Annotated in this window: 48 protein-coding genes and 1 other RNA gene (2 of these 49 running past the window's edge); 34 read left to right on the top strand and 15 right to left on the bottom strand. The window is 64.2% G+C overall.

Annotated elements, in window-relative coordinates; genetic code table 11:
• From P0D87_RS01225 to trxA, 8 genes are all read right to left on the bottom strand, one after another.
• Positions 1–842, bottom strand: partial view of an MATE family efflux transporter gene (locus P0D87_RS01225; protein ID WP_029971382.1) — the 5' portion only. The gene continues 538 nt to the left of window position 1, outside the view; 842 of the gene's 1,380 nt are visible here — the first part of the coding sequence; its start codon is at positions 840–842; its stop codon lies beyond the left edge, outside the window.
• 6 nt (positions 843–848) lie between these two features.
• The gene (locus tag P0D87_RS01220) at positions 849–2,606 is read right to left on the bottom strand and encodes an ArnT family glycosyltransferase (protein WP_006048857.1); all 1,758 of its coding nucleotides are present in this window, start codon (positions 2,604–2,606) and stop codon (positions 849–851) included.
• A 325-nt stretch (positions 2,607–2,931) separates the two neighbouring features.
• Positions 2,932–3,198 (bottom strand): type B 50S ribosomal protein L31, encoded by a 267-nt coding sequence (locus tag P0D87_RS01215; protein ID WP_006048858.1) that lies wholly within the window; start codon positions 3,196–3,198, stop codon positions 2,932–2,934.
• A 205-nt stretch (positions 3,199–3,403) separates the two neighbouring features.
• Positions 3,404–4,237 carry a M90 family metallopeptidase gene (locus P0D87_RS01210; RefSeq protein ID WP_053858019.1) on the bottom strand — a complete coding sequence of 278 codons (834 nt, stop codon included), beginning with the start codon at positions 4,235–4,237 and terminating at the stop codon, positions 3,404–3,406.
• A 14-nt stretch (positions 4,238–4,251) separates the two neighbouring features.
• On the bottom strand, positions 4,252–5,808 hold the full coding sequence (locus tag P0D87_RS01205) for an MFS transporter (RefSeq protein WP_408636711.1): 1,557 nt from the start codon (positions 5,806–5,808) through the stop codon (positions 4,252–4,254).
• Positions 5,805–6,398 carry a MerR family transcriptional regulator gene (locus P0D87_RS01200; protein WP_053858021.1) on the bottom strand — a complete coding sequence of 198 codons (594 nt, stop codon included), beginning with the start codon at positions 6,396–6,398 and terminating at the stop codon, positions 5,805–5,807. The genes P0D87_RS01205 and P0D87_RS01200 overlap by 4 nt, the downstream gene beginning before the upstream one ends.
• Before the next feature lie 186 nt (positions 6,399–6,584).
• The gene (rho, locus tag P0D87_RS01195; protein ID WP_006048863.1) at positions 6,585–7,853 is read right to left on the bottom strand and encodes a transcription termination factor Rho; all 1,269 of its coding nucleotides are present in this window, start codon (positions 7,851–7,853) and stop codon (positions 6,585–6,587) included.
• A 262-nt stretch (positions 7,854–8,115) separates the two neighbouring features.
• A complete protein-coding gene (gene trxA, locus P0D87_RS01190; protein WP_006048864.1) occupies positions 8,116–8,442 on the bottom strand; it encodes a thioredoxin TrxA in 327 nt (108 codons plus the stop codon).
• Positions 8,443–8,870: 428 nt separating this feature from the next.
• Here trxA and ffs point away from each other — a divergent pair.
• The 8 genes from ffs (at position 8,871) to P0D87_RS01150 (ending at position 17,977) form a co-directional block, all read left to right on the top strand.
• An RNA gene (ffs, locus tag P0D87_RS01185) (signal recognition particle sRNA small type) lies at positions 8,871–8,969 on the top strand.
• 323 nt (positions 8,970–9,292) lie between these two features.
• Positions 9,293–12,313, top strand: coding sequence for a DNA polymerase III subunit gamma/tau (dnaX, locus tag P0D87_RS01180; protein ID WP_053858022.1), 3,021 nt, complete (start codon positions 9,293–9,295; stop codon positions 12,311–12,313).
• Between the two features lie 78 nt (positions 12,314–12,391).
• On the top strand, positions 12,392–12,718 hold the full coding sequence (locus P0D87_RS01175; protein WP_006048866.1) for a YbaB/EbfC family nucleoid-associated protein: 327 nt from the start codon (positions 12,392–12,394) through the stop codon (positions 12,716–12,718).
• Positions 12,719–13,081: 363 nt separating this feature from the next.
• The gene (gene recR / locus P0D87_RS01170) at positions 13,082–13,678 is read left to right on the top strand and encodes a recombination mediator RecR (protein ID WP_053858023.1); all 597 of its coding nucleotides are present in this window, start codon (positions 13,082–13,084) and stop codon (positions 13,676–13,678) included.
• A gap of 72 nt (positions 13,679–13,750) precedes the next feature.
• Positions 13,751–14,998 carry a CaiB/BaiF CoA transferase family protein gene (locus P0D87_RS01165; protein ID WP_053858024.1) on the top strand — a complete coding sequence of 416 codons (1,248 nt, stop codon included), beginning with the start codon at positions 13,751–13,753 and terminating at the stop codon, positions 14,996–14,998.
• 137 nt (positions 14,999–15,135) lie between these two features.
• Complete coding sequence (locus tag P0D87_RS01160; RefSeq protein ID WP_029968283.1) at positions 15,136–16,173, top strand: ABC transporter substrate-binding protein; 1,038 nt, start codon at positions 15,136–15,138, stop codon at positions 16,171–16,173.
• Between the two features lie 88 nt (positions 16,174–16,261).
• Positions 16,262–17,074 (top strand): ABC transporter ATP-binding protein, encoded by an 813-nt coding sequence (locus P0D87_RS01155; RefSeq protein ID WP_029968284.1) that lies wholly within the window; start codon positions 16,262–16,264, stop codon positions 17,072–17,074.
• 78 nt (positions 17,075–17,152) lie between these two features.
• Positions 17,153–17,977, top strand: a complete 825-nt coding sequence (locus P0D87_RS01150; protein ID WP_006048871.1) for an ABC transporter permease — start codon at positions 17,153–17,155, stop codon at positions 17,975–17,977.
• 95 nt (positions 17,978–18,072) lie between these two features.
• Here the strand turns inward: P0D87_RS01150 and P0D87_RS01145 are convergent, their stop codons facing one another.
• On the bottom strand, positions 18,073–19,047 hold the full coding sequence (locus P0D87_RS01145) for an NADPH:quinone oxidoreductase family protein (RefSeq protein ID WP_053858025.1): 975 nt from the start codon (positions 19,045–19,047) through the stop codon (positions 18,073–18,075).
• A 252-nt stretch (positions 19,048–19,299) separates the two neighbouring features.
• On the opposite strand from P0D87_RS01145, the gene surE reads away from it, so the two are divergent.
• From surE to rlmD, 6 genes are all read left to right on the top strand, one after another.
• Entirely contained in the window at positions 19,300–20,058 is a 759-nt protein-coding gene (gene surE, locus P0D87_RS01140; protein WP_053858026.1) for a 5'/3'-nucleotidase SurE, read from the top strand.
• Positions 20,055–21,185, top strand: a complete 1,131-nt coding sequence (locus P0D87_RS01135) for a protein-L-isoaspartate(D-aspartate) O-methyltransferase (protein WP_053858027.1) — start codon at positions 20,055–20,057, stop codon at positions 21,183–21,185. Before surE ends, P0D87_RS01135 begins: the two co-directional genes overlap by 4 nt.
• A 5-nt stretch (positions 21,186–21,190) precedes the next feature.
• Positions 21,191–22,138: a peptidoglycan DD-metalloendopeptidase family protein gene (locus P0D87_RS01130; protein ID WP_006048875.1), complete on the top strand. Its 948-nt coding sequence runs from the start codon at positions 21,191–21,193 to the stop codon at positions 22,136–22,138.
• Positions 22,139–22,149: 11 nt separating this feature from the next.
• A complete protein-coding gene (rpoS, locus tag P0D87_RS01125) occupies positions 22,150–23,229 on the top strand; it encodes an RNA polymerase sigma factor RpoS (RefSeq protein ID WP_006048876.1) in 1,080 nt (359 codons plus the stop codon).
• A 4-nt stretch (positions 23,230–23,233) separates the two neighbouring features.
• A complete protein-coding gene (locus tag P0D87_RS01120; protein ID WP_029968289.1) occupies positions 23,234–24,010 on the top strand; it encodes a 3'-5' exonuclease in 777 nt (258 codons plus the stop codon).
• Positions 24,011–24,101: 91 nt separating this feature from the next.
• Positions 24,102–25,529: a 23S rRNA (uracil(1939)-C(5))-methyltransferase RlmD gene (gene rlmD, locus P0D87_RS01115; protein WP_053858028.1), complete on the top strand. Its 1,428-nt coding sequence runs from the start codon at positions 24,102–24,104 to the stop codon at positions 25,527–25,529.
• 119 nt (positions 25,530–25,648) lie between these two features.
• Here rlmD and P0D87_RS01110 read toward each other — a convergent pair whose 3' ends face one another.
• Positions 25,649–26,509 (bottom strand): outer membrane protein assembly factor BamD, encoded by an 861-nt coding sequence (locus P0D87_RS01110; protein ID WP_006048879.1) that lies wholly within the window; start codon positions 26,507–26,509, stop codon positions 25,649–25,651.
• A 38-nt stretch (positions 26,510–26,547) separates the two neighbouring features.
• Here P0D87_RS01110 and P0D87_RS01105 point away from each other — a divergent pair, with 38 nt between their 5' ends.
• The 12 genes from P0D87_RS01105 to P0D87_RS01050 all read left to right on the top strand — a co-directional run bounded on the left by P0D87_RS01105 (position 26,548) and on the right by P0D87_RS01050 (position 40,567).
• Positions 26,548–27,855, top strand: a complete 1,308-nt coding sequence (locus P0D87_RS01105) for an RluA family pseudouridine synthase (protein ID WP_053858029.1) — start codon at positions 26,548–26,550, stop codon at positions 27,853–27,855.
• Positions 27,852–28,712, top strand: coding sequence for a peptidoglycan editing factor PgeF (gene pgeF, locus P0D87_RS01100; RefSeq protein WP_053858030.1), 861 nt, complete (start codon positions 27,852–27,854; stop codon positions 28,710–28,712). Before P0D87_RS01105 ends, pgeF begins: the two co-directional genes overlap by 4 nt.
• Before the next feature lie 373 nt (positions 28,713–29,085).
• Entirely contained in the window at positions 29,086–31,053 is a 1,968-nt protein-coding gene (gene phaC, locus P0D87_RS01095; RefSeq protein ID WP_408636710.1) for a class I poly(R)-hydroxyalkanoic acid synthase, read from the top strand.
• Positions 31,054–31,176: 123 nt separating this feature from the next.
• A complete protein-coding gene (locus P0D87_RS01090; RefSeq protein WP_029968296.1) occupies positions 31,177–32,358 on the top strand; it encodes an acetyl-CoA C-acetyltransferase in 1,182 nt (393 codons plus the stop codon).
• Positions 32,359–32,567: 209 nt separating this feature from the next.
• A complete protein-coding gene (locus P0D87_RS01085; protein WP_006048884.1) occupies positions 32,568–33,308 on the top strand; it encodes a 3-ketoacyl-ACP reductase in 741 nt (246 codons plus the stop codon).
• Positions 33,309–33,435: 127 nt separating this feature from the next.
• Positions 33,436–34,047: a polyhydroxyalkanoate synthesis repressor PhaR gene (gene phaR, locus P0D87_RS01080; RefSeq protein ID WP_006048885.1), complete on the top strand. Its 612-nt coding sequence runs from the start codon at positions 33,436–33,438 to the stop codon at positions 34,045–34,047.
• 267 nt (positions 34,048–34,314) lie between these two features.
• Positions 34,315–35,706, top strand: a complete 1,392-nt coding sequence (gene rimO / locus P0D87_RS01075) for a 30S ribosomal protein S12 methylthiotransferase RimO (protein WP_053858032.1) — start codon at positions 34,315–34,317, stop codon at positions 35,704–35,706.
• Between the two features lie 3 nt (positions 35,707–35,709).
• A complete protein-coding gene (locus P0D87_RS01070; protein ID WP_053858033.1) occupies positions 35,710–36,645 on the top strand; it encodes a sugar kinase in 936 nt (311 codons plus the stop codon).
• Positions 36,646–36,715: 70 nt separating this feature from the next.
• Positions 36,716–37,900 carry a beta-ketothiolase BktB gene (gene bktB, locus P0D87_RS01065; RefSeq protein ID WP_053859018.1) on the top strand — a complete coding sequence of 395 codons (1,185 nt, stop codon included), beginning with the start codon at positions 36,716–36,718 and terminating at the stop codon, positions 37,898–37,900.
• A gap of 59 nt (positions 37,901–37,959) precedes the next feature.
• Positions 37,960–38,592 (top strand): hypothetical protein, encoded by a 633-nt coding sequence (locus P0D87_RS01060; RefSeq protein WP_053858034.1) that lies wholly within the window; start codon positions 37,960–37,962, stop codon positions 38,590–38,592.
• 126 nt (positions 38,593–38,718) lie between these two features.
• A complete protein-coding gene (locus P0D87_RS01055) occupies positions 38,719–39,903 on the top strand; it encodes a cystathionine beta-lyase (protein WP_053858035.1) in 1,185 nt (394 codons plus the stop codon).
• Positions 39,904–40,126: 223 nt separating this feature from the next.
• Positions 40,127–40,567 carry a hypothetical protein gene (locus tag P0D87_RS01050; protein ID WP_321175800.1) on the top strand — a complete coding sequence of 147 codons (441 nt, stop codon included), beginning with the start codon at positions 40,127–40,129 and terminating at the stop codon, positions 40,565–40,567.
• Between the two features lie 227 nt (positions 40,568–40,794).
• On the opposite strand, the gene serB is transcribed toward P0D87_RS01050, so the two are convergent.
• On the bottom strand, positions 40,795–41,640 hold the full coding sequence (gene serB, locus P0D87_RS01045; protein WP_053858037.1) for a phosphoserine phosphatase SerB: 846 nt from the start codon (positions 41,638–41,640) through the stop codon (positions 40,795–40,797).
• 453 nt (positions 41,641–42,093) lie between these two features.
• Here serB and P0D87_RS01040 point away from each other — a divergent pair, with 453 nt between their 5' ends.
• The 4 genes from P0D87_RS01040 (at position 42,094) to P0D87_RS01025 (ending at position 47,884) form a co-directional block, all read left to right on the top strand.
• Entirely contained in the window at positions 42,094–43,323 is a 1,230-nt protein-coding gene (locus P0D87_RS01040; RefSeq protein ID WP_053858038.1) for a cytochrome P450, read from the top strand.
• 161 nt (positions 43,324–43,484) lie between these two features.
• Positions 43,485–44,492, top strand: coding sequence for a non-homologous end joining protein Ku (gene ku, locus P0D87_RS01035; protein WP_053858039.1), 1,008 nt, complete (start codon positions 43,485–43,487; stop codon positions 44,490–44,492).
• A gap of 9 nt (positions 44,493–44,501) precedes the next feature.
• Positions 44,502–47,300, top strand: coding sequence for a DNA ligase D (gene ligD / locus P0D87_RS01030; protein ID WP_408636709.1), 2,799 nt, complete (start codon positions 44,502–44,504; stop codon positions 47,298–47,300).
• A gap of 281 nt (positions 47,301–47,581) precedes the next feature.
• Positions 47,582–47,884, top strand: coding sequence for a hypothetical protein (locus tag P0D87_RS01025; RefSeq protein WP_029968318.1), 303 nt, complete (start codon positions 47,582–47,584; stop codon positions 47,882–47,884).
• A gap of 19 nt (positions 47,885–47,903) precedes the next feature.
• Here P0D87_RS01025 and P0D87_RS01020 read toward each other — a convergent pair whose 3' ends face one another.
• On the bottom strand, positions 47,904–48,869 hold the full coding sequence (locus P0D87_RS01020; protein ID WP_053858041.1) for a LysR family transcriptional regulator: 966 nt from the start codon (positions 48,867–48,869) through the stop codon (positions 47,904–47,906).
• Positions 48,870–49,029: 160 nt separating this feature from the next.
• Here P0D87_RS01020 and P0D87_RS01015 point away from each other — a divergent pair, with 160 nt between their 5' ends.
• Together P0D87_RS01015 and P0D87_RS01010 are read left to right on the top strand one after the other, a co-directional pair.
• On the top strand, positions 49,030–50,046 hold the full coding sequence (locus tag P0D87_RS01015; protein WP_053858042.1) for a zinc-binding alcohol dehydrogenase family protein: 1,017 nt from the start codon (positions 49,030–49,032) through the stop codon (positions 50,044–50,046).
• A gap of 396 nt (positions 50,047–50,442) precedes the next feature.
• Positions 50,443–51,006 (top strand): DUF6013 family protein, encoded by a 564-nt coding sequence (locus P0D87_RS01010; RefSeq protein WP_006048900.1) that lies wholly within the window; start codon positions 50,443–50,445, stop codon positions 51,004–51,006.
• A gap of 24 nt (positions 51,007–51,030) precedes the next feature.
• On the opposite strand, the gene P0D87_RS01005 is transcribed toward P0D87_RS01010, so the two are convergent.
• Together P0D87_RS01005 and P0D87_RS01000 are read right to left on the bottom strand one after the other, a co-directional pair.
• The gene (locus tag P0D87_RS01005) at positions 51,031–51,837 is read right to left on the bottom strand and encodes an ABC transporter permease (protein ID WP_053858043.1); all 807 of its coding nucleotides are present in this window, start codon (positions 51,835–51,837) and stop codon (positions 51,031–51,033) included.
• Entirely contained in the window at positions 51,834–52,544 is a 711-nt protein-coding gene (locus P0D87_RS01000; protein ID WP_053858044.1) for an ABC transporter ATP-binding protein, read from the bottom strand. The genes P0D87_RS01005 and P0D87_RS01000 overlap by 4 nt, the downstream gene beginning before the upstream one ends.
• 191 nt (positions 52,545–52,735) lie before the next feature.
• Between P0D87_RS01000 and P0D87_RS00995 the strand changes: the two genes are divergently transcribed.
• Positions 52,736–55,381 (top strand): AsmA family protein, encoded by a 2,646-nt coding sequence (locus tag P0D87_RS00995; RefSeq protein ID WP_053858045.1) that lies wholly within the window; start codon positions 52,736–52,738, stop codon positions 55,379–55,381.
• A gap of 101 nt (positions 55,382–55,482) precedes the next feature.
• On the opposite strand, the gene P0D87_RS00990 is transcribed toward P0D87_RS00995, so the two are convergent.
• Complete coding sequence (locus tag P0D87_RS00990; protein ID WP_006048904.1) at positions 55,483–55,974, bottom strand: hypothetical protein; 492 nt, start codon at positions 55,972–55,974, stop codon at positions 55,483–55,485.
• Positions 55,975–56,308: 334 nt separating this feature from the next.
• On the opposite strand from P0D87_RS00990, the gene P0D87_RS00985 reads away from it, so the two are divergent.
• On the top strand, positions 56,309–57,671 hold the 5' portion of the coding sequence (locus tag P0D87_RS00985) for a sensor histidine kinase (RefSeq protein ID WP_053858046.1). It continues 248 nt past the right edge of the window; 1,363 of the gene's 1,611 nt are visible here — the first part of the coding sequence; its start codon is at positions 56,309–56,311; its stop codon lies beyond the right edge, outside the window.

The following is a 57,671-nucleotide window of genomic DNA, read 5'->3' as shown; positions in this document are numbered from 1 at the left end:
TACAACACCGCGCCGATGTTGCCGGCGATCTGATGCCCGGCGAGCGTCGTCGTGCCGAAGCGCGCGATGAAAAGCGCCATGAACGTGTACGACGTGACTTCGATCAGATACGACAGTCCCATCGGGATGCCGAGCCGCAACTGCGCCGCCTGGCGCCGCCAGACCGGCCAGCAAAAGCGCCGGAAGATCGCGAAGGGCGTGAACACGTCGACGCGCGTGAGCAGCAGCATGCCGACGAGCGCGAGCGCCCAGTTAATCAGGCTGCTTGCCAGCGCACAGCCAGGACCGCCGAGCGCCGGCACACCGAGACCGCCGAAAATAAACCACGTATTGAGCGGCACCTTCAGCAACAGGCCGCCGATCTGCAGAATCATCACGAGCCGCGGCTTGCCGACTGCATTGCTGATCGAACCGTAAACGCGAAAGACGAGGCCCGCAGGCAGACCGAACGCGAGTATCCGCAGATACGACACCGTGCGCTCGTGCAGCGCCTCCGGCACGCGCGCGAGCTTCAGCAGATGGCCCGGAAAGAACAGGATCAGAAAGCCGATCACCGTCAGCGCGAGCGCGAGCCACAGCGCCTGGCGGATCTCCTCGCCGATCTCTTCATAGCGGCGCGCGCCGTAGAGTTGCGCGGTGATCGGCTGCAGCGCCGTGAGAATGCCGGTCAGGCCGATGTACACCGAAATGTAGATGGACGAGCCGAGGCCGAGCGCGGCGAGATCGACGGCCGAATAACGGCCGACCATGGCCGTGTCGATCACGCCGAACGCGATGATCGCCAGTTGGCCGATCAGCACCGGCCACGCGAGCGCTGCGATTTTCCGTAGGTCGGCGAGCATCGTCGTTCAGTCGGCTTTCTTGTGCCAGCTGCGCCGTTTGACGACGGGCGGCTTCGGCCGGTCGATGCGGACATACAGGCGGAAGCGTTCGTCGCGGTCGGCCGCACGGCGGCCTTCCCACACGAGCTTCCACACGAAGTTGGACATTGCGCTCGGCTCGCCGTAGTCCTGCGTGTCCTGACGCAGAATCACGTCGCAATCCTCATTGAACGCGAAGTGCATGTCGCCGAAATACGCGAAGGTCGCGATCTGCGCATTGCCGAGGCGCACCGGCGATATGCAGGTGTAGTCGTCGGGCAGATGGCTCGAGATCTGCTGGGCCACGTCCTTATATGTCCGGCTGTAGTTGACGACCGGCAGCCACAAGGTCATGAGCAGCACCCACATCAGCGTCGTGCCCGCGCTGGAGAGCACCACGCTGCGCCACAACACCTTCGGATGGCGCGCGAGACGCCATTGCACCAGCACGAACCAGCACACGGTCACCGCGACCGCGCAGACGAACGAAAGAATCTTGAACTGCGGCGCAAAGCCCGGCGCGAGGCGCGCGAGATTGCGCGCCAGCGGGTGCGGGAAACCGGTCAGCCCGGCCACATAAACGAGCCACACGAAGCTGCCGAGAATCGTGAAGCTGAGCAGGGCGAACCAGTCGATCGCGTTGATTGCGCCGCGCTTGAGCGTAGGCAGCGCGAAGGTGGCCAGCACCGCGAGCGGCGGCAGCAGCAGCATATAGAGCCGGTTCGACTGATGGCTTTGCAGCACCACCAGCACGAACAGCGGCCCGATCACCGAAAGGGGAATCGCCACGTGCGGCCCGCGGCGCAGCCCCGACCAACTGAACCATGCCCATAGCGCGAGCGGCCACGCGGGCCACGTGAAGAGCGGCAGGTTTTTGAGCGCGTAAGCCGCCACCGAGCCAGGCGGGCCGGCGAACGAGCTCAGGCTCACGTGCACCCACTGGTTCAGATACCAGACGGCGTCGACGGGAAACGCGGCCAGTGCGGCAATCGGCCATGCGACCGACAGCCCGAGAGCGATTGGCAGGCCCGCCAGCAGCAGCCAGCGCGAGCGCGTTTCGCGCACGATCAAGGTCATCGCGAGCGTGCCGAGCAGCAGCGCGCCGACCAGCACCGGGCTGCTCGCGAGCGTCACGAGGCCGAGTGCGAGGCCCCAGATCGAAGCGCCCTGAATCGGCTTGTCGATCATCCGCACGAGGCCGTACACGAGCATCGCGATGCCGACGAATTGCGCGAGTTGCGGCGTCGTTTCGTGGCCGCGTTCGGCGAGGCCGAAGCAGGCGAGCAGGATCAGCAGGGCGCCGTCGGCGAGCGTGCGGCCGTAGTCGCGCGGCTCCGGCTCGCCGCCGAATGCGTATTTGAACGGCTGCACTTCGGCGCGCCGCCCGAGCAGGTAGGCCGCATACCAGACGAACGCGCAGCCCGCGCAGAACAGCAGCCCCGTGAAGACGCGCGATGCATTGCTCGCGTCGACCCACGGCGCCAGCACGCGGATCGCGATCGCGCCGAGCCAGTAGCCGAGCGGGCCGTCTTCAGTGAGGTATTTGCCGACGAGGTTCGGCAGCAGCCAGTCGTGCGCGCTGCCGTTCGCCATGGTCCACATCACGCCGAAGCCGGCTGCGTCCTCGTTCTTCCACGGATCGCGGCCGAACAGGCCGAACGACGCGTAGACGATACAGATGGTCAACAGCAGCCAGCGTGGCAGCGCACTGGTCGCGGAGGCAGTGAGGCGAACGACAGGTCTCATGCGGTTTGGGATAGTGGATAAGCGAAAGCCGTCACCGGACTACCTTCCTGCCGGCGATGGCCCGATTGGAGCATCCGGCATTGTAGTCGGGCGGCACTGTGCGCGTCACGGCAAGTAATCGCGTGCAACGGGGCTGCAATCGGCCCGCATAGGCGCTCAGGCGCGAGTTGCGCGATGCCGCTCGTGAGCGCGATGGGCGCGTGAGCATAACCATGCGACGCAAGCCGCCCGTGCGCAGGCGACAAAAAAGGGCAGCTTGCGCTGCCCTTCCTTTTCGCTGCACCGCTGCCGGCCGAAACCGGCGAAGCGGTGATCAAAGCGCGTATTACTTTGCTGCTGCCTTGCCGGTAGCGCGCGAGCCGAACTTGTTGCGGAACTTCTCGACGCGGCCTGCCGTGTCCATGATCTTTTGCTGGCCGGTGTAGAACGGATGCGATTCCGACGACACTTCGATCTTGGCGAGCGGGTACGTCTTGCCGTTGAATTCGGCGGTTTCACGCGTCTGGATCGTGGAGCGCGTCACAAACCTGAAGTCGTTCGACACGTCGATGAACAGGACTTCGCGGTAATTCGGGTGAATGCCTTCTTTCATGATCTTTCCTTAAATCTGGCGGTAGCCAACCCGCGTGAGGCCGCTGTTGCGCGGACCGCATTTAGGCGCGAGCCACTTGCCTATGGTCGAAAAACGGCGATTATGCCAGAAAATCAGTCGCTTGACGAATCTGACGAGGTTTTTTGACCGCTTTCTTGACCCCTTTCTTGACCCCTTTCGCCTGAATTCAGCCGTTATTCGCGGATCACGGTGCGGCGAACGTCAGACCGGCTCGCGCCGGGTCCTGGCGGTAATAGCGCGCGAGCAATCTGTACAGTTCCGGATACTCCGCCTCGAAAGCATGCGGCTTGACGAAGAGCGCTTCGCTGCATACCGCGAAGAATTCCGACGGATGGTCCGCGGCGTACGGATCGATCAGCGACTCGCGCTCGAAGCGCGTCCAGCGCCGCTGCGGCACGGCGTCGACGCGGGCGCAGAACTGGTCGTAGGCGGAATCGAACACGTCCGCCCACGCCTCTGAGTCGAGCGGCGCATGCCAGCGGCGCACGAGCGGCGGATGGCCGTCCGCGTCGCCATTCAGCATGTCGATCTTGTGCGCGAATTCGTGGATCACCACGTTGTACGCGTCCGTCCCGTCGGTCATCTGCGCGTCTTCCCACGACAGGATCACGGGGCCGCCTTCCCATGCTTCGCCGCTCGCGTCGTGCTCGACTTCGTGGACGACGCCGTCTTCGTCCTCGACGGTCTTGCGGATCACGAATTCGCCCGGATAGACGATCACGCCGACCCATCCGCGATACAGGTCGAGGCTCAGATTCAGCACCGGCAAGCACGCCTGGGCCGCGATCGCGACGGTCATCGCGTCGGTCAGTTCGAGCTCGTGCGCGGTGGAGAACTCCTTTTGCGCGATGAAGAGGCTGCTCAGTTCGCGCAGGCGCGCGAGGTCCGGCGCATCGAGATGCGCGAGGAACGGCAGGCCGTCGAGCGTGGCTTGCCACAGCGTGTCGCCGATCGCATAGTCGCGCAGCGCGCGCTCGCGCCGGCGTGAGCCGAGCCATCCAGTGAGTTTCGAAAGCATGGGCGATGAAACCGTTAGTCGATCTGTTTTTGCAACGCGGCGAAAATCCCGCCGCATATCGCGATGCCGATCAGGAAATAGAAGCCGTCCAGCGAACTCAGAAAACTCGCCTGCCGCGCCACGGCCCGGCTGATCTCGACGACGGCAAGCGAATGCGCGTCCGAAGGCGAATGTCCGGCCGCCGAAAACGCCCGCGTGAGCGCGGCCAGCGAGTCCTGAAACACCGGATTGTACGGATTCACGAACTCCGCGAGGCGCGCTTGATGCAACGCCTGCCGATGCTGCTCGACGATGATCACCGACGCCGTCGCAAACGAGATGGTCAACTGGCGCACGACATTCTTGAGCCGGTAGCCGTGCGAGAACTCTTCTATCGCGAAGATTCTGAGCGTGAGGTTCGCGACCGGCAGCACGATGAACAATAACAGCAGGCCGCGCAACAGCAGCGGTCCCGCGAGCGCGGCCTCGCCGGCGGCGGGCGACATGCGCGTCATCCACGCGGCCGTCAGCGCGGCGATCGCGAAGCCCGGCACGATGATCCACTTCTTGCGCGTGAGCAGCTTTGCATAGCGAAGGTAGACGAAGAGCGCGCTCGCCGAAATCAGCGACGTGACGCCGACGAGTTGCCCGGCATTCTCGACCGGATAACCCAGCCCGCTTTCGAGGAAACGCGACACCAGGTAGCTGAACGCGGTCGACAGGTAGTAGTAGAACATGTAGAGCACGAGGCCCACCTGAAACACCTTTTCGCGCAACGCATGCAGACGCATGAGCGGGGCGGGGTGATGCCACTGGTGATACGCGAACCAGCCGAGCGCGGCGATGCCGGCGACCGTCAGCAGAATGAGACCGGGCGACGCGCTGAACAACTGGAAGCGCACTTGCTGCATCACGATCTGCAGCGCGCCTTGCGCAAAGGCAAAGATGATGTACGGCCAGAAATGCGCCGAACCACGCTCTTCGGGCAGACGGTTGCCCGCGTCGGGCAACGCGGCGAATGCAAGCATGGCGAACAGCGCGCCCACGGGCGCCGTGCATGCAAAGAGCGCGCGCCAGCCGAAATACCCAATCAACTGACCGCCGATCAACGACGCCAGCGCGCTGCTCAACACGATCAGTATCAGGAACGCGCGGGTTGCGGCGGGGCGCTCTCTGGGTGTGAAGCTCATCTGGATCAGAATGCGGCAGGTGCCCATCATCGGGCCAATGAAGTAGCCCTGAAAGCCGCGCGCAAACGCAAGTTCAACCGACGATTCGCTGAGCGCGGCGGCCACCGCGCCGGCCGCGTAGAACAACATGCAGCCTGCCACATAGCGCCGGTAGCCGAAACGCTCGACCCACCATTCCTGCTGCAGGATACCGAGCACAGCAGCCACGGCATACGCGGTCGAAGCCCAGACGAGTTCATCCGGCGACGCATTCACGCCGCCGGCGATATAGCTCGCGAAAAACGAAAAGACGGAATTGTCGAAGTAGTCGAGGCCGGTGACGACCGCGAGCACCCACGGGAAAAAATCGCCACGCAGCTTGTCGGCACTGAGCCAGCCTGCGTGAGCCCGCGATGTGTTCATGACCGCTCGCGCGACGCCGAGGCACGCGGTTTTTTGGCGCGTTTTGCTGTGGGCTTGGCTGCGCGTTTTGCGTCGGCCTTGGCGGGTTTAATGGCGCTCGCTGTTTTACGCGCGTTGCCGTTTTTCGTCAGCGCGTTGCGGCGCTGCTCGAGCAACGCGTCCGCATTTTCGCCGGCCAGACGGCGCTGCAGATAGTCGAGATCCGGGCTCAATTCGTCGCGCAGTTTCTGCGCTTCCTTCAGCTCGCGGCGCATGGCTTCGATACGCGCGTTCAACGCGTCGACTTGTGCCGCCAAGGCGCCATGAATCTGCTGCAGCGATTCCGTCGAAAAGCGGTGTTTGCCTTCCACCGGTTCGAGCGGCCGTTTCAGCATTTCGGTGATGCCGTGCAGCGAGAAACCGAGCGAACGCAAACGCAGGATGCGCCCGAAGCGCGACAAATCGTCCTCGTCGTAGAGACGGTAGCGGCCTTCGCTGCGCGTCGGCGAAACAAGCCCGCGCTCCTCATAGTACTTCAGTGTGCGCGGCGTGACGCCGAGGCGCTCGGCGGCATCGGCGACGGTCAGCAGGGCAGGCGGCTCGGTCGGCATGAGCGGTGGCGTTCGGAGTGGCGGCGGGGTGATTGTACTTCAACCTGTACGTTCACGTACAGGTTGGCCGATGCGACCCGAAACGCTGCCCCTATACGCTCACGCAAAAACCGCCGGACGAAAAAAAAACCGCTCGTCGGCGACGAGCGGTTTTCACATCCGATGCTGCGTTGGTCGGCAAACAGCTTAGCTGCCGCCGCCACGACGCATCATGTCGAAGAATTCGGAGTTGCTCTTGGTCTGGCGGATCTTGTCGAGCAGGAATTCCATCGACTCGACTTCGTCCATGTCGTGAATGAACTTGCGCAGCACCCAGATTTTCTGCAGCACTTCGGGCTTGATCAGCAGTTCTTCGCGACGCGTGCCGGACTTGTTCAGATTGATCGACGGATACACGCGCTTCTCGGCGAGGCGGCGTTCCAGGTGCACTTCCATGTTGCCGGTGCCCTTGAACTCTTCGTAGATCACGTCGTCCATGCGGCTGCCCGTTTCGATCAGCGCCGTGCCGATGATGGTCAGCGAACCGCCTTCCTCGATGTTGCGCGCCGCGCCGAAGAAGCGCTTCGGCCGTTGCAGTGCGTTCGCGTCGACACCGCCCGTCAACACCTTGCCCGAAGCCGGCACGACCGTGTTGTATGCGCGTGCGAGACGCGTGATCGAGTCGAGCAGAATCACCACGTCGTTTTTCATTTCGACGAGGCGCTTGGCCTTTTCGATCACCATTTCGGCGACCTGCACGTGACGTGCGGCGGGTTCGTCGAACGTGGATGCGATCACTTCGCCCGCCACCGAACGCTGCATTTCCGTCACTTCTTCCGGACGTTCGTCGATCAGCAGAACAAACAGTACGACGTCGGGATGGTTCTGCTTGATCGCGTGCGCGATGTGCTGAAGCATCACGGTCTTGCCGGACTTCGGCGACGCGACGAGCAGGCCGCGCTGGCCCTTGCCGATAGGCGCGATCATGTCGATGATGCGGCCCGTGACATTTTCTTCGCCGCGCATTTCACGTTCGAGCAGCAGCACCTTGTTCGGGTGCAGCGGCGTCAGGTTTTCGAACATGATCTTGTGCTTCGAGGCCTCCGGCGGCTGGCCGTTGACCTTGTCCACCTTCACCAGCGCGAAATAGCGTTCGCCGTCTTTCGGCGTGCGTACTTCGCCTTCGATCGTGTCGCCCGTATGCAGGTTGAAGCGGCGGATTTGCGACGGGCTGATGTAAATATCATCCGTGCTGGCGAGATAGGAGGTTTCCGGCGAACGCAGGAAGCCGAAGCCGTCCGGCAGCACTTCGAGCGTGCCGTCGCCGAAAATCGTGTCGCCCGTTTTGGCTCGTTTTTTTAGAATGGCGAACATCAATTCCTGCTTGCGCAGGCGGTTCGCACTTTCGATCTCGAGGCCATTGGCCATCTCGATCAATTCGGACACGTGCAGAGTCTTAAGCTCGGATAAATGCATACGGAGAACCCGCAGGAGAAGGTGCGACGAAATGGAATCTGGGAGGAGAAGTGAGCGGAACCGCTCAAGGACTTACACGTCTTTTCGACGTTTTGCGGATTCTAGCATAGCACACGCCAGTTTCCGCCAGTGCGCCGGCGCGGCATCTTTCTTCTTCGAAACGTTGCCGGCTGACAACAGCACGGCAAGCCAGGACAGCAAGCAGAACAACGCGGGCGCGCGCGGGTCCGGGCGGACCGCGCGGCGCACCCGCGCCGCTGTTTTACAGGTTGCCGTCGAGGAACGCGGTGAGTTGCGACTTCGACAATGCGCCAACCTTTTGCGCGGCGACCGCGCCGTTCTTGAACAGGATCAGCGTGGGGATGCCGCGCACGCCGAACTTGACCGGCGTCGACTGATGTTCGTCGACGTTGATCTTGGCGATTTGCAGGCGATCGGCGTAATCCTTGGCGACTTCGTCGAGGATCGGCGCGATCATCTTGCACGGACCGCACCATTCAGCCCAGAAGTCGAGCAGCACGGGTTTATCGGATTTCACGACGTCCTGTTCGAACGATGCGTCGCTAATATGCTTGATTTGTTCGCTCATTGTATGAATACCTCTATCGGTTCGAGGCCCGCCTGAATTGCTCGCCACGATACGTCAAAACCTGGGGAAACTTCCGTTCGCTTAGCCGCACCCCGAGCCCCGCTGCCGGCGCCTGAAAAGTACGAGACTTTCTGGCTTCGGCAAAGGGCCCGCGTTTGCGGGTCATCCGTACGGCAGTTTAGCTTAATTCGCTATGCGTTGCCGGGGGCGATAGTAGTCATCACAGGCAGTGGGGCCAACGGCTGCCGATGAAGTGCCACCGTATTTCATCAACTGCGACGTAGCCTATGTGGAGGCTCGGCGGACAAACTCAAGTGAGCGGCGCGCGCGTCGCGATGGAATCGCCGGGTTCGCGATTCGGCGTGTGCTTGCCGGTTTGGTCGTATTAACAGTCGCACAAAGCGCCACGCGATGATAGAATGTTTCGTGACGGGCCTCCTCGCATGGAGGGATGGTCAACCTGGTCAGGTCGGGAACGAAGCAGCCACAGCCGTTTTCCACCAGTGCCGAGGGTCAGGCTCGTCACCTTCCTCTTTCTGTTTGTCCTGCTTTTCTCCCCCTTGCGTTTGCCGACATTGCATCTGCTTCAGATGCCGGTTCGCTTTGCTTCGTCCGTTCGCTTCGCAAGCGTGCTCGCGGTGTCTTGGCCCTTGGCCTTTGCCGCGCGGCGGTGGGCGTACTCTCTGCACAACGCACGCAACGCGCACGGACCCGCACGCAACCCGCACTGCGCCCCGCGCGACTATTTTTTTCTATCGTTCCATTAGCCGCTTTCAATCGAGGGGCGACGCGCGTTCGCGCGGCCAGCCGAATCGGTTTTGCGCGGCATTGTTACTGATACAATTTCCGGATGACCTATCAAGTTCTCGCACGCAAATGGCGGCCGAAGGATTTCGCGTCGCTCGTCGGACAGGAGCACGTGGTGCGCGCGCTCACGCACGCGCTCGACGGCGGCCGTCTGCATCACGCCTATCTGTTTACCGGCACGCGGGGCGTCGGCAAGACGACGTTGTCGCGCATTTTTTCCAAGGCGCTCAATTGCGAAACGGGCGTGACGTCCACGCCGTGCGGCGTGTGCCGGGCGTGCCGCGAGATCGATGAAGGGCGCTTTGTCGATTACGTCGAGATGGACGCGGCGAGTAATCGCGGCGTCGACGAAATGGCGGCGCTGCTCGAGCGCGCGGTGTACGCGCCGGTCGACGCGCGCTTCAAGGTCTACATGATCGACGAAGTGCACATGCTGACGAATCACGCCTTCAACGCAATGTTGAAGACGCTCGAAGAACCGCCGCCGCACGTCAAGTTCATTCTCGCCACCACCGATCCGCAGAAGATTCCGGTCACGGTGCTGTCGCGCTGTCTGCAGTTCAATCTGAAGCAGATGCCGGCCGGCCATATCGTCTCGCACCTCGAACACATTCTCGGCGAAGAGAAAGTGCCTTACGAGGCGCAGGCGTTGCGTCTGCTCGCGCGTGCCGCCGACGGTTCGATGCGCGACGCGCTTTCGCTGACGGATCAGGCGATCGCGTACTCGGCGAATCAGGTCAATGAAGAAGCCGTGCGCGGCATGCTCGGCGCGCTCGATCAGAGCTACCTGATTCGCCTGCTCGATGCGCTCGCGCAGGGCGACGGCGCAACGGTGCTCACGATCGCCGACGAAATGGCGCTGCGCAGTCTGTCGTTCTCCACGGCGCTGCAGGATCTCGCGAGCTTGCTGCATCGGATTGCGTGGGCGCAGTTCGCGCCGTCGTCGGTACTGGACGAATGGCCCGAAGCCGGCGATTTGCGGCGTTTCGCCGAGACGCTCAGCGCCGAGCAGGTGCAGTTGTTCTATCAGATCGCGACGATCGGACGAAGCGAGCTCGGCCTCGCGCCCGACGAATACGCGGGCTTCACGATGACGCTGCTGCGCATGCTGGCTTTCGAGCCGGCGCCGACGGGCGGCGGTGGCGGCGTCGGCGGCTCTGGTGTGCAAGCCGGGCAGGCGGGCGCGGGTGGATCGAAGCGGGCGGGCGCGCCGGCGGTGGCCGCGCAGCCACGCGCGTTGGCTTCGCCTGGGAGTGTTGCGTCGATGGGCGGGGCGGGCAGGGCGGGGGTGGGCGGCGTTGCTGCGGCTGCGTCCCCGGTTGCGTCGCCGGTTGATGAGTCGCGAGATGTGGCAGCTAAGGTGTCTTCCGAACCCGCTGCGTTAGCCGAGCCGGTTCGTCGAGCCGATTCGATGGAGCCCGCTGGGCGGGATGCGCAGTCCGCAGCGGGGCAGGATGGCGGGAATGCAGCGGAGCGTGTGGGGCGCGGCCTGGCGCACACAGCAGCGGCTGCGGCGTCTGAGTCAGCTGTCGAGGCCGCCTCTTCGTCAGTGGTAGAGAGCGCAGAATTGGAGCGATCGGCGGCAAGTGCTCCGGCGTCCGCGCCGTCCAGCGCAACGCCTGCCGCAGCGCAGGCCGCTGCCGCGCCGCCGTTGGCACCGTGGGAGGACGCGCCGGCTGAGCCCGTAGCTAACGGATCCGCGGCCCCGGATGCACCGGCCGCACTTGCATCTGCATCCGCCAGCACCGCCTCTTCCGATGCGGCGCAGGCCTCCACCGCGCGGCCTTCCGACGCGGCGCAGGTATCCGCCGCCGGATCATCGGAAGCGGCATCCGCCACCGGATCTTCGGAAGTGGGGCAGGCATCCGCCACCGCATCTTCTGATGCCGGACAGGCGTCTTCTGCGCCGACACCTTTGAATACGGCGCAGCCGTCCGCACCCGACACAGCAACTACCACTGCATCCGACTCCGCCTCCACCGACACAAAGCTCGCCGAGGATGCGCCTCCCGCCGCATTGAACCCGCCCGCCGCCGCCGCGTTCGCACGCGCGAGCGAAGCGGTCGATCAAGCCGCAGGCCACAACGCCGCCGCAGCCGAATCTGAAATGCCGCCGCGTCGCGCGGGCGGTGCGAGCGCAGCGCTCGACGTTCTGCGCAGCGCCGGGTTGAAGGTATCGTCCGATCGTGGCCGCGCGAGTGCCGCCACGGCCGCGAAAACCGCGGCGCCGGCAACACCGAAGCCAGCCGCGCCACGCGTGGTAGTCCCCGTGCCCACGCCCGGCGCGCCGCGCGGCGCTGCTGCGCAGCAGCCGCCCGCGTCGACCGTGCGCGCGTCAGCGCAATCGGCTCAGTCGACGCAGCCACCGCAACCAGCGCAACCAGCACGATCAGCACAATCAGCGCAATCAGCGCCCCGCAACGACGCGCAGCAAAACGGCTCGCCGGTTCCGCCGTGGGACGACATGCCGCCCGACGACTACATGCCGCTTTCCGCATCGGACGACGGCTACTACGGCCCGCCCGACGACAACTACATGCCCGTGTTCGACAGCGGCCCGGACGACGTCCGCGTGAACGCGTCGGCACCGTCCGCACCGGCACCGGCCGTCGATCGGCGTCCGCTGCCGTCCGCCGTGCCGCTCGACCCGCTGGGCTTCAACGGCGACTGGCCGGCGCTCGCCGTCGATCTGCCGCTCAAGGGCATTTCGTATCAGCTCGCGTTCAACAGCGAACTGATGGCGCTCGAAGGCAACACGCTCAAACTCAACGTGCCCGTGCCGCAGTACGCGGAAACCTCGCAAGTCGCGAAGCTCAAGGCGGCGCTCGCCGACAAGCTCGGCCAGCATGTCGACGTGGTGGTCGAAGTCGGCCCGGCCCGCCGCACTGCAGCCGCTCACGACGCCGCAATGCGCGCGCAACGTCAGCAGGAAGCGGAGCGCGAGATCAGCGCCGATCCGTTCGTGCAGTCACTGATCCGCGAATTCGACGCGAGCATCGTGCCGGGCTCGATTCGCCCGATTACTCCGGACGCCGGCCAGAACGGCGCGTCCCAGGTTCACTGATTCGCCGCGCCGCTGAACGCAAGCACATTAAAAGCGCGCCCGATTCCGAATTTCACGCTATCAAGAAGGAGCATTTCCATGATGAAAGGTCAACTCGCCGGGCTGATGAAACAGGCTCAGCAGATGCAGGAAAACATGAAGAAGATGCAGGAGCAGCTCGCTCAGATCGAAGTCGAAGGGCAGTCGGGCGCCGGTCTCGTCAAGGTGACGATGACCTGCAAGAACGACGTGCGCCGCGTGTCGATCGATCCGAGCCTGCTCGCCGACGACAAGGACATGCTCGAAGACCTCGTCGCCGCTGCATTCAACGACGCTGTTCGCAAGGCCGAAGCGACCGCGCAGGAAAAGATGGGCGGAATGACCTCGGGCCTGCCGCTGCCGCCCGGCTTCAAGCTGCCGTTCTAAGCGACGCTTCGACGCGACGCGACGCGGCAAACTGGCAACGTCGTCTGCCGGGCGTGCACAAAGCGGCTGAGTAAAGAGGGCCGACGCAGAGCGCGGCACGCGTCGAACTCGTGGTCGGTCCCACCGCGCGATGCCTGACCGTGCGCCTGGCGAGAGACGAGCGCGGACGCGCCTGGTTGCGCATCGTTGCCGTTTGCTGCCGCGCGCTGTCTGACCAGACTCGCCGGTGAAGAGCCGCTCCATGCCACCTGCCGGCAGATCGCCACGCGTAGCTTTGCCCGCTGAAACAAGCTCGTACCACGTTCGCAAAAAACGCGTTCCAATCCGCATTCCCGGGCCTCACTCACCTCGACGCCGATCCGCATGAAACAACCTTCCGCCTTGTCGGCGCTCGTCGAAGCGCTGCGCGTGCTGCCTGGAGTCGGGCCGAAGTCCGCGCAACGCATGGCATACCATCTGATGCAGCACGACCGCGACGGCGCCGAGAAGCTCGGTCGCGCGTTGCTGTTCGCGACCGAGCATCTGCAGCACTGCGAGAAGTGCAACACCTTCACCGAAGCGCAGATCTGCGAAGTGTGCCTCGACCCGGAGCGCGATCCGACGTTGTTGTGCGTCGTCGAAACGCCCGCGGACCAGATCATGCTCGAGCAGACCATGACCTATCGCGGCCTCTACTTCGTGCTGATGGGGCGTCTGAGTCCGCTCGACGGCATCGGCCCGAAGGAGATACATTTCGACCGGCTGGTGAAGCGCGCGTCGGACGGCATCGTTAAAGAAGTCGTGCTGGCCACCAACTTCACCAACGAGGGCGAGGCCACCGCGCACTATCTCGGGCAAACGCTGAAGGCGCGCGGTCTGGCCGTCACGCGCCTCGCCCGCGGCGTGCCGGTGGGCGGCGAACTGGAATACGTCGACGCGGGCACCATCGCGCGCGCGATGCTCGACCGCCGCTCGATGTAGCGGCAAGCCGCACGAGTGGGCGCCAGCGCTGCCGCCGAAACAGCCAAAACAGCAAAAACAGAGAAGGAGACTATGAGCGCAACTCCCGATTCGGGCGCGAACGGCGCGCCGCAAAACCCACCCGGCGCTGGCCCGCTCGCCGGCGTCAAAGTCCTCGAGCTCGGCACCCTGATCGCCGGCCCATTCGCCGCGCGCTTTCTCGGCGAGTTCGGCGCCGACGTCATCAAGATCGAAGATCCGAAAGGCGGCGATCCGCTGCGCAAGTGGCGCAAGCTTTATCCGGAAGTCGGCGGCACGTCGCTCTGGTGGGCCGTGCAGGCGCGCAACAAGAAGTCCGTCACGATCAACCTGAAGGCCGAGGAGGGCAAGGAGATCGTGCGCCGCCTCGCGCGTGAAGCAGACATCGTCGTCGAGAATTTCAGGCCTGGCTTGCTCGAAAAGCTGGGGCTCGGTTACGACGTGCTATCGGCGGAAAATCCGGGACTCGTGATGGTGCGGCTCTCCGGTTACGGCCAGACCGGGCCGTATCGCGATCGGCCTGGCTTCGGTGCGATCGCCGAGTCGATGGGCGGTCTGCGTCATATCACCGGCTATCCGGAATTGCCGCCGCCGCGCATCGGCATTTCGATCGGCGATTCGATTGCGGCGCTGCACGGCGTGATCGGCGCGTTGATGGCGCTGCATCACAAGCAGGTGAACGGCGGCAAAGGTCAGGTCGTCGACGTCGCGTTGTACGAGGCCGTCTTCAACATGATGGAAAGCGTGGTGCCCGAATACGGCGTGTACGGCATGGTGCGCGAACGCACCGGCGCGTCGCTGCCGGGCATCGTGCCGTCCAATACGTACCCGTGCCGCGACGGCAGCATCGTGATCGGCGGCAATAGCGATCCGATTTTCAGGCGGCTGATGATCGCCATTGAACGCGAGGATCTCGCCAACGATCCCGCTCTCGCACACAACGACGGCCGCGTGCCGCGCACCGAGGAAATCGACGCGGCGATCGCCGAGTGGCTCGCGCCGCGCACCATCGACGAAGCGCTCGCAGTGCTCAATGCCGCCGACGTGCCGGTGGGGCGCATCTACAGCGTGGCCGATATGTTCACCGATCCGCAGTACCTCGCGCGTCAGATGATTCAGCGCTTCAAGTGGCAGGACGGCCGCGAGATCACGCTGCCCGCGGTCACGCCGAAGCTCTCGGCGACGCCCGGCGAAACGCGCTGGCTCGGCCCCGAACTGGGTGAACATACGGATGAAGTCCTGCAGTCGCTAGGTTATGATGCAGACCACATCGCAAGGTTGCATGCGCAACAAGTTGTGTGAGTGCGGCGTGAGAGACATGAGCGCTATGTGAGCCATGTGACCGACACATGAACGCCGCGCACGCACGCACAACGCAAGCAGCAACCTGCAAATAAAATCGCAACAGCAGAATTGCAAGAGCCTCGGAGACAACCAACATGCATCGCAGAAGCTTCCTCGCCGGTACGGCCGCGCTTGCCGGCGCCACGCTCACGGCCACGCCGCTCGCCTTCGCACAGGGCAAACTGGAAACCACGAAGGTGGCCATTGCCGTCGGCGGAAAGAACCTCTTTTATTATTTGCCGCTCACGATTGCCGAGCGCCGCAATTACTTCAAGGACGAAGGGCTCGACGTCGAAATCTCCGACTTCGCCGGCGGCTCGCAAGCGTTGAAGGCGGCGGTGGGCGGCAGCGCCGATGTGGTGTCCGGCGCATTCGAACACACGCTGCTGTTGCAGGCGCAAAAGCAGTCGTTCCGCGAATTCGTGCTGCAAGGACGCGCGCCGCAAATCGTGCTCGCGGTGTCGAAGAAGACGATGCCCAACTACAAGTCGATCGCCGATCTGCGTGGCAAGAAGATCGGCGTGACCGCGCCCGGATCGTCGACGTCGATCATGGCGAGCTTCGTGCTGGCCAAGGGCGGGCTGACCGCGAAAGACGTCGCGTTCATCGGCGTGGGTGCGGGCGCGGGCGCGATTGCCGCGCTGCAGTCCGGCCAGATCGACGCGCTGGCGAACCTCGACCCGGTGATGACCAAGCTCGAACGCACCGGCGACATTCGTATCGTCTCCGACACGCGCACGCTTGCCGATACGCGCAGCGTATTCGGCGGCGACATGCCGGCAGGCTGCCTGTATGCGTCGCAAAGCTTCATCACGAAGAATCCGAACACCACGCAGGCGCTGACCAATGCAATGGTGCGTGCGCTGAAGTGGCTGCAGACGGCGACCGGCACCGAGTTGATCAACACCGTGCCGGAGAGCTATCTGCTCGGCGATCGCGCCGTTTATCTCGACGCATGGCAGCACGTCAAGGAAGCCATGTCGCCCGACGGCCTCATGCCGACCGACGGCCCCGGCACCGCGCTCAAGACCTTGCAGGCGTTCGACGCGACCGTGCAGGGCAAGCCGATCGACGTGTCGAAGACGTGGACCAACGACTTCGTCAAGAAAGCGCTCAGCACCGTCAAGGCGTAAAACTTCGAGCGCCGCGCGACGACGACATGCCGCGCGCGGCGCGTGTCAGCCTATCATCGAACAACCGATCCTCGAAGCGAGTCGAACCATGACCGTTGCAGCTCTGGCGCTCGAAAACATCACTTGCACCTTCGCCGCACGCGACAACCGCGCGCAGCGCTATACGGCGGTCAAGGACACCACGTTGCGGATCGCGCCCGGCGAGTTCGTCTCGGTGGTCGGCCCGACCGGCTGCGGCAAGTCCACGTTGCTGAATGTCGGCGCGGGTTTGCTCGGGCCGTCGGCGGGTACGGTCAGCGTATTCGGCGAGCCGTTGAACGGCATCAACCGGCGCGCGGGCTACATGTTCCAGGCCGACGCGTTGATGCCGTGGCGCTCAGCTATCGACAACGTGATCGCCGGCCTCGCGTTTCACGGCGTGCCGCAGCAGGAAGCGCGTGCCAAAGCCGAGGAGTGGCTCAAGCGCGTGGGTCTCGGCGGTTTCGGCGACCGCTATCCGCATCAACTGTCGGGCGGCATGCGCAAGCGCGTCGCGATGGCGCAAACGCTGATTCTCGATCCCGACATCATCCTGATGGACGAGCCGTTTTCCGCGCTCGACATCCAGACGCGGCAACTCATGGAAAACGAGTTGCTCGACCTGTGGGCTGCAAAACGCAAGGCCGTGCTCTTCATCACGCACGATCTCGACGAGGCGATCGCGATGTCGGATCGCGTGGTCGTTCTCTCGGCGGGACCGGGCACGCATCCGATTGGCGAATTCACGATCGACTTGCCGCGTCCGCGCGACGTCGCCGAAATCCGTTCGCATCCGCGCTTCGTCGAGCTACACGCGCAGATCTGGAGCGTGCTGCGCGACGAGGTGCTAAAAGGCTATCAACAGCAACTCACCGCTGTATGACGTCTCATTGAACGCTCTCTGAACGCAACGCGCTTTACGTCTATCAACCGTCCAAGCCAAACCGAGGCAAACCGAGTCATGTGGAAGACGTTGCGCCCGAACCGGGCGAATCTGGTGATCTGGCAGTGGCTGCTGCTCGTGCTGTGCTTCGTGCTCTGGTACGTGCTGACGAGCCCGACACTGCTGCCCGCGTTTTATTTCGACGATCCGAACAAGGCGGCTTTCTTCTTCGGCGAACCGCAAAAAGTCTTGCTGCGGATCTGGGAATGGTTCACGACCGGCGAGATCTATCTGCACCTATGGATCACGCTGCTCGAGACCGTGCTCGCGTTCGCGCTCGGCACGGCGCTCGGACTCGGCGTTGGTTTATGGCTCGCGCTGTCGCCGCTTGCGAGCGCGCTGTTCGATCCGTACATCAAGGCCGCGAACTCAATGCCGCGCGTGATTCTCGCGCCGATCTTCGGCGTGTGGTTCGGTCTTGGCATCTGGTCGAAGGTCGCGCTTGGCGTCACGCTCGTGTTCTTCATCGTGTTCTTCAACGTCTATCAGGGCGTGAAGGAAGTGAGCCCGGTCGTGCTCGCGAACGCGCGCATGCTCGGCGCAAACGGCAAGCAACTGCTGCGCTACGTCTATTTGCCGAGCGCGATGAGCTGGGTCTTTTCGAGCTTGCACACGTCGGTGGGTCTCGCGTTCGTGGGCTCGGTGGTGGGCGAGTACCTCGGCTCCGCGCGCGGCGTCGGCTATCTGATCCTGCAGGCCGAAGGCACGTTCGACATCAATACCGTGTTCGCCGGCATTCTCGTGTTGACCGCGTTCGCGCTGATTCTCGATGCGATCGTCGGCGTCGGCGAGCGGCATCTGATGAAGTGGCAGCCAAAGACCGGAGACACCGAAAAGCTGTAGGCGCCGCAAACTTCACAGCGCAAAAAAAACAGCGTGGGCTCGCAGAGCCGCACGCTGTTTTTGTTTGAGCGAGCGCCGCTTCTCAGCGAGGCCGGCTACGGCGTGATCACCACCTTGCCGATCACGCGACGCTCGGCCATATCGCGCAGCGCGCGCGCCGTTTCATCGAGCGGATAACGCGCGGACACATGCGGCTTGAGCTTGCCTTCTCCGATCCAGCCGACCATCTGCCGGAACGCCGCATGATTGCGCTCGGGCTCGCGCTTCGCAAAGTCTCCCCAGAACACCCCGACCACGCTCGCGCCTTTGAGCAGCGTCAGATTGAGCGGCAGCTTCGGAATCTCGCCGTTCGCGAAGCCGACCACCAGGTAGCGACCGCGCCAGCCGATACTGCGAAACGCCGGCTCGGCATACACGCCGCCGACCGGATCGTAGATCACGTCCGGGCCTTTGCCGTCGGTGAGCGTCTTGATGCGCTCGCGCAGGTCCTCGGTCGTGTAGTTGATCGTCGCGTCGGCGCCATGTTGCAAGCACACCGCGAGCTTTTCATCGCTCGACGCCGCCGCGATCACGCGCGCGCCGAGCGCCTTGCCGATTTCCACAGCCGCGAGTCCCACGCCGCCCGCCGCGCCCAGCACGAGCATCGTCTCGCCGGCTTGCAGCGCGGCGCGGTCGACCACCGCGTGATGCGACGTGCCATACGCGAGCGTGAAGGCCGCGGCCAGTTCGAGGTCGACGTCTTCGGCGAGCGGCACGCAGGCCGACTCGCTCGCAAGCGCCTGCTGCGCGAAGCCGCCCGAGCCCGTGAACGCGACCACGCGGGAGCCGGGCGTGAACTGCGTGACCCCCGCACCGACCGCGCGCACGATGCCCGCGACTTCCGAGCCTGGCGTAAAAGGCAGTGGCGGCTTGAACTGATACTTGTTCTGGATGATCAGCACATCGGGAAAGTTGACGGAGGCCGCCTTCACGTCGATCACGACATGCCCTGGCGGCGGTTCCAGATCAGGCAACTCTTCGACGGTGAGGCTCTCCGGCGGGCCGTACTGATTGCAGCGAATCGCGCGCATCGTGTCTCCATTCGATCAGAGTTCGCAATGGCTTCGAGTGTAATGCATGCGCACGACCGTACGTTTCGCGGGTTCGCGGTCTGGCGGCAGCAGGGCGCCGCGCATCGATCTGCATTTACTGCGCTGCTCACGAGCGCATAGGGACAAGACAACAAGCCCGCATTCACACACCAGCGCAAGCGCTTTGCGTGGCCTGCGCAACGCGCTTGCCGTGTCGTTCGCGCGCCATCTTTCCTCGGTTACAATCGCCGCATGCGAATCCTACTCAGCAACGACGACGGTTACCTGGCGCCCGGCCTCGGCGCGCTTTACGAAGCGCTCAAGCCGCTCGCCGACGTGACCGTGATGGCGCCCGAGCAGAACTGCAGCGGCGCGTCGAATTCCCTGACCTTGTCGCGGCCGCTTTCGGTTTTGCGCTCGGCCAATGGTTTCTACTACGTGAACGGCACGCCGACCGACTCGGTGCACATCGCGCTGACGGGCATGCTCGACCACACGCCGGACCTCGTCGTCTCGGGCATCAACAACGGTCAGAACATGGGCGAGGACACGCTCTATTCGGGCACCGTCGCGGCGGCTACCGAAGGCATCATGTTCGGCGTGCCGGCCATCGCCTTTTCGCTCGTCGATAAAGACTGGGTGCATCTCGAAGACGCCGTGCGCGTCGCCGCGGAAATCGTCGCGCATTACCTCGCGCACCCGCTGCCGGGGCATCCGCTTCTGAACGTCAACATTCCGAACCTGCCGTACGAGCAACTGCGCGACTGGCGCGTCACTCGTCTGGGCAAGCGGCATCCGTCGCAGCCGGTGATCCGCCAGACCAATCCGCGCGGCGAGCCGATCTACTGGATCGGGCCGTCGGGCAGCGCGCGCGATGCGAGCGAAGGTACGGATTTCCACGCAGTCGCGAACGGCCATGTGTCGATCACGCCGCTGCAGCTCGATCTGACGCACACGCAAATGCTGCCGGCCGCACACGACTGGGCGCGCGCGGGCAGCGGCGCTTCATGACGAGCGAGCGCGCGAAGCGCTTTCCACTCGGCCTCGAAGATCTGGTGCGCGAGCCGCGCCGGCCCGAAGGCCGTCCAGGGGAAGTGCGCGCGGCGGCGCTTGCCGCGAGTGCCGCGCTCAATGCGCGGCAGCAGCCGGCGAAGCATGGGCAGCCCGGTTCGGCTGGCAAGACGCAGCCGAAGCAGGCGAGAGCGCCGGCTTCGGTCGCGGACAGATTGCCGGCCGGCACGCCAGCGAGGCCGCTCATCGTGACGCCGCCCAGGGCGCTCGCCGCGCCTGCGGTGAAGACGCCGGCGCGGCCGGTCGCGCAGAGCGCGGGCGCGCGTCCGTCGTCCGCGGTGAAGGGTGCAGCGTCGTCGTCTACGCGAGCCGCGAGCAAGGCCGTGAGTTCCTCTGCACCGTCCTCGCCGTCCGCCAAGTCCGTGACAAGCCGCTCGAACGAGCGCGGCGCCGCGCCGAACGTCGCGCTGAACCGCGCAACGGCATTGACGTCGGAACGGGTTCGCGAACGCATGGTCGAACGCCTGCGTGCGAACGGCATCACCGATCAGCGCGTGTTGAGCGCGATGTCCGTGGTGCCGCGCCATATGTTCGTCGATCCCGGCCTCGCGGTTCAGGCCTACGAAGATGCGGCGTTGCCAATCGGCCATCACCAGACTATCTCGAAGCCGTCGGTGGTCGCGCGAATGATCGAGCTCGCAGCAACCGGCCGCGCGCTGAACAACGTGCTCGAGATCGGCACCGGTTGCGGTTATCAGGCGGCGGTGCTGAGCCAGGTCGCGCGCGAGGTGTATTCGATCGAACGCATCAAGCCGTTGTCCGAGCGCGCGAAGACAAACTTGCGTCCGCTGCGAATTCCGAACATCCGGCTGCACTATGGCGACGGACGTTTGGGGCTGCCGTCGGCGGCGCCTTTCGATGCGATCCTGATCGCCGCCGCGGGCCTCGACGTGCCGCAAGCATTACTTGAACAACTCGCGATCGGCGGCCGCCTGATCGCGCCGGTCGGCTCGCAGGAAGGCCAGAACCAGGTGCTGACGCTCGTCGAGCGCCTTGGGCCGGCGCAGTGGCGCGAGTCGCAGCTTGATCGCGTTTTCTTTGTACCCTTAAAATCCGGAGTGATTTGACACCGATGAGTATGTTGCGCGCGATGCAAAGAACCAGCCTGAATGTCCCCATGTCCGTAACCCAGCGTAGCGTGTGCGTGCTCGCCTTGTCCCTGTTGATGACAGCCTGTGCATCCCGGCTCGATCAGGCGCCGGTCGTCGACCGCTCCGGCGGCGGCGTGCTCGGCACGCAAGCCGCGCAGGCCGGGCAGCAACCGGCCGTGCCGCTCGGCCCGCCGCCGCCTGGCTACTATCGCGTGAAGCCGGGCGACACGCTGTACCGGATCGCACTCGAGAACGGCCAGAACTACCGCGACATTTCCGCGTGGAACAACCTCACGAACCCGAATCAGATCGAGGTCGATCAACTGCTGCGCGTGGTGCCGCCAGGCGCGAACACCGCTGCGCTGACGCCGGGCGTCGCGACTGCGCCGCTCGGCAGTAACGGCGCGGTGCAAAGCGCGCCGCTCAATGGCGCGGCGCCTTCGACGGGCGCGGCAGCCGGCGTGGCCGCGCCGCCCATCTACGGCTCGAGCGCGAACAGCGCGGCGCTCACGCCGCCGTCGAGCGCCGCTGCAGCAAGCGATTCGACTGCCGGCGCGTCGAGCAACATCAGCTTCTCCTGGCCGGTGCGCGGCCAGTTGCTCGGCACCTTCAACGATTCGACCAACAAGGGCGTCAATATCGGCGGCGCGGCGGGCGAAGCGGTGAAGGCCTCCGCGGACGGCCGCGTGGTTTATGCCGGAAATGGGCTGCGTGGTTACGGCAATCTAATTATCATCAAGCATGACGCAACTTATCTCACCGCGTATGCACACAACCGCTCTTTGATGGTAAAAGAGGGGGATGCGGTCACGAAGGGGCAGAAAATCGCCGAGATGGGTAACAGCGATTCAGACCGTGTCATGTTGCATTTCGAAGTTCGCCGGCAGGGTAAACCTGTCGACCCACTGAAGTATTTGCCGCCGCAATAAGCGATACGACCATGCCGAAACCGAAGCGCCGCCTGCCGCAAGCCGAATCTGAAACGATCAGCAATGCCACGTCCGCTTCGGTGGACGACAGCGGCGCTTCGGAAGCGGAAGAGGAGCTCGTCGAAGAGCGCGAGCTCGACGAGCGCCCGAGCGCCGAAGAAGGCGGCGACGCGCGCGAAGGCGCAGCCGAGGTCGTGCCCGACGCGGACGACTTCCGCGCGCTGCTGCAAGCCGAGCTCACAGCGGACACGATCCAGCATTATCTGAATCGCATCAGCGTGAAGCCGCTTCTCACCGTCGAGGAAGAGCAGAAGTACTCGCGTCTCGCGAAGGCGGGCGAGTTCGAAGCGCGGCAAGTGATGATCGAGCGCAATCTGCGGCTGGTCGTCAGCATCGCTAAGGGTTATCTGAATCGCGGCGTGCCGCTGCTCGATCTGATCGAAGAGGGCAACCTCGGCCTGATGCACGCCATCGAGAAATTCGATCCGACACGCGGCTTCCGGTTTTCCACTTACGCGACGTGGTGGATCCGACAGAGCATCGAGCGCGCGATCATGAACCAGGCGCGCACCGTGCGCTTGCCGGTGCACGTGATTCGCGAGCTCAATCAGGTGCTGCGTGCGAAGCGCCATCTGGAAAAGAATTCGATGAACTCCGGCGAAGCAGCCGAGCGCCGCGACGCCAGCATCGACGACATCGCTTATCTGACCGGCAAGACCACCGACGAAGTCACCGACATTCTCGCGCTGAACGAGCACACCGCCTCGCTCGACGCGCCGCTCGATCTCGATCCGGCCAGCAGTCTGCTCGATCTGTTGTCGGACGACCAGAGCCAGTCGCCGGATGCGGAGGTTCAGCATCGCGAACTGGAAACGCTCACGCGCGCATGGCTCGCGCGTCTGTCGGACAAGCATCGCCATGTGATCGAACGCCGCTTCGGTCTGAATCACATCGAACCCGCCACGCTCGAAGAGCTGGCCGATGAAATGGGCCTCACGCGCGAGCGTGTGCGCCAGATCCAACAGGAAGCGCTCGTGCGGTTAAAGCGCTTCTTCGCCTCTAACGGCGTTCGCAAAGACGCCGTTCTCTGACTTGATGACACCGATTCTTGTTTTCGACATCGAGACGATTCCCGATGTCGCCGGCATCCGCCGTCTCGAAGATTTGCCCGCCACGATGAGCGACGCCGAAGTCGCCGAGCACGCGTTCGCCGCGCGCCGCGAAAAGACAGGCGGCGATTTTCTGCCGCATCATCTGCAACGCATCGCCGCGATTTCCTGCGTGTTTCGCGATAACAACGGCTTTCGCGTGCGCTCGCTCGGCACGCTCGAAGACGGCGAGGCGGCGCTGGTGCAGTCGTTTTATCGCGTGATCGAGAAGTACACGCCGCAGCTCGTGTCGTGGAACGGCGGCGGCTTCGACCTGCCGGTGCTGAACTACCGCGCGCTCGTCAACGGCATTCCCGCCTACCGGTTCTGGGATCTCGGCGAAGACGACCGCGAGTTCAAGTGGAACAACTACATCAGCCGCTACCACGCGCGCCATACCGATCTCATGGACGTCCTCGCGATGTACCAGGCGCGCGCCAACGCGCCGCTCGACGCGCTCGCGAAGATGTGCGGCTTTCCCGGCAAGATGGGCATGGACGGCAGCCAGGTGTGGCAGGCGTATCAGGAAGGGCGCATCGAGGAAATCCGCAATTACTGCGAGACCGACGTCGTCAATACGTATCTGCTGTATTGCCGCTTTCAGTTGATTCGCGGTGCGTTCTCCGCCGCCGAATACGCCGACGAGATCAATCTCGTCAAGAACGCGCTCGCGCTCGAAACCGCGCCGCAATGGGCGGAATATCTGGCGGCGTTCGATCAATAGCCGTGGGGCCGCGTGCACGGAGCCGGGGCGTCGCTCGCGCCGGCTTCGTCTACAATCTCGCCTTTCCCCCAAGTTTGTCAGGAAGTAGCAGGTGTCCCGAACTGCCCACCATCGTCGCTCGCCGAAGCGCCCGTCGAAATACCACAAAGCCGCGCCGGCTCCGGCGCCCGTCATTACCGGCAACGAGCCGGTCGTCGAAATCGTTTCGCTCGATATGGAAGCGCGCGGCGTCGGCCGCATCGAGTCCGAAGACGGCACGCCCGGCAAGGTGATTTTCGTCGAAGGCGCGCTGCCCGGCGAGCGCGTGAGCTACTCGACACATCGCAGCAAGCCGAAGTTCGAACAGGCCGAAGTGGTGCAGGTGTTCCGCGAAAGCGTGATGCGCACGAAGCCAAAATGCACGTACTTCGACATTTGCGGCGGCTGTTCGATGCAGCATCTCGACATTCGCGCGCAGGTCGCGGTGAAGCAGCGTGTGCTCGAGGACAACCTTCAGCATCTCGCGAAGCTGCGCCCCGAAACGGTGTTCCGGCCGATTCACGGACCGGCCTGGGGTTATCGCTATCGCGCGCGTCTCGCCGTGCGTTTTCTGCCCGAAAAAGGCGGCATGCGCATTGGCTTTCACGAGAAGAAGAGCAGCTACATCGCGGATATGAAAACCTGCGAGGTGCTGCCGCCGCATGTGTCGGCGATGCTGATGCCGCTGCGCTTCATGGTGCGCAAGCTGTCCATCTACGACCGCATGCCGCAGCTCGAACTGGCGGTCGGCTCGTCGGTCACGGCGTTTGTCGTGCGCAATCTCGAGCCTTTGACTGCCGCCGACGAGCAGGTGCTGCGCGAGTTCGCCGACGAACACAAGGTGCAGTTCTGGATTCAGCCAGGCGGCCCGGACACGGTCACGCCGCTGTATCCGCTCGACGTGCAGCTCGACTACACGCTGCCCGAGTACGACATCCGCATGCCGTTCAAGCCGACCGACTTCACGCAGGTCAATCACGCGATCAACCGTGTGCTCGTGAGCCGCGCGCTGCGCCTGCTCGCGCCCGCGCGCACGGACCGCGTGCTGGATCTGTTCTGCGGCATCGGCAATTTCACGCTGCCGCTTGCGCGCATCGCGAGGGAAGTGGTGGGCATCGAAGGCAGCGACGTGCTGACCTCGCGCGCGCTGGCCAATGCCGAGCTGAACGGCGTGGCGGCGCATACGTCGTTTGCATGCCGCAATCTGTTCGAAGTCACCGCCGACGACATGCGCGCGCTCGGCCACTTCGACAAGTTTCTGGTCGACCCGCCGCGCGAAGGCGCACTGGCCGTCGCGAAGGCGTTGGCGGAAATCGCGCAAAGCGGCGATGGACCGCTGCCGAAGCGCATCGTCTACGTGTCGTGCAATCCGTCGACGCTTGCGCGCGACGCCGGTCTGCTCGTGCACGAGGCCGGCTACCGGCTGGTGGGTGCGGGCGTCGTCAACATGTTCCCGCATACGTCGCATGTGGAGTCGATTGCGTTGTTCGAGCGGGACTGATTCGGCTAGTCGATATGGCCAACCCATCCCGCTAACGCATAAAGCAAAACGCCACGACCGAAGTCGTGGCGTTTTGCTTTGCAACTCGTGTTCAGCCGCGGTTCAAACCGCGGCGCGGCTTAAAACTGCCACCAGGATTTTTCCTTACCCGGCCTTGCATGACCCGTGACGTACGGGCTGTCGGGGAAGGTGCCGGCGAGCACGCGCTTGGTGTCGTCGGCGAGTTGCGGCTGGTTCAGCCTCTGATACGACAGCATCATGATGTGCAGCGCGTCTTCGATAGCCGGTGCGTTCTTGTATTCCTTCAACGCGAGCTGCGCGCGATTGATCGCAGCCACATACGCGCCACGGCGGTAGTAGTAATCCGCCGCGTGGACTTCGTGCGACGCCAGCGCGTTCACGATGTAGCGCATGCGTTGCGCGGCGTCCGGCGCATATTTGCTGTTCGGATACCGGTCGACCACGACCTTGAACGCGTCGTACGACTCGCGCAGCGACTTCGGATCGCGCTCGCTCATGTCCTGGCCGGAAAAGCGGCCGAAGAGACCGAGGTCGTCGTTGAAGTGGATCATGCCCTTGAGATAGTACGCATAGGCGATGTCCGGGTGATCCGGGTGCAGCTGGATGAAGCGGTCGATAGCCTGATCGGCGGCCGCGGCTTCGTTATCTTTCCAGTTGCAATAAGCGACGTTGATCTGCGCCTGCTGGGCGAAGTGGCCGAACGGGTCGCGGCCTTCGAGCATTTCGAAGTACTTCGCGCACTTGCCGAAGTCGCCGCCGCTCAGGGCGTCGTTCGCCTCCGTATATAATTTGTTGTTGTTCCACGTTGCCGTTTCGTCGGTCTTCTCCGGCAGGCCGTGGCAAGCCGCAACAACCGCGACGGCTGCGGCACACGCAATGTATCCGGCCACTTTCCGGGCCGCGCTCTTCATGGCCTTCAAATTGATCGCCGCTTTAGTGATGGTGTTCAAGGCTCGCATTTTCCAGTCTAGCTTTACGTCCAGGTGACCCAGACTCAATGACCCGCTCAAATACTCCAGGCGCTGCAACCGGTGCCCGGAATAGCAACGAAGATTATAACGTAAGCGCCGACCCCTCCGACGCGTTGGGCCCCGATTCGCTCGACGACGACCTCCCCGCCGACGCGCTCGGCAAAGCCGCGCTCGCCAGCATGGTGCCGAGTGTGGCAAACCGTGTCGCGGACGAAACGCCGCGCAGTGTCGTGGTGCCCGACGAACTGGCAGGCGAGCGCCTCGACAAGGTGCTCGCGCGCCTTTTCCCCGAATTCTCGCGCAACCGCCTGCAAAGCTGGATCGAGGCGGAGCGCGTGCGGATCGACGGCAAACCGGCAAAGATTCGCCAGCCGGTGCCGCTTGGCGCGACCATCGAACTCGTGCCCGACCTGCTGCCCGAACAGCTCGCGTTCACGCCCGAACCGGTGCCGCTCGAGATCGTCTACGAAGACGACACGCTCGTCGTCATTAACAAGCCCGCCGGCATGGTCGTGCATCCGGCGGCCGGCAACTGGAGCGGGACCGTGCTCAACGGTCTGCTGTACCGCTACGGCGACGCCGCGGCGGGCTTGCCGCGCGCGGGCATCGTGCATCGGCTGGATAAGGAAACATCGGGGCTGATGGTGGTCGCGCGCACGCTCGAGGCGCAGACCGACCTCGTGCGCCAGTTGCAGGCGCGCACGGTCAAGCGCCGCTATCTCGCGCTCGTGTGGGGCAACATGCCCGAGGAAGGCACGATCGACGCACCCATCGGCCGCGATCCGCGCGAGCGCACGCGCATGGCCGTCGTGACCGGCGCATCGGGCAAACCGGCGCGCACGCATTTCCGGCGCGTCGATACGGCGATCTGGCAGCGTCAGCCGGTCACCGCGATTCACTGCGATCTCGAAACCGGCCGCACGCATCAGATCCGCGTGCACTGCGCGCATATCGGCCATCCGCTGCTTGGCGATCCGGTGTATGGGCGCGCGCGCGGCAAGCGCTCGGTGACGCCGCTGCCCGGCGAGTTCGCGCGCCAGGCGCTGCATGCATGGCGCCTCGGTCTGATTCATCCGAAGACCGGCCGCACGATGCAATGGCGCGCGGACGTGCCGGCAGATATCGCGGCGCTGTCGGCGGCGCTGGGTCTTGGTCGCGACGATGCGGGCGAATTCGACGAGACGTACTATGAGGAAGACGGCTACGAGGCCGCGGACTACGACGAGCACGACGACGCCGACGAGCACGATCCGCATGGCGAATACGACGAGCAGGACGAGTCCGACGAACCCGACGACCACAACCCACAGCAAGACAAGGACGATCGCGCATGACCAGCCTGCCCGAACTGAGCTTTGCCGATGTCGTGCAACCCGCGTGGAATGTGGCGCCGCGCGTGCGCGCGCTCGTCACGACGCGTAACGGCGGCGTGAGCAAGCCGCCGTTCGGTCGCTGGCGCGACGGCGCGGACGAACCCGGCGGCCTGAACCTGGGCATGAAGTCCGGCGACGATCCCGCCGTGGTCGCGGCCAATCGGGCGCGGCTCCTCACGCTGGCAGGCGTCGCCGATGCCGCGTGGCTCGATCAGGTTCACGCGGCGCGCATCGTGCGAGCCGAGGACGCGCTTCGCGAAGCGCAAGCGAACGGCAAGCCGACGCAAGCGGACGCGAGCGTCACGGATCGCGCGGGCATCGCGTGCGTGGTGATGATCGCGGACTGCATGCCGGTGCTTCTGTGCGACGAAACCGGCCGTGCAGTGGGCGCGGCGCACGCGGGCTGGCGCGGACTCGCGGCGGGCATCGTCGAGCAGACGGCCGGCCGCGTCGCCGAACTCGCCGGCGTAGAAGCGCACACGTTGCACGCGTATCTCGGACCTTGCATTGGACCGCAATCGTTCGAAGTCGGGCCCGACGTGCGCGACGCGTTCCTCGACGGCGCGAATGCAAGCGAACGCGATGCAACCGCGAGCGCCTTCGTCGCGCATCCGCGAAACGACGGTAAATATCTTGCGGATCTTCCGGCGCTGGCTCGTCTGCGTTTGCAGCGGCTCGGCGTGACGCGCGTTGTCGGCGGCGACATGTGCACGGTTAGCGAACGCGAGCGCTTCTATTCATACCGCCGCGATCGTGAGACAGGGCGCATGGCCGCATTGATCTGGCTCGACAACGAAGCTCAGACACTCGGCGACTGAGGCGAGCGCGACTCGCATTTTGCTGCGCTGCCGGAAGTGTCGAAGGAATCGTTTCGTCCGTTAATACCCGCATTAACACCGAGCAATAAATGTGAATTAAGCGCGGCAATACAGCGTTTTTTCGCAATCCGCCATTCGATTGACATATGTCTGAAAATGCCGGCCAGTGATACAGGGAAAACGATAATTAAAAAACTATCGCACTGCGGCAAAATCGGGAACAAGCATTGACATGCCTTGCGATGGGGAGCAAGAATGTTCCTCACAGCTCCTCGTACATGGGACAGGGCGTGACGAGGGCGCGAGCGATCGCCCACGTGCGCAAGAACCTGCCTCTCAACCGTCCGCAAGGACTTACCGGTCAAAAGCAGGTATGGCAGCTCCTCATTCCCCAGCTTCCCCCAGCACCGACTCCTCGAAGGAGCAAACGCAGCAGGCCGGCACCAGTGGCGCGAGCGGCGCCGCAGCGACCGCGGGCCTTCAGCCATTTTTCGACGCGTGGTTAAACGCCTGGCGCTCGTTGGGCGCAGGAACGGCAGCCGGCGGCAACGGCGCGCCGTTCGCGATGCCGCAATTTCCTCCAGTTCAAGGCGCGGCGCCGTGGAGCGTGCCCGGCATGCCGTCGATGCCTTCGTTCCCTGGCATGCCTGACTTCAGCAAGCTCGCAGCGGGTGCTGTGGGTGCCGCGGGTGGGATACCCGGCATGCCGTCGTTCGCCGGTCTGAGCCTACCTGCCGCGGCGATTCCTCCTGAACGTCTGCAGAAACTGCAAGCCGACTACACGCGTGAAGCGATGGTGCTGCTGCAGCAGGCGAGCGGCGGTGGCGCGGCGCCGAAAGCGCCCGAACTGAAGGACCGCCGCTTCAGTTCCGACGCATGGAGCGCCACGCCGGCCTTCGCATTCACCGCCGCATGGTATCTGCTGAACGCGCGCTATCTACAGGAAATGGTCGACGCGCTCGAGACCGAACCGAAAGTGCGCGAGCGCATCCGCTTCGCCGTTCAGCAATGGACGGCTGCGGCGTCGCCGAGCAATTTCCTAGCGTTGAATCCGGAGGCGCAAAAGACGTTGCTCGAGAGCCAGGGCGAGAGCTTGCGGCAAGGCGTGATGAATCTGCTTGCCGACATGCAGCGCGGCAAGATCTCGCAGACGGACGAATCGCGTTTCGTGGTCGGCGAAAATCTCGCGACCACCGAAGGCTCGGTCGTGTTCGAAAACGACCTGATGCAGTTGATCCAGTACAAGCCGCGCACGGCGACCGTGCGCGAGCGGCCGCTTCTGATCGTGCCGCCTTGCATCAACAAGTACTACATTCTCGATCTGCAGCCGGAGAACTCGCTCGTCGCCCATGCGCTCGATTCGGGCCACCAGGTGTTCCTGATTTCGTGGCGCAATGCGGACGCCTCCATCGCGCATAAGACGTGGGACGACTACGTCAGCGAGGGCGTGTTCACCGCGATGCAAACCGTGAGCAAGATCAGCGGACGCGAGCAGATCAACACGCTCGGCTTCTGCATCGGCGGAACGATGCTCGCCACCGCGCTCGCGGTTGCGGCGGCGCGCGGCGAACATCCGGCCGCGTCCATGACGCTGCTCACTTCGATGCTCGACTTTTCGGACACCGGCGTGCTCGATATTTTCGTCGACGAAGCGCATGTGCAAATGCGCGAGCAGACCATCGGCGGCAAGAACGGTGCGCCGCCGGGACTCATGCGCGGCATCGAATTCGCCAACACGTTTTCGTTCCTGCGTCCGAACGACCTGGTGTGGAACTACGTCGTCGACAATTATCTGAAGGGACGCACACCGGTGCCGTTCGACCTGCTGTACTGGAACAGCGACTCCACGAGCCTGCCCGGTCCCATGTACGTCTGGTATCTGCGCAACACATATCTCGAGAACCGTCTGCGCGAGCCGGGTGGAGTGACCACCTGCGGCGAGCCGGTCGATCTGTCGAAGATCGACGTGCCCACCTTCATTTACGGTTCACGCGACGACCATATCGTGCCGTGGCCGTCGGCCTATGCGTCGGCGCCGCTCCTCACCGGACCGTTGAAGTTCGTGCTCGGCGCGTCGGGTCATATCGCGGGTGTCATCAACCCGCCCGCGAAAAACAAGCGCAGCTACTGGACGCTCGAGGGCGAGCAGAAGAGCTTGCCGGAGAACCCGGACGACTGGCTCGGCGAGGCGAAGGAAGTGCCCGGAAGCTGGTGGCCCGAGTGGACCACGTGGCTCGATCAGTACGGCGGCAGGAAAGTGAAGCCGCGCGCCGCGGCGGGCTCGGAGGAATTCCCGGTCATCGAGCCGGCGCCGGGCCGCTACGTGCGCAAGCGCGAGTAAGAACACGATCTCAGATGCCACCCAACGCAACGGGGCAAGACGAGCTAGCAGGTTCACGAGCAACGAGATTTTTAACTTGACGGGCCCCGGCCTGATTGGCCGCGAAGCCCGGAGGATATGGAAATGACTGATGTTGTGATCGTATCGGCCGCGCGTACGGCAGTGGGCAAATTCGGCGGGTCGCTGGCGAAGATCGCCGCGCCCGAACTCGGCGCGACTGTGATTCGCGCGGTGCTGGAACGTGCGGGCCTGAAGCCCGAGCAGGTGAGCGAAGTGATCCTGGGCCAGGTGCTGACGGCGGGCTCGGGACAGAATCCGGCGCGCCAGTCGTTGATCAAGGCGGGGCTGCCCTCGGCGGTGCCCGGCATGACGATCAACAAGGTCTGCGGTTCGGGCCTCAAAGCGGTGATGCTCGCGGCCAACGCGATCATCGCGGGCGACGCGGACATCGTGATCGCCGGCGGTCAGGAAAACATGAGCGCGGCGCCGCACGTGCTGCCGGGCTCGCGCGACGGCTTCCGCATGGGCGACGCCAAGCTCGTGGACACGATGATCGTCGACGGTCTGTGGGACGTGTACAACCAGTATCACATGGGCGTGACGGCGGAAAACGTCGCGAAGGAATTCGACATCACGCGCGAACAGCAGGACGCGTTCGCGGCGCTGTCGCAGAACAAGGCGGAAGCCGCGCAGAAGTCGGGCCGTTTCGACGACGAAATCGTGCCGGTCGAGATTCCGCAGCGCAAGGGCGACCCGGTGCGTTTCGCCACCGACGAGTTCGTGCGTCACGGCGTGACGGCCGAGTCGCTGGCAGGTCTGAAGCCGGCGTTCTCGAAGGAAGGCACGGTCACGGCGGCTAACGCGTCGGGTCTGAACGACGGCGCGGCGGCTGTGGTCGTCATGTCCGCGAAAAAGGCCGAAGCGCTCGGTCTCACGCCGCTTGCGCGCATCAAGGCGTACGCGAACGCGGGCGTGGATCCGAAGATCATGGGCATGGGTCCGGTGCCGGCGTCGAAGCGCTGTCTGGAGCGCGCGGGCTGGAGCGTGAACGATCTCGATCTGATGGAGATCAACGAAGCCTTCGCCGCGCAGGCGCTCGCCGTGCACAAGCAGATGGGCTGGGACACGTCGAAGATCAACGTGAACGGCGGCGCGATCGCGATCGGCCATCCGATCGGCGCGTCCGGCTGCCGGATTCTCGTCACGCTGCTGCACGAAATGCAGAAGCGCGATGCGAAGAAGGGCCTGGCTTCGCTGTGCATCGGCGGCGGCATGGGCGTCGCGCTGGCGCTCGAGCGCGTTTGACGACGATCCGCACGCCGACCGCGCACAGGCGTCGTACACGGTGTTGACGTGCGCCGCTTTGCGACTCCGGCGCGCGCTCGTGTGACGCCCGAGAGCGGCCTCGCCGGCCGGTCGCCCGGCGGCAGTGTGGACAAAGCATCAGGCGAGGGTAGAGGTAGCCGGCTGGGGCAGCCGGCCGGCGCCTCAAGAACGACAACGGAGTCTAGGTTATGACACAGCGAATTGCGTATGTAACGGGCGGAATGGGCGGCATCGGCACGAGCATTTGCCAGCGCCTGCACAAGGAAGGCTACAGGGTCGTCGCGGGCTGCGGCCCGAATTCGCCGCGCCGCGTGAAATGGCTCGAAGAGCAGAAGGCGCTCGGCTTCGACTTCGTCGCATCCGAAGGCAACGTCGGCGACTGGGAATCGACCAAGGCCGCGTTCGACAAGGTCAAGGCCGAAGTCGGCGAGATCGACGTGCTGGTGAACAACGCGGGCATCACGCGCGACGTCGTGTTCCGCAAGATGACGCACGAAGACTGGACCGCGGTGATCGATACCAACCTGACCAGTCTCTTCAACGTCACCAAGCAGGTGATCGACGGGATGGTGGAGCGCGGCTTTGGGCGCATCATCAATATTTCGTCGGTGAACGGGCAGAAAGGGCAGTTCGGCCAGACCAACTACTCGACCGCGAAGGCCGGCATTCACGGCTTCACGATGTCGCTCGCGCAGGAAGTGGCCACCAAGGGCGTGACGGTCAACACCGTGTCGCCTGGCTACATCGGCACGGACATGGTCAAGGCGATCCGCCCCGACGTGCTCGAAAAGATCGTTGCGACGATTCCGGTGCGCCGCCTCGGCCGGCCGGATGAAATCGGCTCGATCGTCGCGTGGCTCGCGTCCGAAGAATCGGGTTTTTCCACGGGTGCCGATTTCTCGCTGAACGGCGGTTTGCATATGGGCTGAGCAAGCGGCGCGCCGCTCACGAGGCAGCGCGCCCCGCTCGGATGGTTCCGGCGGCGTCCCGTTGCGCAACGGCCCGATTGCGCAGCCGGCACGCCGTCCGCGCTTTACTTGCGCTCAAAGGCGTTACATGACTACTACTACAAAGAAAGCAGCCGAACGACTGATCAAGAAATATCCGAATCGGCGGCTTTACGATACCGAGACAAGCACGTACATCACGCTGACGGACGTCAAGCAACTCGTGCTGGACCAGGAGGATTTCAAGGTTATCGATGCGAAGAGCAACGAGGACCTGACGCGCGCGATCCTGCTGCAAATCATTCTCGAAGAGGAGAGCGGCGGGCTGCCGATGTTCTCGTCGTCGATGCTGTCGCAGATCATCCGTTTCTACGGCCATGCGATGCAGGGCATGATGGGCACGTATCTGGAGAAGAACATCCAGGCGTTCATCGACATTCAGGCGAAGCTCGCCGACCAGTCGAAGAACCTGTACGAAGGCAAGGCGATGAACCCGGAGGTCTGGTCGCAATTCATGAACATGCAGGCGCCGATGATGCAAGGCATGATGACCAGCTACATCGAGCAGTCGAAAAACATGTTCGTGCAGATGCAGGAGCAGATGCAGAACCAGGCGAAGTCGATGTTCGCGACGTTCCCGTTCACGCCGGGCGGCGCGAACTCCGCGGCACCGTCTGCTACCGCCACTCCGCAGGCGAATCCGGAGCCGGAGAAGAAGTGACGTAGGGTTGTGTCGGCGCTCGCGCTCGTTGCGGACGGCGGGTAAGCGAGCGGCTCAGGCGCGGGCTCGGGTCCGAACGCGTGCCCCGACGTGTGCCCCGACGTGTGCCCAATGCGCGCGGTACAATAGCGGGTTGCGTGCGCGGGGCGCTGAATCTTCAGCAGTCGGGGACATGGGTTTCTGAGCCGCCTGTCCTTGCCACACCGCTTGCCGCACCATCCCCGATCCCCATTGTCGCCACGTCACCGCTATCCGCCGGATTCACCTATGTCGCAAACCACTTCTTCCGCCTCGCCGACGCCTTCCAGTCCGAAGGTAGGGTTCGTTAGCCTCGGCTGCCCAAAAGCTTTAGTCGATTCCGAGCAGATCATCACGCAGCTGCGCGCCGAAGGCTACGAGATTTCGGGCACCTATGACGGCGCGGACCTCGTGGTCGTCAATACCTGCGGTTTCATCGACGAAGCGGTGCAGGAAAGCCTCGACGCGATCGGCGAGGCGCTGAACGAAAACGGCAAGGTGATCGTGACCGGCTGCCTCGGCGCGAAGAAGAGCGCGAGCGGCTCGGGCCTCATCGAAGAAGTGCATCCGAAAGTGCTGGCCGTGACCGGCCCGCATGCGGTCGGCGAAGTGATGCAGCACGTTCACATGCATCTGCCCAAGCCGCACGATCCGTTTGTCGATCTCGTGCCGCCCGCGGGCGTCAAGCTCACGCCGCGCCATTACGCGTACCTCAAAATTTCCGAAGGCTGCAATCATCGCTGCACCTTCTGCATCATTCCGTCGATGCGCGGCGACCTCGTGTCGCGTCCGGTCGCCGAAGTGATGCTGGAAGCCGAGAATCTGTTCAAGTCCGGCGTGAAGGAACTGCTCGTCATTTCGCAGGACACGAGCGCCTACGGCGTCGACGTCAAATATCGCACCGGGTTCTGGAACGGCAAGCCGATCAAGACGCGCATGACCGATCTCGTCGGCGCGCTCGGCGAACTGGCCGCGCAATACGGCGCGTGGGTGCGTCTGCATTACGTGTATCCGTACCCGAGCGTCGACGAAGTCATTCCGATGATGGCGTCGGGCCCGTACAAGGGCCACGTGCTGCCGTATCTCGACGTGCCGTTCCAGCACGCGCATCCCGAAGTGCTCAAGCGCATGAAGCGCCCGGCCAACGCCGAGAAGGTGATGGAGCGCGTGAAGGCGTGGCGCGAGATGTGTCCGGACCTCACGATCCGCAGCACGTTTATCGCGGGCTTTCCCGGCGAAACCGAGGAGCAGTTCCAGACGCTGCTCGACTTCATCCGCGAAGCCGAACTGGATCGCGTGGGCTGCTTCGCGTATTCGCCGGTCGAAGGCGCAACGGCGAACGAGCTCGACGGCGCGTTGCCGGACGAAGTTCGCGAAGAGCGTCGCGCGCGCTTCATGGAAGTGGCCGAACAAGTGTCGGCCAAACGGATCGCGAAGAAGGTCGGCAAGACGCTGAAAGTGCTCGTCGACGAAATCAACGCCGACGGCGGCATTGGCCGCACGGCCGCGGATGCGCCGGAGATCGACGGCGTCGTGTATATCGCGCCGGCCGCGAAGGCGTCGAAGCGTTACAAGGTCGGCGACTTCGTGTCGGTGAAAATCACCGGCGCGGACGGTCACGACCTGTGGGGCGAGGTCTGAACGATGACGGTGAACACGCCCGCTAACCCGGACATCCTCGCGCTCGGCGAGGCGATGATCGAGTTCAACCAGTCGGCGAAAGGCGAGCCGAAGTATCTGCAAGGCTTCGGCGGCGATACGTCGAACTTCTGCATCGCGGCAGCGCGGCAAGGTGCGCGGACGGGCTTCGTGTCCGCGGTCGGCGCCGATCATTTCGGACGGCTGCTGATCGACCTGTGGGAACGCGAGAATGTGGACACGGCGCAGGTGCGCGTCGATCCGCAGGCGTCGACCGGCGTGTATTTCGTATCGCACGGTCCGGACGGCCACGCGTTCGACTATCTGCGCGCGGGCTCGGCGGCGAGCCGCTATGCGCCGCATGACCTGCCGCTCGACGCGATTGCCGCGGCCAAGGTCATCCATCTGTCGGGCATCAGTCTCGCGATCAGCCTGTCCGCATGCGATGCCGCGCTCGAGGCGATCGCGCATGCTCGCGCCAACGGCGTGCGCGTGAGCTTCGACACGAATCTGCGCCTCAAGCTGTGGCCACTGAACCGCGCGCGCGCCGTGATGCTCGAAGCGATCCGGCAAACCGACATCTGCCTGCCGAGCTGGGACGACGTCACCGAGCTGACCGGTTTGACGGGCCGCGACGAGATCGTCGACTTTCTGCTGTCGCACGGTCCGCGAGTGGTGGCGCTGAAGCTCGGCAAGGACGGCTCGTATATCGCGACGCCGGATGAACGGCGCGTCGTGCCGGGCCACGTCGTCAATGCGGTCGATGCAACCGGCGCGGGCGATTGCTTCGGCGGCGCGTTTATCGCGCGCCTCGTCGAGGGCGATGATCCATTCGAAGCCGCGCGTTATGCGAACGTTGCGGCGGCGCTGTCCACGCAAGGCTATGGCGCGGTCGCGCCGGTTCCTTCGCGCGCGGCGGTCGAAGAGATTCTGGCGGGCTGAGCGTCGTAAAGTCGCGATGCCGGTCACGCCGCAGCAAAACTATCGGCAGAGACTGAAAGAGGAGCGAACGATGCAACGGGACGTAGTGGTGGTGAGCGGTGTGCGTACGGCAATCGGCGGTTTCGGCGGCAGTCTGAAGGATATTGCGCCGACCGAACTCGGCGCGCGCGTCGTGCGCGAGGCGCTGCTGCGCGCCAACGTGTCCGGCGACGAAGTCGGGCACGTCGTGTTCGGCAATGTCGTGCATACCGAACCGAAAGACATGTATCTTGCGCGCGTGGCCGCGATCAACGGCGGCGTCGCGCAGCACACGCCCGCGCTCACCGTCAACCGCCTGTGCGGCTCGGGCTTGCAGGCCATCGTCTCGGCCGCGCAGAGCGTGCTGCTCGGCGACGCCGACATCGCGATCGGCGGCGGCGCGGAGAACATGAGCCGCGCGCCTTACTCGATGCCCGCCGCGCGCTTCGGTCAGCGCATGGGCGACGCGCGGCTCGTCGACATGATGGTCGGCGCGCTCAACGATCCGTTCCAGTCGATCCATATGGGCGTGACCGCGGAAAACGTCGCGCGCAAATACGAAATTTCGCGCGAGGCGCAAGACGCGCTCGCACTAGAATCGCATCGCCGCGCGGCGCACGCGATCACGAACGGCTACTTCAAGGAACAGATCCTGCCGATCACGTTGGCGTCGAAGAAAGGCGACGTCATATTCGACACCGACGAACACGCGCGCATGAACGCATCGGCGGAAGACTTTTCGAAGCTCAAGCCCGTGTTCGCGAAGGAAAACGGCACGGTGACGGCGGGCAATGCGTCGGGCATCAACGACGCGGCCGCGGCCGTCGTGCTGATGGAGCGCGGCGTCGCCGAGCAGCGCGGCATCAAGCCGTTGGCGCGGCTCGTGTCGTACGCGCATGCGGGTGTCGATCCGGCTTATATGGGCATCGGTCCGGTGCCCGCGACGCGTAAGGCGCTCGAGCGCGCCGGCCTGACGGTCGCCGACCTCGACGTGATCGAGGCCAACGAGGCGTTCGCCGCGCAAGCCTGCGCGGTCAGCAAGGAACTGCGCTTCGATCCGGCCAAGGTCAACCCGAACGGCTCGGGCATTTCGCTCGGTCATCCGATCGGCGCGACCGGCGCGCTGATCACCGTGAAGGCGCTGTACGAACTGCAGCGCATCGGCGGGCGCTACGCGCTCGTGACGATGTGCATCGGCGGCGGGCAGGGCATCGCGGCGGTCTTCGAGCGGATCTGAGTTTTACGAACGGTGTCGCGAAAGGCGCACGAACTGTATCAAGCAATGAGGATCGACGGATGCGGGAAGTGAAATCGGTGGAAGGCGCGGTACGCCGGCGCGGCTGGGCGGCGACGAGTGTTGCCGCATTGCTCTCGGTGAGCGCGGTGGCCTGGTTTCCGGGCGCGGCCTGCGCGCAGAGCGACGCAGTCAAGGAACTTGCCGCACCGCCGCCGATCCAGTTGCCGCTCAAGCCGAGCCCCGAATTCGCGAAATTGCCGCGCTACAGCGGCACGCTCGGCTCGCGGCCAATCGTGCTGCGCCTAGGCCCGAAAGCCGACGACCCGGCGGGCGTCCACGGCGAATACCAGTTCGCGGATACCGGCGAAGTGATCCTGATCGCGGGGGATCGTGACGGCGACACGCTCGAAGTCGAGGAGTCGAACGACGGCACGCACATCACAGGGAACTGGGTCGGCAAGTTCGCCGCCGACGGTTCGCTGGCCGGCGAGCGGATGAACGTCGACGATTCCGACCCGCAGCCGTTCGATCTGAAGCCGCTGGCGGCGGGGCAAGCGGTGCCGGCCGCGGGGAAGCCGGGTAATGTGACTGCGCCTGCTGCAACCGCACCTTCGTTGCCGGCTCAATCCGCACCCGCAACCGGCGCCGGTCATCCGGTGGGCGGCGTCAGCAATCTCCAAACCGGCGAGTAATCGCGCCACGGCGCGAGCCTCGCGGCCCTTGCGCCCGCCGCGGCGAAAATCCGCCGACTCGTCTACTCTTGCGTGAACGGCGCGGCATTGTCCGCTCGTCGCATTGTCTTTTTCATCGAATTCGCCATGACCCAATCAAAACTCAAGCGGGCTTTGCAAACCCGCATCGTGCAAGCCGAAGACCAACTCACGCCGGGCTTCGAGTCTTTCTCCGTGCCGGTGACGCGTGCATCGACGGTCGTATTTCCCGATCTCGCGACGATGCGCGCGCTCGACTGGAAAAACGACGCGCAGTGGCGCTACGGCCTGCATGCGACGCCCACGTCGTTAGCGCTCGCGCAGCGCCTTGCCGCCATCGAGGGCGGCAATCACGCGCTGTTGCAGCCGTCGGGCTTGTCGTCGATTTCGAACGTGTACTTCGGGCTTGTGAAGTCGGGCGACGACGTGCTGATTCCCGATAACGTCTACTCGCCGAATCGCGATCACGCCGACTGGCTCGCGCGCGATTTCGGCGTGACGGCGCGCTACTACGATCCGATGATCGGCGCGGGAATCGCCGACCTGATCCAGCCGAACACGCGGCTCATCTGGCTCGAAGCGCCCGGCTCGGTGACGATGGAAGTGTCCGACGTGCCCGCGATCACGGCCGCGGCCCGCGCGCGCAACGTCGTCACGGCGATCGACAACACGTGGTCCGCCGGCCTCGCTTTCCGGCCGTTCGATCACGGCGTGGATATTTCGGTGCAGGCGCTGACCAAGTACCAATCGGGCGGCGGCGACGTGCTGATGGGCGCGACCATTACCGTCGATCGCGAGTTGCATCTGAAGCTGAAGTCGGCGCGCATGCGCATGGGCCTCGGCGTATCGTCGGATGACTGCTCGCTGATTCTGCGCAGCCTGCCGACCATGCAGGTACGCTTTCAGCAGCACGACCGCTCGGCGCTCGCGCTCGCGCAGTGGCTGAAGACGCGGCCGGAGATTGCCGCGGTGCTGCATCCCGCCATCGCCGACTGTCCAGGCCATGAATTTTACGAACGCGACTTCACGGGCGCGGGCGGACTGTTTTCCGTCGTGTTCGACGCCCGCTATAGTGCGGCGCAAATCGACACGTTCTGCGAGTCGCTGGAGCTCTTTGCCATCGGCTGGAGTTGGGGCGGGGCGCATAGCCTCGTGATGCCATACGACATCGCATCGATGCGGACTGAGGCGCAGTGGCCGCATCGCGGCACGCTGGTCCGGTTCTATATCGGCCTTGAGGAAGAGGCGGATCTGCGTGCGGACATCGAGCAGTGTTTGGCGGCGCTCGCGTGAAGCTTAGGCAAACCTGATGTGAATTTTCCGCGCCGCGACGACGCAATGTTGCAGCGACACAAGCCCACTGGACTTCGGTTTTCAGTGGGCTTTTTTCTTATGCTTTGCCTCACGAACTAGCCGTTTGGCTGAATAGCCGCGGCAGTGCGCAAACGCTACGATCGTGCGTATCCGACTTCACTGCCGAGCACGACCGCGAGCTTCGATGAACCTATTCTTCTGGATGTTGCTGAACCTCGGCGTGCCGATCGTCGGCCCTGTCTTCACGCTGGCGCTCGTCGCGCCGGCACATGGCTGGACGGTGGCGAAAGAATTGATTGCCGACTCGATCAAGGACGGACAACTGTTCTGGTGTGCGATCGGTCTGTGCGCTGCCGGAGTGTATGAGCTGGTGACGGCGTTGGAACAAGGCAGCGCTGCTGCGCCGATTCTGGAGTCGGGGATTGTCGCTTTTTGCCTGCTCGCGTTTGCGTGTTCTATTGTGGTGATGACGTGTCTTTTGAGCGCTTACTACGACCGTATAGCGACGGTCGTCAGTTACCATCGCAGCCGAGCCGGCGGCGGGAATTTCTCCCCAATGGCAATCGGCTTTTCGATCGTACTGACGTGTATCACGGCTGTTCTGTTCGTCATCCTACATATCCTGCTCGTGCCGATTTATTAGATAGCAGTGCCTTTATACTGCCCCTCTCAGGGAGGCGCTTATGAACAAACTAGTCACGTTCCTCGCATCGGAGGAGAATCACAGGCGAATTTTGAAGTGGGCTGCGATGCTCGTGGCCCTTGACGTGAGCTTCATCTCGGTCGTCTTGCTGCTCGAGTTTATGAAAAGATAAGCTCTGTCGGCTGCGCCGCCAGGCGCAGCTATCGCGGCCTGACGTCACGCATCCATCACGCTTCAAACAACCGCAACAACCCGTCGAGCCCCACGTAGTTGAACGCCACGCTGGCCGCTTCGCGTACTACCGGCTTCGCACGGAACGCGACCGAAAGTCCGGCTTCCGCCATCATCTTCAGGTCGTTTGAACCGTCGCCCATTGCAATCGCGCGCGACGGCTCCATGTTCAGTTGCGCACAGGTCTCGCGCAGCGTGCGCGCTTTGACATCGGCATTGACGATTTCGCCGAGCACTTTGCCGGTCAGCTTGCCGTCGACGATCTCGAGCGTATTGGCGCGCGTGAAGTCGAGTCCAAGCCGCGCCTTCAGCTTCTCGGTGAAGAAGTTGAAACCGCCCGAGACGAGCAGCGTTTTCAGCCCGGCTTCTTTTGCGCCTGCCAGCATCCGCTCGGCGCCTGGCGAGAGTTGCAGGCGTTCTTCGTACACGCGTTCGAGCGCGCTCGCGTCGAGGCCCTTCAGAAGCGCCACGCGGCGCGTCAGGCTTTCGTTGAAGTCCTTGATTTCGCCGCGCATCGAGGCTTCGGTGATCGCCGCCACTTCCGCTTTCAGGCCGCAGAAATCGGCGATCTCATCGATACATTCGATCGTGATCAGCGTCGAATCCATGTCCATTGCCACGAGCCCGAAGTCGCGCAAGCGGCGGCCGCTTTCGACAAACGCGTAGTCCAGCCGATGCGTGCCGCAATAGACGTCGAGGTCGGGGCGCTGCGCGACGTCGGCGTCGGCAATGCGAATCGCGGTCGCATCGATGACGGTCGCGTGCGTGCCGCGTGCGAGCGCGACGAGCGTCTTGTGGTGATCGGCGGAAAGAGGCGTGGGGCTTTGGATGACGAGGTTCATGAACGACGCATTGACGCGGGAAGTGATGCAGGAAAGGGCGAGCGCGAAGGGGGCGCGGAAAATGCCGCTATTGTAACGGCTCGGGGGCTAGGGGGCCGTCCTAGTGCTTTGCTGCCGCCAGCGAGCGCCTCTCAGCGCGTGAAACGCAAACCGGGCATTGGCGGCAGTGCAATCCACGTCCGCCCGGTTCATACTTACGCATCAAACCACGCTCACTGCTTACTGCCATCGCACGCTGAAGCCGCCGCGAGATTTGGCGTGAAGTTCAAACGGACTTCATGCACTGAAGTGCCGCGAAGCAGTGGCAACGCACAGCCAATGTACAGGCAAAGCACACGCAAAACGCAAAACGCAGCGAGCGCCCGACCAAAACACGCCCCGCAACACACGAGCACAGAAACACACGAGCACAGAAACACACGAGCACAGAAACACACAACAAGGAGACAACGCATGTCCACGGCGACCGCCGACGCAGCCACCCTCGCGCGCAACTTCGATCTGCGCCACCTGAGCCCCGAGTTCTATGCGGACCCATACCCGGTCTACCACGCGCTGCGCGCTCACGAACCCGTCAAGCGCATGCCGGACGGCTCGCTCTTTCTCACGCGCTTTCGCGACGTGCAGGCGGTGTACCGCGACCCGAAAACCTTCAGTTCGGACAAGACCGTCGAATTCCGTCCGAAGTACGGCGACTCGCCGCTCTACACGCATCACACCACGAGTCTCGTATTCAACGATCCGCCGCGCCATACGCGGGTGCGCAAGCTGATCGCCGGCGCGTTGACCGCGCGAGCGATTGCGGCAATGGAGCCGGGTCTGGTCCAACTCGTCGACGGTTTGCTGGACGCCGCTGCCGAGCGCGGACGCATCGACCTGATCGGCGACTTCGCGTCGGCGATTCCGGTGGAGATCATCGGCAATCTGCTCGACGTGCCGCATGCCGAACGCGCCCCGTTGCGCGACTGGTCGCTCGCGATTCTCGGCGCGCTCGAACCGTCGCTCACCGACGCGCAGTTCGAGCGCGGCAACCGTGCCGTCAGCGAATTCGTCGATTATCTGCGCGGCCTGGTCGCGCGGCGCCGACGCGAGCCGGGCGATCCGCAGCACGATGTGCTGACGCGGCTGATTCAGGGCGAGGCCGGCGGCGAGCAATTGTCGGAAGAAGAACTGCTGCAAAACTGCATCTTCATACTGAATGCAGGCCATGAAACCACCACCAATCTGATCGGCAACGGGCTCGTTACGCTGACCGAATGGCCGGACCAACGCGCGGCCTTGCTCGCCGAACCGTCGTTGATCGAATCGGCTATCGAGGAATGCCTGCGCTACGAGAGCTCGAACCAGCTCGGCAACCGCATGACGACTGTCGATACCGAAATCGGCGGCCAGCCGGTCGCGCGCGGCACGCCGGTCACGTTGTGCATCGGCGCGGCGAATCGCGATCCCGAGCAGTTCGCCGAGCCCGACCGCTTCGACATCCGCCGCGAGCCGAACCGGCATCTTGCTTTTGGCTTTGGCATCCATCAATGCGCGGGGCTTTCGCTCGCACGGCTCGAAGCGCGGATCGCCATCGGACGTTTCGTTCGACGTTTTCCGTCGTATCAGCTCGATGGCGAGCCCACGCGCGGCGGACGCGTGCGTTTTCGCGGCTTCGCGGAAGTACCGTTGTTGTGTCGATAGAAGGCGAGGCAGCAATACGCGGGACTCCGTAGTTCTTGCCGCCATCATGCAAGAGTTACAGCACGGCGCGCGCCGATGACGGCGCGCCCGCGCCGTGCGTCGGCAGAGCGCCGTGGCATGCTTGCTGCTTCTCCTAGATTCCAGGCCCAGGGGAGCGCACGATGGCACACATGATCTGGAAAGGCGCGATCAGCTTCGGCCTTGTCCACGTACCGGTGCAGTTATATCCGGCCACGAAATCGGAAAAGGTCGGCTTCAATCTGCTCGACAAGCGCACGATCGATCCGGTCGGCTACAAGCAGATCAACAAGCGCACCGGCAAGGACGTGACGCGCGATAACATCGTGCGCGGCTTCGAGTACGAGAAGGACAAGTACGTCGTCCTGAGCGACGAGGAAATCCGCGCGGCCAATCCCGAGTCGACGCAGACCGTGGATATCCTCGCGTTCGTCGACGCCCCGGACATCTCGTTTCTCTATCTCGACACGCCTTACTTCCTGACGCCCGATCGCAAAGGCGAAAAAGTCTATGCGCTGCTGCGTGAGGCGATGAAATCATCGGGCAAGGTCGGCGTCGCAAGCGTCGTGCTGCACAACAAGCAGCATCTCGCGGCGCTGATTCCGGTCGGGCCCGTGCTCGCTTTGAACACGCTGCGCTGGGCCGACGAGGTCCGCGATTTCGACGAATTCAAGTTGCCCGCCGAAGGCGCCAAGGCCGCCGGCGTGAGCGCGCGCGAGCTCGACATGGCGCAGAAACTGATCGACGACATGAGCGACACGTGGGACCCGTCGAAATATCACGACACGTTCCGCGACGACATCATGGCGCTCGTCGAGCGCAAGGTCCGCGAGGGCAAGACCGAGGAAATCACCGACATCGAAGCGCCGCGCGAATCGCGTCAATCGGCGGATATTCTCGATTTGTCCGATCTGCTCAAACGTAGCCTAGGACGCGGTAAGAGCAAGCCCGCGTCGGGCTCGCGCAAGCGTGCCGCCGACGATGAAGCCGCCGACGAAAACTCGGAGGCGGAAGAAGACAGCGGCTCGACGGCAGCGCCTAAAAAGTCACGCTCGACGCGCACGTCTCGCGCCAGCACGAGCGGCGGCAAGACCGGCCGCGCCGCCGCGAAGTCGACGACGGCTTCGCGCAAACGCCGCGCGGCGGCATGACGACACTCCATGAACGACAGACTCGACCTCTATAACCGCAAGCGCCGCTTCGACGAAACGCCGGAGCCCGCGGGCACCGCCGCGAAAAAGCGCGGCAGCCGCGGCGCCACCCGGCCGACAGTCGAACAGGGCCTCTCCTACGTGATCCAGGAACACCACGCACGGCGTCTGCACTATGACTTCCGGCTCGAACTGAACGGCGCGCTGCTGTCGTGGGCCGTGCCGAAAGGGCCGAGCCTCGATCCGTCAGTGAAGCGCCTCGCCGTGCATGTCGAAGACCATCCGGTCGAATACGGGACGTTCGAAGGCGAGATTCCGCCGGGCAATTACGGCGCGGGCACAGTCATCGTATGGGACCGCGGCACGTGGGAACCTGTCGGCGGCCCGGCCGAAGCGGCGCGCGCGTATCGCGCGGGCAAGCTCAAGTTCCATCTGCACGGCGACAAGCTGCACGGCGGCTGGACGCTCGTGCGCAGCCACATGCGCGGCGACGCGGACAAGGAACAGTGGCTCCTCATCAAGGAACGCGACGACGAGGCGCGCGACGAAAGCGAATACGACAGTCTCGCCGAACGGCCCGGCAGCGTGCTGAGCGGCGCCGCGCCGTCTGCGGGGAAGGGAAAAGCCGGCAAGCAGAGCGCCGGCAAAACCAGAACCGCCTCGGTGCGCGGCGATCCGAAGCGCCCCGACATCGTCGCGACACGCAGCAGCGAGTCGCTGCGCGAACTCGCCGCATCGCCCGCGATAGAAGGCGCGGTGAAGGCCAAACTGCCTGCATCGCTGAAGCCTCAACTGGCGACGCTCGTCGACGCGACGCCGCCCGGCGACGACTGGACATACGAAATCAAGTTCGACGGCTATCGCGTGCTGGCCCGCATCGACGCAAGCGAGAAAAGCCGCGGCGTGCAGGTCTTCACGCGCGCGGGCAACGACTGGACCGCGAAATTCAGCAAGCAGGTGAAGGCGTTCGCGCAACTGGGCCTCGACAGCGCGTGGCTCGACGGCGAAGCCGTGGTGCTCGACGAAAACGGCGTGCCGAGTTTCCAGGCGCTGCAAAACGCGTTCGATTCGAACCGTCCGCAAGACATCGTCGTCTATCTGTTCGACGTGCCGTTTTTGAACGGCTACGACTTGCGCGGCGTGCCGCTGCAACAGCGCCGCGCGATTTTGCGCGCGCTGCTGGAGCCCGTCGACGACAGCGTGCTGCGTTTTTCGAACGACTTCGAGTTCAGCGCCGACGATCTGCTGAAAAGCGCGTGCGACATGGCGCTCGAGGGCATCATCGGCAAGCGGCGCGACAGCGGCTATGTGTCCGGCCGCTCGGCCACGTGGATCAAGCTGAAGTGCCGTCGGCGGCAGGAGTTCGTGATCGGCGGCTATTCGGAACCGTCGGGCAGCCGTGCGGCGTTCGGTGCGCTGCTGCTCGGCGTGCACGACAGCAAGGGCAAACTGCAGTATGCGGGGCGCGTGGGCACCGGTTTCGACGCCGCGTTGCTGCGCTCGGTGAAGAAGGAACTCGACGCGCACGAAACGAAGCGCATGCCGTTCGCGAGCACACCGCGCGAGCGCAGCCGCACGCCCGTACATTGGGTCGAGCCGGTGCTCGTCGCGGAATGCAATTTCGCCGAATGGACGAGCGACGGCATCGTGCGTCAGGCGTCGTTCGTGAGTCTGCGCAAGGACAAGCCGGCGCGCCAGATCGTCAAGGAAGCACCACGCAAGGGGGACGACGTGCAACAGCAAACCGACATCGAGGCCGAGGTCGCGCCGAAAAAGCGTGCGGCGCGCGGCGAGGCCAACAAAACCGCCACCAAATCCGCCAGCAAAGTGGCCACGAAAACCGCGAGCAAAGTAGCCACCAAATCCGCCACCCAAAACTCAGCCGAACCCACCGCACCGCGAGCCAAAAAATCCTCGCCCGCCGAAGTCGCCGGCGTCCGCATCTCGCATCCCGACCGCGTCATCGACAAGAGCACCGGCGCGCGCAAGATCGACCTCGTGCAGTACTACGAATCCGTCGCGCAATGGATGCTGCCGCATCTCATCGACCGACCCGTGTCGCTCGTGCGCGCGCCGGAGGACATCGGCGGCGAGCTGTTTTTTCAGAAGCACACGCAGAAGCTGTCGATTCCAAACATCACGCAGCATCCCGGGCTCGATCCGGGTCATCCTCCGCTGATCACCGTCGATAGCGCGAAGGCGCTCGTCGGCGCCGCGCAAATGGGCACGATCGAATTTCACACATGGAACGGCGTGGCGTCGAACATCGAAAAGCCCGACCGTGTGGTGTTCGATCTCGACCCGGACCCGTCACTCGGCTGGGACCGGATGATCGAGGCCGCGATGTTGACGCGCTCGCTGCTCGAGGAACTCGGCCTCACGTCGTTCTGCAAGACGAGCGGCGGCAAAGGTCTTCACGTGGTCGTGCCGCTCTCGAAACACGCGGGCTGGGACGAGGTGAAGGAGTTCTCGCAGGCCGTCGCGCAACACATGGCGAGCACGCTGCCCAAGTACTTCAGCGCGAAGATGGGCGCGCAGAATCGCAAGCAGAAGATTTTCGTCGACTATCTGCGCAATAACCGCGGCTCGAGTACCGTCGCCGCGTTTTCGGTGCGGGCGCGTCCCGGCCTCGGCGTTTCGGTTCCGCTTGCTTGGGACGAAGTCGCGCAAACGACGGGCGGCGACCAGTGGAATATCGAGAACCTGCACGAGCGCCTCGACGAACTGAAGGGAGACCCGTGGGCCGATTATGCAAAGACGCGGCAACGCATTACGGCGGCGATGAGGAAGCGTCTGAGCGGTGCGTAGGTGAGGGTGGCTGCGGCTCGCTGGGCGTGGAGTATTGGCCTATGTAGCCTATGTAGTCTACGTGGCGTATGTCACGTTGTGATGTATGTGGCGGAAATCGCGTGCGTGACGTTGGCGGCATACGTGCCATACGCGGCGTACATGCCATATGCGGCGTACTTGGCACATGCGGCGGCACGTCGTCACCACGTCACAACACGTCCTCGCACACATAGCACATCGTGACATATCGCCTCTGCCGCATTCCTTCAGGCACCTCAAACGCAAAAAAGGAGCCCACTATGAAGAGCACACCGCAATCGTCCGACGGAGACAAGCAAGCCGATCCGCATGCACCGAAGAATCCTCAGTCGCTGGAGGAAGCCGCCGCGCCGCTACCGCATGAGAACGACCAGAATGCCGAATCGCAGAACGACGAAGATCCGCGGCGCGTCGGCAAGCAGGCACATCAGGACGTCGAACGCGGTCTGCAGGACACGGACCGCCGCGGTGGCGGCGAATATCAGGAAAAGACGCAAAACGACGCGCACGCCGACACCAATTCGGACGACAGATCGCCCGGCGCGGGCACCGGCAAACGCTGATTCGCGCGAGCGACGCTAGCTAGTCCGGCTCGACGTCCCAATAGGGCGGATCGCCGAAATGAGCGGCGAGAAAGTCGATGAACGCAACTGTCTTCGGCGGTACGAATGCGCGGCTCGGATACACGGCCCAGATCGCCACCTGCTCGGCGAGCGGATAATTTTCGAGCACGCTGACCAGTTCGCCGCTGCGCAAAAGCGACGCGACGTCCCACGTCGATTTCAGCGCGATGCCGAAGCCGGCGAGCAGCGCATCGCGGATCACTTCGCCGTTGTCGCTGACGATGCGCCCGCTCACGCGCACGTCGAGCCGTCCGGCCGGCGTGTGGAAGGCCCAGTCGCGCTGGTCCGACAGGATGATGCACTCGTGCTGCGCGAGATCCGACGGATGATGCGGCGTGCCGCGCTCTTCGAGGTAGGAAGGCGCCGCGCACAACACGCGCCGGTTGACCGCGAGCCGGCGCGCCACCAGCGACGAATCCTTCAGTGCGCCAATCCGGATCGCGATGTCGATACCCGCATCGACGAGATCGATCACCTGATCGGTCAGCCGCAGATCGACGCTCACGCCCGGATAACGGCGCAGGAATTCGCTGATGACCGGCGACACGTGCTGCCGCCCGAACGACGACGGCATCGACACGCGCAAGCGGCCTTGCGGCTCCACCTGGCCGCGTCCCACCGACGCGCGCGCGGCCGCCGCCGCGTCGAGCAGCGCTTCGGCGCGCGTCATGAACACTTCGCCGTCCTGCGTGAGACTGATGCGGCGCGTGGTCCGATGCAGCAGCCGCGCGCCGAGCAGCTTTTCCAGTTGCGCGATGCGCGAACTCGCGACCGCCGCCGACAACCCGAACTCGCGTCCGGCCGCCGACACGTTGGCGAGCAGCGCGGCCCGTACGAACAGGGCGACGTCGAGCAGATCGAGGCGCTCGCGCTCGCCGGCAGCGGGGCGCGCATCACGCGATTGTGGAGCGGCAGCAAGGTCCATTCTTCGGAAAATCAAAAAGATGTTTCAGCGATTATGCCGCTTTTGTCGCAGTAAGAGGCGCCTTACGATCACGTCCATGGATCGACGGTTGTACTCGTCACACGCGAACGCCGCCGGTCCTCGTCCTGTAACTCTGACTTGAACAAACCAAGGAGTCTGTATGAAAGCCGTCGGCCTCTACCGCTATCTGCCCATCGACCACGAAGAAGCGTTGATCGACGTCGAGATTGCGCAACCGCAAGCCACCGGACGCGACCTGCTGGTGAAAGTCGAAGCCATCTCCGTCAATCCCGTGGACACGAAAGTGCGCGCGCCGAAGGACACCGTCGAGAAGGAGCCGCGCGTGCTCGGCTGGGACGCCGCCGGCACCGTGGTCGCGGTCGGCCCGGAGGCGACGCTTTTCAAGGTCGGCGACCCGGTCTTCTATGCGGGCAGCATCACGCGGCCGGGCGCGAACAGCGAGTTTCATCTCGTCGATGAGCGGATTGTCGGACGCAAGCCGGCATCGCTCGATTTCACGCATGCCGCCGCATTGCCGTTGACCGCGATCACCGCGTGGGAAGCGTTGTTCGATCGCCTCGGCGTCTCGCCGCAGGGCGCGCACGAAGGCCGCACGGTGCTGATTTTCGGCGGCGCGGGCGGCGTCGGATCGATCGGCATTCAATTGGCCAAGCAGCTCGGCAAGCTCAAGGTGATTGCGACGGCGTCGCGCCCCGAGTCGGCGAAATGGGCGAGCGAGCTGGGCGCGGATCATATCGTCGATCACTTCGGCGACATGCCGGCGCAACTGAAAAAGCTCGGCATCGAGCAGGTTGACTACGTGCTGCTCTTCAACGACACCGACGCGAATTTCCCCGCCGCTGCCGAGCTCGTCAAGCCGCAAGGCGGCATTTGCACGATCGTCGAGAACAGCAAGCCGGTGCCGGTCGAACTGCTGAAGGCGAAGAGCGCCGCGTTTCACTGGGAGTTCATGTTCACGCGCTCGATGTTCGGCACGCCCGACATGATCGAACAGCACAAGCTGCTGACGGAGGTGGCGCGTCTCGTCGATGCCGGAACGTTGCGCACGACGGTCGGCCAGCACCTGGGCGCGATCAACGCGGCCAATCTGCGTCGCGCGCATCGCCTGCTCGAGGAAGGGCGCGCGATCGGGAAGCTGGTGCTGAGCGGGTTTTGATGCGTGCGTTGTGACGCGGCTTTAGACGAACTGCTCGTGATGAGGGGCTTTTAACGCGGCTTTCGATCAGCGGCTTGTGACAAGTGGCTGCTGACGCGGCTTCGATAAGCAGCTTCTCACGCGGCTTTTCATGAGCGGCTTGCGACGTGCGGCTGTTGACGCAACTTCGACAAGCGGCCCCCGATAAAACGCGTCAGCGCAAGCGGGGTAACACCCGATGCCGCGCGAGCACGCGCGGCATCGCTTGGCGGTAGACTGGTAATGCATCATGCTAAAACGGTTGCGTGTCTCGCGTCCGTTGCCGGCTCCCGCACGCTGTATCTGGACCGTACCTGGGACCATGCGGGAGGGCCGGGCTCTGGCGGGCATGCAACGGCACAACAACGAGGTGACAGTATGAGCTCCAGCTTCAAACTCTCCGCCGTTCCAGTTGTCGCTTCTCTCGCTTGCGCGCTTTCTTGCGGCATGCTCGCGCCGGCCGCTCATGCGGCGACGCCGATCACGGTGACGTCGCAATCCGCGCTCGACGGTCCGATTCGCTACACGGTGCGCGTCACGTCGAAACAGTTCGGCAACTCGCAGGAAACCCGCACGATCCGCTCCGGCCAGTCGGATGATTTCACGTGGAAAACGGTGCCGCCCGGCGGCGCGGTGCCTGCTACCGATGCGTGCCCGAACTACGCGTCGCTGCCGCTCGACGCCAACGGCGCGATGATCCGCCAGACGCAGATTCGGCTCGCGCCGGTCGTCGGCGAAGACGGCACGGCGACCGTGCAACTGAGCTTCCAGGCGCACAAGCCGGACGGCATGAAGACGGTCACGGCCGGCGGCAAATCGCTCAAGTGTCCGAACGATGTCAGCATGAGCCAGGTCCTGCGTTTCACGATGCCCGTGAACGGCAGCACCAAATCCCTGACGCTCAGCGACGGCACGGTTGTCGCGATCAGCGCCAGGCGGTGAAGCGTTGGCCCGCGCTCGCCCGGCTCACCGCCGCCCAGCGCTCCGCTCCACCAGCCGCGCCGACAAAAACCGGTGCTCCGCCGAAAACAGCCGCCGGTAAGTAAGCAGCACGGCGCCCACGGTCCCGAGCGCCGACGACGCGGCGATCAGGAACATGATCACAATCTGATAGCGCACCGCCTGCAGCGGCGACTGACCGGCCAGCACCTGGCCGGTCATCATGCCGGGCAGGCTCACGACGCCGACCACGGCCATCTGATTCAGCGTCGGCATCATGCCGGCGCGCACGGCCTGACGCGCGGGCGCCTGCGCCGCTTCCCAGCGGGTCGCGCCGAGCGCGAGCGCCATGTCGACGCGATCGCGGCGCGCGGTCAACTCCTCGGTCATGCGTTCGATGCCGAGCGATACGCCCGTGAGCGTATTGCCGAGGATCATCCCGAGAATCGGAATCGCATACTGCGGCTCGTACCACGGGTGAATGCGGATCACGACGAAGAGCCCAACCGCGGCCACCAGCCACGAACTTATCCAGATCGACAGGACGCTGTCCACGCGTTGGCCCGCGTAAGTGCGGCTGCCGCGCTGCGCGCCCGCGAAGCCGGCAATCAGCGTCATCACGATCATCAAGGGCAGCACGACGAACCAGTGGTCGTAGCGAAACACCCAACCAAGCACATAGCCGATCGCGAGCAGTTGCACGACAGTGCGCACGGCGGCCCATGCGAGCTTGCGCTCGAGATCGAGCTTGAGCGCAACCGATACCGCGCCGTTCACGACGATCAGCAACGTGGCGATCGCGACGTCCCAGAGCGTCAGGTTCTGCAAGGTCATCGGCTGGTTTCCTCGTGAGTGGAGGCGACGGCCGGTTCGTCGAGCACGCCAGCCTTCATCGTCAGATGACGCTCGCTCATGCGCGCGGCTTGCGCGGCGTCGTGAGACACCCAGATCGAAGCGCGCGCGTGCGGCGCGGCGTCGAACCAGGCGCGCACGAGTCCCTCGATGGCGCGCGACGACTCGGGGTCGAGCGACGCGGTGGGTTCGTCGAGCAGCAGCACTTCGGGCGCGAGTTGCAGCACGCGAATCAATGCGGTGATTTGCGCCTCGCCGCCTGACAGTTCGCTTGCGAGCTTGTCGAGGAAGCCGTTGCCGCGGCCTGCCTGGGCAACGAGACTCGCCGCCTGCTCGCGGTCAAAGCGCACATCGCGATACGCGCGCAGTTCGAACGGATAACGCAGATTGTCTTCGACCGTGCCATCGAGCAGAGCGGGCCGCTGCCGGATATACGCGACGTTGCGCCGATATTGCGGGATCGCGGCGCGCGCGACGGGTGCGCCTCGCCAGACGATGCGTCCCGCGTCGAGCGGATCGAGCAGGGCGAGCGCGCGCAGGAACACGCTCTTGCCGGAGCCCGACGGACCGGTGATGGCGACGCGGTCGCCGGCGTCGAGCGCGAAGCGCGTGGACTGCAGAAGCGTCTGGCCGCGCGACGGATCGCGCCGCACGATGCCGTCGGCGAGGACGAGGGGGACGTCGGTCATGACAATGGACGAGGCGTGAGAAAACGCGATGAGCGATGCAGCATCATAAGGGCACGGAAGGGCACAAGACGCACAGCATTCGCATGAGTCCGTGCCGCGCTCAAACGCGATCGCGACTCTTACGATACGCAATCGCCGGGCACAATATCTGCTGAACGATCGGCACCCAAGAAGAAAACGCGGAGCCGTTGATGGCAGGGTCGAGCACAATCGGAAGACGGGCCGGCAAAATCGTCGCATGGATACTGGCGATCATCGTCATTCTGATAGTGGCGCTCACGGTTTTCATTCTGACCTTCGACTGGAACCGCGCGCGGCCTTATGTCAATGACAAGGTCACGCAGGCCATCGGCCGGCAGTTCACGATCAACGGCGATCTGAAGGTCGGCTTGCGGCGTCCGGTCGGCGAAACCGGCTTGAAAAGCTGGGTGCCGTGGCCGCGCTTCTCGGCGGCGAACATCACCATCGCGAATCCGGACTGGGCCAAGCGCCCGCAGTTCGCGACACTCGACGAAATCGACTTCCAGGTGAAGGTGCTGCCGCTGCTCGCGCACGACATCGTGATTCCCGCCATCAATCTGGTGAATCCTTCCGTCGATCTCGAACGCATGCTCGACGGACGCAACAACTGGACCTTCGAGCTGCCGAAGTCGAAGACGCCGTCGCAGTGGAAGCTGCAGTTGCATGACATCGTGTTCGCGAAGGGCAACATCGCGCTGTCCGACCAGCAGAAGAAGGTCGATGCGCAGATGGTCGTCGATACGCTCGGCCAGCCGATTCCGATCGGCGAGGCGATGAAGCAGCAGGAAGAGGCGTCGCGCAAGGCATCGGCGGAAGCGGTGGGCAAGGACGGCGCGAAGAAGCTGAGCGCGCAGGCCGATGCGCAGGCGGCCTCGGCGGCGTCCGCTGCTTCCGCGGCCGCGGCGCGCGGGGCTTCGGCGACGGATGTGCATGCGTCGGGGACCACGGCGGCCACGGGCGCTTCGGGTGGGCTGGTCGCGGGCGGTTCGAAGGGGGCAAGCGCGACTGCGCGGTCAGGCGCGAGCGGCGCGGTGGGTGCATCGGCTGCGACGCCGAGCGATGCACGCGGCGCGAGCGGAGCCAATGGAGCGAACCGCGCCAGCGATGCAAACGGAACGAGCGGTACCCACGAAGCCAACGGCGCCAACGAGGCCAGCAATACGAACCCCGCCAGCGCCCCCAACACCGCCCGCAACGGCAAACCCGACCTGCCGCCGTACGCGATCGGCTGGACCTTGAAAGGCACCTACAACAAGACGCCCGTGTCGGGCAGCGGCAAGGTCGGCGGCGTGCTCGCGCTGCAGGACGCGAACCGCCCGTTTCCCGTGCAAGCGGACGTGAAGGCGGGCGATCTGCACGTGGGTCTCGTCGGCACCATCACCGACCCCGCGCATCTCGCCGCCGTCGACCTGCGCCTGTGGGTGCAAGGCAGCAGCATGGCCAAGCTCTATTCGCTGACGGGCGTCACCTTGCCCGACACGCCGCCTTACGCAACCGAAGGACGTCTGGTCGGTCAGTTCAAAACGAGCGGCAACGTGTTCAAGTATGAAAACTTTACAGGCCGCGTGGGCGGCAGCGATCTGAACGGTTCGCTGACCTACACCGCGCGTCGGCCGCGCCCCTTGCTGCAGGGCGAACTCGAGTCGCGTCTGCTGCAATTCTCCGACCTCGCGCCGGTGATCGGCGCGGACTCGAACGCGAGCAAAGCCAAGCGCGGCGATGCGGCGAAGCAGCCGTCCAACAAGGCACTGCCCGTCGAAGAATTCCGCACTGACCGCTGGAAGGCGATCGACGCCGACGTGAAGTTCACCGGCCGGCGCATCGTCAAGAACGCCGATTTGCCGATCACCGACCTGTACACACACATCGTGATGACCGACGGCGTGCTGTCGCTCCAACCATTGAAGTTCGGCGTGGCAGGCGGCACGCTCGCATCGGATATTCACCTCGACGGCAGCGGCACGCCGCTCAAGGGACGCTTCGCGACTTCGGCGCGGCATCTGAAGTTGAAGCAGCTCTTCCCGAACTTCAAGACGATGCAAAACGCACTCGGCGAAATCAACGGCGACGCCTCGCTGACCGCGACGGGCAATTCGCCGGCCGCGCTCGCCGCGACATCGAACGGCGAGGTCAAGGCGCTCGTCACCGAAGGCACCGTGAGCCGCCTGCTGATGGAGGCCGCCGGCCTGAACGTGGCGAACGTCGTGTACGAGAAGCTCTTCGGCAATCGCGACGTGAAGATCAACTGCGCGGCCGCCGACTTCGTCGCGACCAACGGCGTGCTGGATTCGCGCGTGTTCGCACTCGATACCGACGACGCGGTGATCGACATCGACGGCAACGTCAACATGCGCGACGAAACGATGGACCTCGGCGTGCATCCGCATACGAAGGGTTTTCGCGTGTTCTCGCTGCGCTCGCCGCTGTACGCGAAGGGCACGTTCAAGAACCCGCATGTCGGCGTGAATGCTGCCGCGTTGGCCTTGCGAGGCGGCGCGGCCGTCGGCCTCGGCCTCATCAATCCGTTTGCGGCGCTGTTGCCGTTGCTCGCACCGAGCAACAACAAGCCGTTGCCGTGCGCGCAACTACTCTCGCAAGTGCGTCAGGCGCCGACTGCGCCGCCGCCGGGCAGCAAGCAGCAGCCGAAGCCCGCCATCTCGCTCGAGGGCGTGCCGGTCAACAAGCGTTCGTCGGGGGCGGGGGCAGGTTCGGGTTCGGGGGCATCGGCGGCTTCTGGCGCTTCGGCGGTTGCACCGGCAACGCGCAAGCCCGCGCCGATGTCGCCCGCGAGCGCCGCCGAATATAAGGGAAGCTGAGGCCAAGGGAAGCTAAGGCACTTGCCTGTTTCCGCCGACTCGTGAAACTCGCACGTTCGGCGGCGGCCTTTCTTTTGTCTTTCTATGAAAGGCCAGCGTGCCTAGCGCAGCGAACGCGGCGTCGCGTCGCCTGCCGCGTCCTGCCGGCGAACTCCGCGACGTGCGCCCACGCGGGTCGCGCCGAACTCGGTCAGGATCTTGCCGCGAGCGCGGCTTGCGAATACGAGGAAGCCGAAGCCGTCGGCTTCATACCAGTAACCGCCGTTCTCGAGACCGTCGAGCGGCTGTTCCAGCGCATTCGTAATGGATTCGATGCAGCGCCGCCGCAGTTCGGCAGCGGCCGGGTAGGGTGGATGTGCGCCGCGCACGCTGCATAGGAGTACGTCGAGTCCCGGCAGCACGTGGGCATAAAGCACCGGCTCGTCTTGCGCCCGAGCGCGTGCGATCTTGGTGTCGAGTTGGCCGAAGGGTTTGAAATGCCGCAGTACCGCGAGGAACGACTCATCGCCGTCCACCTTCGCGCGTCTACGCTTTTTCGGGAAGGACATAAAAATTCGCCTGAAAAAGAATTGCAAGAAACGCAGCGTCCTCATGCGACAACTCCCGGCTTCGCGCGCCGCACGTCGATCTTTTATAGCATACGACAAGGCCGGATTCACGATGATTCGACAATCCCGTCGCCTCACCGTCTCCCGCACGAATCATGCCGAACCGCCTCGCCGTGCGCCTTAGCATTCGAGCACATCTGACTCCATCATAGACGCACGGCGCGCCGAAAAAACATCTCGCACCAATAAAAAAGTCGTTTTTATGTGGGTCGGCGCATCTTTGGGCCACGTTGAAATATTGCCGATTCACGTCGATAATGGCCCGTCCGGCTGGCGGGTTCCCGTGACTTGCCGCGGCGTGAACGACCTTCGGGCGACCATGAAATTATTCACCAAGGGTCTGTTGCTGATCGCAGTGCCTAGCCTCGTCGAACTCGCGCTTCTCGGCGCCGTGTTCGATACGCAGGAAGAGACAGCGCAGGCCGCGCAATGGGTCACCAATAGCAAGCAGATTCTTTATCAGTCGTCCGCGCTCGTCGATCCGCTGCTGCGCCAGGCCGCACGGGTTCGAACCGGCATGGTGATCGGCGATCCGTCATTGCTCGACCGGCACACGGTGTGGATCGACATGAGCGATCGTCTGTCGAAGCTCGACGCGCTCGTGGCCGACACGCCGCAGCAAGTGCAACGCGTGCAGAACATGAGACGCGCGATCGACGCTTATCGCGCGCAGACCGCCACCGTTTCGGAGGCGTTGCATGAAGGGCGTAGCGGCAAGTCGCTGGCCGCGCTCGAAAGTGGTGCGCTGCCGCAGCCTATCGCGCTCTTTCGCGACGAACTCGCGGCATTCGGCGAAGAGGCCTCGCGTCTGGATGGCGAGCGTGCCGCGGCGCTCGCGCGGCGTCGCGAGCGTCAGCAATATGCATTGATCGCGGCAGTGATCGGCTCCATGCTGATCTGGGCCGGCACCGCAGTCGTTTTCGCGCGCAGTATCGGCCGGCGCTTCGAGGTGCTGACCGATAACGCGGAGCGCCTCGGCAACGGGCGGCCGCTTGCCGCGCGCCTGTCCGGCAACGACGAAATCGCTGCGCTCGACGCCGTGCTGCATCAGACAGGCGCGCGTCTGCGCGAGGCGGATGCCGAGCAGGCGTCGCTCAAGCGGCGCCTCGAAGCGCGTGCGCACGAACTCGCCGGCGTCAATGAGGAACTGCGCCAGGAGACGCAAGACAACGAAATGTTTATCTACAGCGTATCGCACGATCTGCGCTCGCCGCTCGTGAATCTGCAAGGGTTCTCGAAGGAATTGCAGGTTTCGTGCGACGAGCTGGACGGTATCGTCGGCGAGGCGCGCCTGCCGGCAGCGGAACATAAACGGATGGCGCATATTCTCGACGGCGACGTGCGCGAATCCCTGCAATACTTGCGTGGTGCGGTCACGCAGGCGGCTGCGATTATCGAGGCGCTGTTGCGCATTTCGCGTGCGGGGCGGCTCGAGTATCAGTGGCAACGGGTGAGCGTCGCGCGCGCGGTGGCGCGCGTTGTCGACAATCTGCAAAGTGTCATTGACGAGCGCGGCGTGGTCGTCACCGTGCGCGATTTGCCGCCGGCCTGGGGCGACCCGGCCGCAATCGAACAGGTCTTCAGCAATCTGATTGGCAATGCGTTGAATTACCTCGACCCGGCGCGCATCGGGCGCATCGAGATCGGCGCACTCGAGCCGGAGCCCGTCGAAGCGAACGGGC

Source organism: Paraburkholderia sp. RL17-368-BIF-A, from assembly GCF_046054045.1.
In the GTDB taxonomy this organism is placed as follows: Bacteria; Pseudomonadota; Gammaproteobacteria; order Burkholderiales; family Burkholderiaceae; genus Paraburkholderia; species Paraburkholderia graminis.
This window is presented reverse-complemented; position numbering and strand designations above follow the sequence as displayed.

Bases quoted from the DNA above. Each gene is read 5' to 3' on its own strand.
- P0D87_RS01175 (WP_006048866.1), top strand. From the start codon at position 12,392: ATGATGAAAGGTCAACTCGCCGGGCTGATGAAACAGGCTCAGCAGATG.
- phaR (WP_006048885.1), top strand. From the start codon at position 33,436: ATGACTACTACTACAAAGAAAGCAGCCGAACGACTGATCAAGAAATAT.
- P0D87_RS01135 (WP_053858027.1), top strand. From the start codon at position 20,055: ATGACGAGCGAGCGCGCGAAGCGCTTTCCACTCGGCCTCGAAGATCTG.
- P0D87_RS01040 (WP_053858038.1), top strand. From the start codon at position 42,094: ATGTCCACGGCGACCGCCGACGCAGCCACCCTCGCGCGCAACTTCGAT.
- P0D87_RS00995 (WP_053858045.1), top strand. From the start codon at position 52,736: ATGGCAGGGTCGAGCACAATCGGAAGACGGGCCGGCAAAATCGTCGCA.
- P0D87_RS01070 (WP_053858033.1), top strand. From the start codon at position 35,710: ATGACGGTGAACACGCCCGCTAACCCGGACATCCTCGCGCTCGGCGAG.
- P0D87_RS01165 (WP_053858024.1), top strand. From the start codon at position 13,751: ATGAGCGCAACTCCCGATTCGGGCGCGAACGGCGCGCCGCAAAACCCA.
- P0D87_RS01215 (WP_006048858.1), bottom strand. From the start codon at position 3,198: ATGAAAGAAGGCATTCACCCGAATTACCGCGAAGTCCTGTTCATCGAC.
- P0D87_RS01005 (WP_053858043.1), bottom strand. From the start codon at position 51,837: ATGACCTTGCAGAACCTGACGCTCTGGGACGTCGCGATCGCCACGTTG.
- pgeF (WP_053858030.1), top strand. From the start codon at position 27,852: ATGACCAGCCTGCCCGAACTGAGCTTTGCCGATGTCGTGCAACCCGCG.
- P0D87_RS01050 (WP_321175800.1), top strand. From the start codon at position 40,127: ATGTTGCTGAACCTCGGCGTGCCGATCGTCGGCCCTGTCTTCACGCTG.
- trxA (WP_006048864.1), bottom strand. From the start codon at position 8,442: ATGAGCGAACAAATCAAGCATATTAGCGACGCATCGTTCGAACAGGAC.
- rimO (WP_053858032.1), top strand. From the start codon at position 34,315: ATGTCGCAAACCACTTCTTCCGCCTCGCCGACGCCTTCCAGTCCGAAG.
- rho (WP_006048863.1), bottom strand. From the start codon at position 7,853: ATGCATTTATCCGAGCTTAAGACTCTGCACGTGTCCGAATTGATCGAG.
- P0D87_RS01200 (WP_053858021.1), bottom strand. From the start codon at position 6,398: ATGCCGACCGAGCCGCCTGCCCTGCTGACCGTCGCCGATGCCGCCGAG.
- surE (WP_053858026.1), top strand. From the start codon at position 19,300: ATGCGAATCCTACTCAGCAACGACGACGGTTACCTGGCGCCCGGCCTC.
- P0D87_RS01055 (WP_053858035.1), top strand. From the start codon at position 38,719: ATGACCCAATCAAAACTCAAGCGGGCTTTGCAAACCCGCATCGTGCAA.
- P0D87_RS01000 (WP_053858044.1), bottom strand. From the start codon at position 52,544: ATGACCGACGTCCCCCTCGTCCTCGCCGACGGCATCGTGCGGCGCGAT.
- P0D87_RS01010 (WP_006048900.1), top strand. From the start codon at position 50,443: ATGAGCTCCAGCTTCAAACTCTCCGCCGTTCCAGTTGTCGCTTCTCTC.
- P0D87_RS01120 (WP_029968289.1), top strand. From the start codon at position 23,234: ATGACACCGATTCTTGTTTTCGACATCGAGACGATTCCCGATGTCGCC.
- P0D87_RS01160 (WP_029968283.1), top strand. From the start codon at position 15,136: ATGCATCGCAGAAGCTTCCTCGCCGGTACGGCCGCGCTTGCCGGCGCC.
- ligD (WP_408636709.1), top strand. From the start codon at position 44,502: ATGAACGACAGACTCGACCTCTATAACCGCAAGCGCCGCTTCGACGAA.
- P0D87_RS01110 (WP_006048879.1), bottom strand. From the start codon at position 26,509: ATGCGAGCCTTGAACACCATCACTAAAGCGGCGATCAATTTGAAGGCC.
- P0D87_RS01145 (WP_053858025.1), bottom strand. From the start codon at position 19,047: ATGCGCGCGATTCGCTGCAATCAGTACGGCCCGCCGGAGAGCCTCACC.
- P0D87_RS01090 (WP_029968296.1), top strand. From the start codon at position 31,177: ATGACTGATGTTGTGATCGTATCGGCCGCGCGTACGGCAGTGGGCAAA.
- P0D87_RS01205 (WP_408636711.1), bottom strand. From the start codon at position 5,808: ATGAACACATCGCGGGCTCACGCAGGCTGGCTCAGTGCCGACAAGCTG.
- P0D87_RS00990 (WP_006048904.1), bottom strand. From the start codon at position 55,974: ATGAGGACGCTGCGTTTCTTGCAATTCTTTTTCAGGCGAATTTTTATG.
- P0D87_RS01025 (WP_029968318.1), top strand. From the start codon at position 47,582: ATGAAGAGCACACCGCAATCGTCCGACGGAGACAAGCAAGCCGATCCG.
- P0D87_RS01105 (WP_053858029.1), top strand. From the start codon at position 26,548: ATGACCCGCTCAAATACTCCAGGCGCTGCAACCGGTGCCCGGAATAGC.
- phaC (WP_408636710.1), top strand. From the start codon at position 29,086: ATGGCAGCTCCTCATTCCCCAGCTTCCCCCAGCACCGACTCCTCGAAG.
- P0D87_RS01220 (WP_006048857.1), bottom strand. From the start codon at position 2,606: ATGAGACCTGTCGTTCGCCTCACTGCCTCCGCGACCAGTGCGCTGCCA.
- P0D87_RS01060 (WP_053858034.1), top strand. From the start codon at position 37,960: ATGCGGGAAGTGAAATCGGTGGAAGGCGCGGTACGCCGGCGCGGCTGG.
- ku (WP_053858039.1), top strand. From the start codon at position 43,485: ATGGCACACATGATCTGGAAAGGCGCGATCAGCTTCGGCCTTGTCCAC.
- recR (WP_053858023.1), top strand. From the start codon at position 13,082: ATGAAACAACCTTCCGCCTTGTCGGCGCTCGTCGAAGCGCTGCGCGTG.
- bktB (WP_053859018.1), top strand. From the start codon at position 36,716: ATGCAACGGGACGTAGTGGTGGTGAGCGGTGTGCGTACGGCAATCGGC.
- P0D87_RS01085 (WP_006048884.1), top strand. From the start codon at position 32,568: ATGACACAGCGAATTGCGTATGTAACGGGCGGAATGGGCGGCATCGGC.
- dnaX (WP_053858022.1), top strand. From the start codon at position 9,293: ATGACCTATCAAGTTCTCGCACGCAAATGGCGGCCGAAGGATTTCGCG.
- P0D87_RS01210 (WP_053858019.1), bottom strand. From the start codon at position 4,237: ATGCTTTCGAAACTCACTGGATGGCTCGGCTCACGCCGGCGCGAGCGC.
- P0D87_RS01150 (WP_006048871.1), top strand. From the start codon at position 17,153: ATGTGGAAGACGTTGCGCCCGAACCGGGCGAATCTGGTGATCTGGCAG.
- rpoS (WP_006048876.1), top strand. From the start codon at position 22,150: ATGCCGAAACCGAAGCGCCGCCTGCCGCAAGCCGAATCTGAAACGATC.
- P0D87_RS01130 (WP_006048875.1), top strand. From the start codon at position 21,191: ATGAGTATGTTGCGCGCGATGCAAAGAACCAGCCTGAATGTCCCCATG.
- P0D87_RS01155 (WP_029968284.1), top strand. From the start codon at position 16,262: ATGACCGTTGCAGCTCTGGCGCTCGAAAACATCACTTGCACCTTCGCC.
- P0D87_RS01015 (WP_053858042.1), top strand. From the start codon at position 49,030: ATGAAAGCCGTCGGCCTCTACCGCTATCTGCCCATCGACCACGAAGAA.
- serB (WP_053858037.1), bottom strand. From the start codon at position 41,640: ATGAACCTCGTCATCCAAAGCCCCACGCCTCTTTCCGCCGATCACCAC.
- P0D87_RS01020 (WP_053858041.1), bottom strand. From the start codon at position 48,869: ATGGACCTTGCTGCCGCTCCACAATCGCGTGATGCGCGCCCCGCTGCC.